The organism is Microcoleus sp. B3-D2, from assembly GCF_036705345.1.
In the GTDB taxonomy this organism is placed as follows: domain Bacteria; phylum Cyanobacteriota; class Cyanobacteriia; order Cyanobacteriales; family Microcoleaceae; genus Microcoleus.
On sequence record NZ_JAUBUG010000052.1, the window covers coordinates 1 to 54903 of the forward strand.

44 protein-coding genes and 1 CRISPR repeat array are annotated in these 54903 nt (G+C 45.8%); of the genes, 17 read left to right on the top strand and 27 right to left on the bottom strand.

Annotated elements, in window-relative coordinates:
- A partial coding sequence (locus QUB14_RS19440; RefSeq protein ID WP_333218630.1) for an ADYC domain-containing protein occupies positions 1-635 on the top strand: 635 nt, incomplete at its 5' end.
- A gap of 97 nt (positions 636-732) precedes the next feature.
- Here QUB14_RS19440 and cruG read toward each other — a convergent pair.
- From cruG to QUB14_RS19470, 6 genes are all read right to left on the bottom strand, one after another.
- Positions 733-1944: a 2'-O-glycosyltransferase CruG gene (cruG, locus tag QUB14_RS19445; protein ID WP_333218666.1), complete on the bottom strand. Its 1212-nt coding sequence runs from the start codon at positions 1942-1944 to the stop codon at positions 733-735.
- 579 nt (positions 1945-2523) lie between these two features.
- Positions 2524-3465 (bottom strand): gamma-carotene 1'-hydroxylase CruF, encoded by a 942-nt coding sequence (cruF, locus tag QUB14_RS19450; protein ID WP_333218631.1) that lies wholly within the window; start codon positions 3463-3465, stop codon positions 2524-2526.
- 77 nt (positions 3466-3542) lie between these two features.
- The gene (locus QUB14_RS19455; protein WP_333218632.1) at positions 3543-3800 is read right to left on the bottom strand and encodes a hypothetical protein; all 258 of its coding nucleotides are present in this window, start codon (positions 3798-3800) and stop codon (positions 3543-3545) included.
- The gene (locus tag QUB14_RS19460; RefSeq protein WP_333218633.1) at positions 3791-6406 is read right to left on the bottom strand and encodes a CHAT domain-containing protein; all 2616 of its coding nucleotides are present in this window, start codon (positions 6404-6406) and stop codon (positions 3791-3793) included. The genes QUB14_RS19455 and QUB14_RS19460 overlap by 10 nt, the downstream gene beginning before the upstream one ends.
- Before the next feature lie 108 nt (positions 6407-6514).
- Positions 6515-9433 carry an S-layer family protein gene (locus tag QUB14_RS19465; RefSeq protein ID WP_333218634.1) on the bottom strand — a complete coding sequence of 973 codons (2919 nt, stop codon included), beginning with the start codon at positions 9431-9433 and terminating at the stop codon, positions 6515-6517.
- A gap of 65 nt (positions 9434-9498) precedes the next feature.
- Complete coding sequence (locus QUB14_RS19470) at positions 9499-12402, bottom strand: two-partner secretion domain-containing protein (protein WP_333218635.1); 2904 nt, start codon at positions 12400-12402, stop codon at positions 9499-9501.
- A gap of 318 nt (positions 12403-12720) precedes the next feature.
- On the opposite strand from QUB14_RS19470, the gene QUB14_RS19475 reads away from it, so the two are divergent.
- From QUB14_RS19475 to QUB14_RS19500, 6 genes are all read left to right on the top strand, one after another.
- On the top strand, positions 12721-12885 hold the full coding sequence (locus QUB14_RS19475) for a hypothetical protein (RefSeq protein WP_445251855.1): 165 nt from the start codon (positions 12721-12723) through the stop codon (positions 12883-12885).
- Positions 12885-13301 carry a PIN domain-containing protein gene (locus QUB14_RS19480; RefSeq protein WP_333218637.1) on the top strand — a complete coding sequence of 139 codons (417 nt, stop codon included), beginning with the start codon at positions 12885-12887 and terminating at the stop codon, positions 13299-13301. Before QUB14_RS19475 ends, QUB14_RS19480 begins: the two co-directional genes overlap by 1 nt.
- 107 nt (positions 13302-13408) lie before the next feature.
- A complete protein-coding gene (locus QUB14_RS19485) occupies positions 13409-13639 on the top strand; it encodes a DUF433 domain-containing protein (protein WP_333218638.1) in 231 nt (76 codons plus the stop codon).
- A 41-nt stretch (positions 13640-13680) separates the two neighbouring features.
- On the top strand, positions 13681-13893 hold the full coding sequence (locus QUB14_RS19490) for a hypothetical protein (protein ID WP_333218639.1): 213 nt from the start codon (positions 13681-13683) through the stop codon (positions 13891-13893).
- A 284-nt stretch (positions 13894-14177) separates the two neighbouring features.
- A complete protein-coding gene (locus QUB14_RS19495; RefSeq protein ID WP_333218640.1) occupies positions 14178-14804 on the top strand; it encodes a hypothetical protein in 627 nt (208 codons plus the stop codon).
- Between the two features lie 144 nt (positions 14805-14948).
- Positions 14949-15941 (top strand): alpha/beta hydrolase, encoded by a 993-nt coding sequence (locus tag QUB14_RS19500; RefSeq protein WP_333218641.1) that lies wholly within the window; start codon positions 14949-14951, stop codon positions 15939-15941.
- Between the two features lie 58 nt (positions 15942-15999).
- Here QUB14_RS19500 and QUB14_RS19505 read toward each other — a convergent pair whose 3' ends face one another.
- On the bottom strand, positions 16000-18165 hold the full coding sequence (locus tag QUB14_RS19505; RefSeq protein WP_333218642.1) for a ShlB/FhaC/HecB family hemolysin secretion/activation protein: 2166 nt from the start codon (positions 18163-18165) through the stop codon (positions 16000-16002).
- 843 nt (positions 18166-19008) lie between these two features.
- Positions 19009-20016 carry a protochlorophyllide reductase gene (locus QUB14_RS19510; protein ID WP_333061150.1) on the bottom strand — a complete coding sequence of 336 codons (1008 nt, stop codon included), beginning with the start codon at positions 20014-20016 and terminating at the stop codon, positions 19009-19011.
- A 207-nt stretch (positions 20017-20223) separates the two neighbouring features.
- On the opposite strand from QUB14_RS19510, the gene QUB14_RS19515 reads away from it, so the two are divergent.
- Both QUB14_RS19515 and QUB14_RS19520 read left to right on the top strand, forming a co-directional pair.
- Positions 20224-20562 (top strand): hypothetical protein, encoded by a 339-nt coding sequence (locus tag QUB14_RS19515; RefSeq protein ID WP_333218643.1) that lies wholly within the window; start codon positions 20224-20226, stop codon positions 20560-20562.
- Between the two features lie 436 nt (positions 20563-20998).
- Entirely contained in the window at positions 20999-21178 is a 180-nt protein-coding gene (locus tag QUB14_RS19520) for a hypothetical protein (protein ID WP_333218644.1), read from the top strand.
- 220 nt (positions 21179-21398) lie between these two features.
- Here QUB14_RS19520 and QUB14_RS19525 read toward each other — a convergent pair whose 3' ends face one another.
- From QUB14_RS19525 to cas3, 12 genes are all read right to left on the bottom strand, one after another.
- Positions 21399-22517, bottom strand: a complete 1119-nt coding sequence (locus QUB14_RS19525) for an alkene reductase (protein WP_333218645.1) — start codon at positions 22515-22517, stop codon at positions 21399-21401.
- 113 nt (positions 22518-22630) lie between these two features.
- Entirely contained in the window at positions 22631-22792 is a 162-nt protein-coding gene (locus QUB14_RS19530) for a transposase (RefSeq protein ID WP_445251856.1), read from the bottom strand.
- A gap of 125 nt (positions 22793-22917) precedes the next feature.
- Positions 22918-28446: direct repeats of the CRISPR family, unit length 37 nt; unit sequence GTTTCAATCCCTGATAGGGTTTTAGGTTGTTTCCGGC.
- Between the two features lie 254 nt (positions 28447-28700).
- The gene (cas2, locus tag QUB14_RS19535; RefSeq protein ID WP_333218646.1) at positions 28701-28973 is read right to left on the bottom strand and encodes a CRISPR-associated endonuclease Cas2; all 273 of its coding nucleotides are present in this window, start codon (positions 28971-28973) and stop codon (positions 28701-28703) included.
- 15 nt (positions 28974-28988) lie between these two features.
- The gene (gene cas1d / locus QUB14_RS19540) at positions 28989-29993 is read right to left on the bottom strand and encodes a type I-D CRISPR-associated endonuclease Cas1d (RefSeq protein ID WP_333218647.1); all 1005 of its coding nucleotides are present in this window, start codon (positions 29991-29993) and stop codon (positions 28989-28991) included.
- A gap of 22 nt (positions 29994-30015) precedes the next feature.
- Positions 30016-30609 (bottom strand): CRISPR-associated protein Cas4, encoded by a 594-nt coding sequence (cas4, locus tag QUB14_RS19545; RefSeq protein ID WP_333218648.1) that lies wholly within the window; start codon positions 30607-30609, stop codon positions 30016-30018.
- A gap of 106 nt (positions 30610-30715) precedes the next feature.
- Entirely contained in the window at positions 30716-30889 is a 174-nt protein-coding gene (locus QUB14_RS19550) for a hypothetical protein (protein WP_333218649.1), read from the bottom strand.
- 85 nt (positions 30890-30974) lie between these two features.
- Positions 30975-31811: a CRISPR-associated endoribonuclease Cas6 gene (gene cas6, locus QUB14_RS19555; protein ID WP_333218650.1), complete on the bottom strand. Its 837-nt coding sequence runs from the start codon at positions 31809-31811 to the stop codon at positions 30975-30977.
- 91 nt (positions 31812-31902) lie between these two features.
- On the bottom strand, positions 31903-32610 hold the full coding sequence (gene cas5d / locus QUB14_RS19560; RefSeq protein WP_333218651.1) for a type I-D CRISPR-associated protein Cas5/Csc1: 708 nt from the start codon (positions 32608-32610) through the stop codon (positions 31903-31905).
- 5 nt (positions 32611-32615) lie between these two features.
- On the bottom strand, positions 32616-33629 hold the full coding sequence (gene cas7d / locus QUB14_RS19565) for a type I-D CRISPR-associated protein Cas7/Csc2 (RefSeq protein ID WP_333218652.1): 1014 nt from the start codon (positions 33627-33629) through the stop codon (positions 32616-32618).
- 69 nt (positions 33630-33698) lie between these two features.
- Positions 33699-37076, bottom strand: coding sequence for a type I-D CRISPR-associated protein Cas10d/Csc3 (cas10d, locus tag QUB14_RS19570; RefSeq protein WP_333218653.1), 3378 nt, complete (start codon positions 37074-37076; stop codon positions 33699-33701).
- Position 37077: 1 nt separating this feature from the next.
- Positions 37078-37377: a hypothetical protein gene (locus tag QUB14_RS19575; protein WP_333218654.1), complete on the bottom strand. Its 300-nt coding sequence runs from the start codon at positions 37375-37377 to the stop codon at positions 37078-37080.
- Between the two features lie 260 nt (positions 37378-37637).
- Entirely contained in the window at positions 37638-39818 is a 2181-nt protein-coding gene (gene cas3, locus QUB14_RS19580) for a type I-D CRISPR-associated helicase Cas3' (protein ID WP_333218655.1), read from the bottom strand.
- A gap of 97 nt (positions 39819-39915) precedes the next feature.
- Between cas3 and QUB14_RS19585 the strand changes: the two genes are divergently transcribed.
- Positions 39916-40782 carry a WYL domain-containing protein gene (locus QUB14_RS19585; RefSeq protein ID WP_333218656.1) on the top strand — a complete coding sequence of 289 codons (867 nt, stop codon included), beginning with the start codon at positions 39916-39918 and terminating at the stop codon, positions 40780-40782.
- Positions 40783-40957: 175 nt separating this feature from the next.
- Here the strand turns inward: QUB14_RS19585 and QUB14_RS19590 are convergent, their stop codons facing one another.
- Positions 40958-41173, bottom strand: coding sequence for a hypothetical protein (locus QUB14_RS19590; RefSeq protein ID WP_172188518.1), 216 nt, complete (start codon positions 41171-41173; stop codon positions 40958-40960).
- A 264-nt stretch (positions 41174-41437) separates the two neighbouring features.
- Between QUB14_RS19590 and grxC the strand changes: the two genes are divergently transcribed.
- Positions 41438-41752, top strand: coding sequence for a glutaredoxin 3 (grxC, locus tag QUB14_RS19595; RefSeq protein WP_333218667.1), 315 nt, complete (start codon positions 41438-41440; stop codon positions 41750-41752).
- Positions 41753-41796: 44 nt separating this feature from the next.
- On the opposite strand, the gene menD is transcribed toward grxC, so the two are convergent.
- Positions 41797-43719, bottom strand: a complete 1923-nt coding sequence (gene menD, locus QUB14_RS19600; RefSeq protein WP_333218657.1) for a 2-succinyl-5-enolpyruvyl-6-hydroxy-3-cyclohexene-1-carboxylic-acid synthase — start codon at positions 43717-43719, stop codon at positions 41797-41799.
- A gap of 73 nt (positions 43720-43792) precedes the next feature.
- On the opposite strand from menD, the gene QUB14_RS19605 reads away from it, so the two are divergent.
- Positions 43793-44092: an antibiotic biosynthesis monooxygenase gene (locus QUB14_RS19605; RefSeq protein WP_333218658.1), complete on the top strand. Its 300-nt coding sequence runs from the start codon at positions 43793-43795 to the stop codon at positions 44090-44092.
- 52 nt (positions 44093-44144) lie between these two features.
- On the opposite strand, the gene QUB14_RS19610 is transcribed toward QUB14_RS19605, so the two are convergent.
- On the bottom strand, positions 44145-45578 hold the full coding sequence (locus tag QUB14_RS19610; protein WP_333218659.1) for an isochorismate synthase: 1434 nt from the start codon (positions 45576-45578) through the stop codon (positions 44145-44147).
- Between the two features lie 405 nt (positions 45579-45983).
- Here QUB14_RS19610 and menA point away from each other — a divergent pair, with 405 nt between their 5' ends.
- The 4 genes from menA to QUB14_RS19630 all read left to right on the top strand — a co-directional run bounded on the left by menA (position 45984) and on the right by QUB14_RS19630 (position 50371).
- Positions 45984-46880 carry a 2-carboxy-1,4-naphthoquinone phytyltransferase gene (gene menA / locus QUB14_RS19615; RefSeq protein ID WP_333218660.1) on the top strand — a complete coding sequence of 299 codons (897 nt, stop codon included), beginning with the start codon at positions 45984-45986 and terminating at the stop codon, positions 46878-46880.
- Positions 46881-47022: 142 nt separating this feature from the next.
- Positions 47023-47817, top strand: a complete 795-nt coding sequence (menH, locus tag QUB14_RS19620) for a 2-succinyl-6-hydroxy-2,4-cyclohexadiene-1-carboxylate synthase (RefSeq protein ID WP_333218661.1) — start codon at positions 47023-47025, stop codon at positions 47815-47817.
- A 17-nt stretch (positions 47818-47834) separates the two neighbouring features.
- A complete protein-coding gene (locus tag QUB14_RS19625; RefSeq protein ID WP_333218662.1) occupies positions 47835-48869 on the top strand; it encodes an o-succinylbenzoate synthase in 1035 nt (344 codons plus the stop codon).
- A gap of 83 nt (positions 48870-48952) precedes the next feature.
- Positions 48953-50371 (top strand): 2-succinylbenzoate--CoA ligase, encoded by a 1419-nt coding sequence (locus QUB14_RS19630; protein WP_333218663.1) that lies wholly within the window; start codon positions 48953-48955, stop codon positions 50369-50371.
- 115 nt (positions 50372-50486) lie between these two features.
- On the opposite strand, the gene QUB14_RS19635 is transcribed toward QUB14_RS19630, so the two are convergent.
- The 4 genes from QUB14_RS19635 to QUB14_RS19650 form a co-directional block, all read right to left on the bottom strand.
- Positions 50487-51458: a putative 2-dehydropantoate 2-reductase gene (locus tag QUB14_RS19635; RefSeq protein ID WP_333218664.1), complete on the bottom strand. Its 972-nt coding sequence runs from the start codon at positions 51456-51458 to the stop codon at positions 50487-50489.
- A gap of 76 nt (positions 51459-51534) precedes the next feature.
- Positions 51535-51960, bottom strand: a complete 426-nt coding sequence (locus QUB14_RS19640) for a thioesterase family protein (protein ID WP_333218668.1) — start codon at positions 51958-51960, stop codon at positions 51535-51537.
- Positions 51961-52112: 152 nt separating this feature from the next.
- Entirely contained in the window at positions 52113-52559 is a 447-nt protein-coding gene (locus QUB14_RS19645) for a tellurite resistance TerB family protein (protein ID WP_190739853.1), read from the bottom strand.
- Between the two features lie 238 nt (positions 52560-52797).
- Complete coding sequence (locus tag QUB14_RS19650; RefSeq protein ID WP_333218665.1) at positions 52798-54102, bottom strand: ATP-binding protein; 1305 nt, start codon at positions 54100-54102, stop codon at positions 52798-52800.
- Positions 54103-54228: 126 nt separating this feature from the next.
- Between QUB14_RS19650 and QUB14_RS19655 the strand changes: the two genes are divergently transcribed.
- Positions 54229-54552, top strand: a complete 324-nt coding sequence (locus QUB14_RS19655) for a TMEM14 family protein (protein ID WP_190735279.1) — start codon at positions 54229-54231, stop codon at positions 54550-54552.
- Positions 54553-54903 lie beyond the last annotated feature (351 nt).

Genomic DNA, 54903 nt, shown 5'->3' on the forward strand with positions numbered 1-54903 from the left:
TCTTGCACTTTATTCTCGCTCGCGCGCTCGAAACCTTTCGCGACGCAATATGCACTCGATTATTCAGCAAGCCCTATCTAGATTCTGCTGATTCTCAATGGAAGAATTTGTGTACTCCTGATGCCGAGAATGTCGCCAAGGCAATTCCGCTGACGGGTTCGTGGGATGAGACAGGAAAGCACACAGAATCGAGCGAGCTCATGACATTTGGCTGTACAAGTGGAGTTCTAGCTAAGTGCGTTCGCTTCGGCTACCAACCTTGGAAGAATGTCAAAGGAAAGTCACTTCGAGACTATCACCAAGCTTGCACGCGCATGACACGGGCCGATTACTGCGGAAACGGCAAAGGCCACACACGAGAGGGAACTCCCATTGACATTTATGACAAGCTTAGTATTCAAGAGAAAACCCCCAACAGCGGGATGGTATTTGAAGCAGCTTGGAGTCCAGAGGGTGCGACTTTTATCAATCGACCGAGATGGTATGATACATTATCTGAAATTCGCCAAGAATGTCCTAACAAACTTAAGGAGCGCATTAATGAGAGCGGTGGTTGGACAACTGCTGAAAAAGTGAAACAGAATCAATCAGATTCCTTACTGTTCAATGATTCGCTGGTAAGAAAACGCCCTTAGCGTATCGAAGGAGAAAAACTGAGAATCGCTATATTTTTCAAGATTTTGTTGGGACACAAAATTGTTGTGTCCTTATATTATGTCCGGTTGCTCCAGCCTAATTGTACTTACGGCCGCGCCACTGAGTAGGCTGATTTAAAGCAGAAATTAGAATTCGCAAAAACGCCAGCGGATCGGCTAAAGGTGACAGCCAAAACAGCCATTTACCCGATGCCCCAGTTGTATCGTAGGAAGGTGCGATCGCCAAACACAAAGCCTCACGCACTGCAACCAAAAATACATTCAATCCCAACAGCCAAAAGTGCGGAAATACACCAACCGGTGGCAGCGAACCAAACAGCAAATAGCACAACACAATCGGCACCGGCAAACCTTGAACCGCCAGCAACAGCCACAAATCGCCCCAGATTTGACCGCCAGAAGCAGCATCTTTCAAATCGAGCGATCGACCCCATTCATTCCAAGTCTCGATCGCCCCCTCATACATCCGCACCTGCAACACCTTAGCCCCATCCAAAAAGCCCACCTTAAAGCCCTTAGCAGCCGCATAGCGAGCCAGAGTCACATCATCGCAAAACGAACCCCTCGCGACCTCATAGCCCCCTAATGCCACCAAAACCTCGCGCTTACACAAGAAACACTGACCGTTCGCCATCACCCGTTCCGGCACATCACCGCCAGTCCCCGTCGGCCCGAACCGATAAACCAAAGTCATTAACAAAGCAGGTTGCAGCCACAACTCCCCCGGATACTTGAGAATAAACTGCGGCGACAGCGAAATCAAATCGTAATTTCCAGCTTTCGCCGTTTTGAGTAAACTCGCAATCAAACCCGGATGCGGCACAGTATCCGCATCGATGCCCAAAATCCACTCGCACTTCTCGGAACTTGCCAAAAAACCCGCATTCAGCGCCCAGGGACGCCCTACCCAGCCCGCCGGCAGCGGATCGTCGTTAATCAAGCGAAACCGGGGGTCTTTTTGTGCTGCTGCTTTGACTAAATCTCCGGTTCCGTCTACCGAATAGCTGTCAACCACAATTACTTCTCGGAGTTCGTAACTTTGGCTGGTTAATCCTTCCAAACAAGGCGAAATGCGATCGGCTTCGTTCAAAGTCGGTACTACCGCAGTACAAGCACCCAACAAATCCAGCGTCGGCGAATCGGGTTCCAGGGGCGGGATGCGCGATGGGCCTTTAATCAAGCGCGACATCAGAATGGCTGCAGCGGGCAATTGCAGCAGCAGGAGTGCGACAGCGATGATAGTTGTCAGCGGTTGGGAGAACACGTGAGGGGCGATCGGGAAAACCATACTATTAAACAATTGAAGAATTGGGAATGACTTACTGGATATGGATCAATACGGTTGGGTTAAAACTATTTATTCCGGGCGAGATCCCCCTCGCATCCCTCTTAAGAAGGGGGACGCAAGAGTAAGTTCTTGTCCCCCCCTTAGTAGGCAGGGCTGTTTCATTATCCGTAGGGGCCGTGCCCCCGTGCCGGCCCTCTTGGTCTGACCTGCAGATCGAATCGTCTAGGTCGGGGGTAGGCACGGGGGCACTACCCCTACAAAATTCATGTTTTTGGTGAGAATGAAACAGCCCTGCCTTAGTAGGGGCGGTGCCCCCGTGCCCGCCCTTGGCTAGGGGAGATCGAGCTTAACAGCAACCGTATTGGGATATGGAATGGAAGCTTATTTACAGTTAATTTTTTTTGTAAGTGGTATCAATTTAAAAATTTAATAAAATTTTGACCTCAAACATATTACAGGAATTGGGAATGAAAAAATCGCCGCTGAAAAACCCGGTTTTTTGTAGAAACCGGGTTTTTAAACTAGCTCAAAATTTAGTGTAAATTTTTGCTAAATCAGGCGCAGTTGCTCGCTAGCAACTCACTTACGCAAAACGCCCACGGGCTGAGGTGGAATTTCAGCCGCGATAACAGATGTCTCCAAAGACGGCATTGTTTCGGTTACGTCACCTGCTGCAGGTTTAGCGATCCAGCTTAACGCGATCGCCGGAACTACGCCCAGAAGCACCGCTAGCGATGTCGGGAACCAGAACCGAGAATCCAACGAAGTTACAGTGATAATTGCTCCGAAAGCAAAGTTTACCAAATAAACAATTAAGGGCAAACCCAATTCCGATCGCTCTAATTTAATCGGTGTTTTTCTCCAGAAGAAAGCTGCTACAGACATAAATAGCGCCCCCGTACCCATCCAGCCAGCCAAATTGCGGTAAGGCATCCCAAAGAAAGCGCCAAGTTCCTCAAACTCCCAAAAAGGCACAGAAGTTTGGCTCATCGCCGGATCTAGTACAAAATCCCAAGCTGTTAGCAGCAAAGCACCAAGGGCGATCGCCCCTATTTGGCGCACCCAGTTGAGTTCACCTTTACCGCCAGCTACTCCAGCGCGAGCAATTACATAGGAAACCAGTCCCAGATAAAACCACGAGAGGGGAATTGTAAACGGAACCAGCCCTGCAATTTTGTAACCCAAACCGCTCAAATAGTGGTAGTGGCCGAAGGGAAAACCCGTACTCGTTCCCAACAACTCGCTACTCAAGGACAAAAACACAGAAGGCAGTAAAAAAGCCAGAGTTGCACCCCAACCCAACGTCCGCAAGGCATAGAGAGCAACTGCTGCTGCACCAAAGATGATATAAACTACTCCGCCCCCAGCCATCCCCCACTGGAATAGCGTTTGCCCTGCTGGTGGCAAACTCATCACCAATTCGGGACGGGGTAAAATCAGCAGCAACCCTGCCAATCCAAAAGCCATTGAGAAGACGTGGGCAATTAGGCAAAAGCGCTCAGCAATCAAAAGTTGCTTCATGGGACTCCTCGAAAAAATATTAGATGCAGAAAGCACTCTTAACAGTTTACAAACTTTAACAAAAAACCAACTGCATTTCAGTTAGTTGTCTGTTGACTGTTGACTGTTGACTGTTGTCTGTTGACTGTTGACTGCCAGCCCCATGCCCGATGCCCGATGCCCGATGCCCCATGCCCCATGCCCGATGCCCGATGCCCGATGCCCCATGCCCGATGCCCCATGCCCGATGCCCGATGCCCGATGCCCGATGCCCGATGCCCCATGCCCCATGCCCCATGCCCCATGCCCGATGCCCCATGCCCCATGCCCAATTCCCGATCGAAGATTACTGCCAATTGCCCACAAGCACGAAAGATGCCCAAAAATACGGATTCTGATACTGTGGGTTTTTCAGCAGGGTTAATTGAGCGTTGCGGAGGGCTTCAGCTTTGCTGGTTTGAGAAGAAGCAAGCTGTTTGTAAAACTCAGCCATAAAGATAGCTGTAGATTCGTCGTTGACTTGCCAAAGGGTGGCGGCGGTGCTGCGGGCACCCGATCGAATTGCGGCCCCCGCCAAACCCAAAGCCGCCCGGTTATCGCCCGAAGCAGTTTCGCAAGCACTTAAAACCAAAAGTTCGATCGGCTGTTGTTTCTCGCCAGTGCGGGTTCGCAGCAGTCGATCGAACTCCTTAACATTCACTTTCTGATCCCAAGTCACAATAAAAGTATCCGCCGCATTCGAGCTAAATTGACCGTGAGTTGCCAAATGGACGATCGGGTAAGACAAAGCTTTAATTCGATCGTGCAACCGCCCGCTGACAAAATCTTGATTCAGCAGCGAACTCGCCGGCATCTCGGCTGCAATTTGTTGAACTTCCTGCGTCACCCCCGGCAAAGCCGAGAAGCCTTGACGCGCTTCCGAGAGGGCAGCGGTGAGCACTCTTAACTTGACTTTGTTCAGGGGTTTCGGTGCCAGCAATTGCAATCCCGGCGCCAAAGCAATACTGTATTTTTCTACCAAAAACTTTTCACCGTCGTGCAGCACCGCCATCGGCAGATTGCGCAAATAACCGTCGAGTACAAATACCAGGGTTTTAATCCCGCCGGCGGTCAAATCCGCCTCTGCGGGGCGGATTAACCAGTCATAAACCTGTTCAACTGGTTGCCTCCTGTCGCGGGGGAAAGAAGCAGGTCTGATGGTATTTTTGGCTTGTCTGAAGGCAGTTTCCAACTCGGCTTGAGACTTCTTCGTAGCGTAGCGGCGCAGGGGTTTGCCGGGAATTGATAAAATTACCTCCAAACGATCGCTCAAAATAATCGGATAAATCACCGCCGCTGTAGGATCAATTTCCTCGATCGACGTTGGTTTAGCATCAGCGCAAGCATCGCGGAAAAAGTTGTCCAATTCCGCCAACTGCAAAGATTCCACCGTTTGGCGCGCCAGTTTCAATTTAGCTTGACTGGGAGATTCCTCTTGCAAAAGCAGCCCGACTAATTCCCGATAAACCGGTTCGGCACTTTCCCGAAACGAAAATTGCACTTCGGGATTGACTGTCACCAAATCGCCCCGCAGAGATGACAGTAGATTCACAGCTTGAGTATATTGAGCGATCGCGCCTTCTGCATTCCCCTGAGCTTTCCGAATCCGTCCCAGTTGCCAAAACAATTGGTAAGCAATATCGGGAGATTGAAACGCCGGTGCTAAACTCAAAGCCTGAATTGTGATATTTTCCGCTGTCTGATACTGCTGTTGGATTTCCGATAGTTTGCCTTTAGCTGCCAGAATATAAGCTTGTATTCGTTTGTTGCCCAAACTGTTTGCTGATTCGAGAGAGCGATCGAGCATTTTGTCAATATCGCTTAAACTCAAAGTTTTCGCAGGCGACTGAGCTAATTCCATCAAGCTTTGAGCTAGATTAATTTGAGCGTAAAGTCCGGCGCGATTCGACCCAAATTGAGCGGTTTGAGGTTCGATGGAACGCCAAAAAGTCTCTGCTTCCGACCAATCTTTGCGATCGATTAACAAACTCAATTGGTTTAACTTCGCCTGAATTTGTAAAAGCGATCGATCCGGCATCGCCTGGGCCGATCGAGCATAATACTCTAGGGCAAAGCGTTCCCAATCACCCCGCTGTTCTGGTGTCAAACCCGATTTATTGCTTTTAGCCCGTACCGTATTGCCCAGATTGAGATAAATTGCAGCCTCCTCTTGCCGAGCACCTAATTTTTGGGCTGCTTCGAGTCCAGCCGACAGCACATCCTGCGATCGTTCGAGTTGTCCCAAAACCCGCAGTACCCGCCCTAAAGCATGAATTGCCCGGACTTGTTCGAGGGAAACCGACCCATTTTTCAAACTTTCCAAACCCGCTGCCGAAACTTCGCAAGTTTGGTTTTCCAGCTTGAAAGAAGCTAACAGCATTTTGCAAGCTCTGGGGTAAAGTCCGAGAAGTTCCCAAGCCCGACTTTGATTAATTTGAACTTGAAAAAGTTGGGGTTTTCTATCAATTTGCTCGAAAATTTTAGCCGCTTGTGTCCAAATCTCGATCGCATCTTGAGTCTGCCCCCGTTCGAGTTGCAACTGTCCTTGAATGTTGAGAGTTTCAGCCAAAATCCGCTGCTGTTCGGGAGTTTTGGCTTGTGTTCGCACAACCGACAAACTCGAATTCACAGCTTTTTCTGCTTCTTCCCAAAGTGTCAATTGCCCGAAAGTTGCAGCTAAATTGCTCAAAGCTGTGGCGCGATCGAGATTTTCGCCTTTTGCCTCAAACTGCGCCGCCGCTTGCTGCAACAGCGGTACAGCTTCCGAAAAACGTTCCTCTCGGTACAGAGTTCGAGCTTGTCGGACAAGCTGCACCGCTTGTGGTGGATTAACCTGAGCAACTCCGGGAGGAATCGCAACGGATAGCAGACAGGAAATCACAAATAACAGAATTACTTGTCGGAGCGATCGAGTAAACTTCATATTTAAAAAATAAAATTACAGCCGCAGACACACATACTAACTAACCCAAATATATCTTATTCTTTATCTGCGTTAATCCGCCTACATCGGCGGTTAAAAAAACTAATTTCAACGAGGCACACAAACAGAAATCGGTCGAGGATTGCGATCCTGAGCAGCATTACCTGGATTGTATCCAACAAGCGTAACTTCTCCTTTCCCATTCACCACCCAACCTTGCGCCGGAACAACTTCCCGATCCCGGATTTCCCCTTCTTCCAACTTCGGTCTATCTGCTACATCCGTTAAATCCCCTACATTGCTCGTTGCCGAACTTCCTGCCTCTTCCACCCACGGCAACGGCCATAGAGGGCTGTTGAGGGCATCATTAGGGCTGGGTGGCACTCCTCCTTTCCCAGTGACGGTAAATGCGCTCCCGGCCTCTTGCGTGCAGGGATTTGCCGCAATTAACGCAGCCGGATCGACAACATTTTGCGGCAGTTCCACTAAACCTTGAGCAGGATTCACTCCAGAAGAACTAAATGTAACACTACCTTGCAAAGCAGGACCAGCCTGTTGAGAAATAGCTGCAATATCGCTAGTGGGAAGTAAAGAAGTTAGATTCACTTGTAAAGCTGCAAATTCAGCATCAGTCAGTCCTAAACTACTCCTGGTTTGTTCGCGGTTAAGGCTTGTAAAGCCAAAGATAGTTGGTACATTGAGCGTAACTTGTCCGCCCCTAGCTGTGCGAGCATTAGCTGTAATATCACTATTCTCTCGTGGTAAAGCCACCAAAATATCGCTATTTATTCTGATATTACCACCCTCAGAGATACCTGCATCCGTAGTGATTCTACTGCCGCCCCGCAAGTGAATGTCTTGCGCTTGAAGGTTAATATTTGCCCCTGTACCAGAGACAGTCGTGCCATCAATTATGCTTTTATTATCCAGGGCAATTGAGTTAGCTACAACGTTAATATTGCCAGCCCTACCTGTTCCGGAAGATTCAACATTAACCACTGCACTATCCCGAATAATCAATTGATTAGCATTCAAATTCAACGAGCCTGCATTTCCGCTAGCAGTGGAATTGACAGCATTAAACGCCCTACCAGCCGAGGCTTCAATTCCACTCCTCAACCCACTGTTACTCCCAATACCTTGCACTTCTAAGCGATCGGCATTAATTGTAATATCTCCTGCATCTGCTATTCCCAAAGAAGCTGCAGAAATAAAGCCACCATTCTGCACAGTTAGTTTAGGTGTTGAGATGCGGATATCTCCACCTCTACCAGAACTTGCCGTTTGAGTAACAAAAGAACTTGGTACATAGCCAGCATCCCCCAAAAATCTTGACTCGCCGCTCACTTCTATAGACTCGGAGGCTCTCACTGTTAAATTTCCTCCCGTCCCCCCACTTGTAGAAAACACGACTTCGCCAAAAATCGCACCCGTCGTTAAACTAATTGTGGCTCCATCAAAAACAGTCAGCCGTTTAGTATCGATAGTAATATCCCCACCTTTTCCATTCCCATCAAAAGTATTCGTGCCGAGCCGAGTTTGCCCTAGACCTACAGGGAGACTACCCGACAATTCCACAGATTCACTCGCTTTAATCGCGATATTCCCCGATGCTCCATCACTACGGCTGAAGCTGGCAAAAGCACCACCATCGCGCAGTATTAACCGTTGGGCTTCCACAGTGATGTTTCCGCCTTGACCAGTGGTTGCGTTCGTTGTTCCGTTATAAAGCGTTGAACTGACGAGTTCGACGGTGTTGGCGCGGATATTCAAATTTCCGCCATTCCCAGCACCAAAGGTGGGGGCACCGCCCACTACCCCATTGCTCATCAACAGCCGTCCGGCTTCAAGGTTAATGTCTCCGGCGGCTCCACTGCCAATAGCGCTAGTAAACAGAACAATTTGCGAAATAAAGGGGTTGCCTGTTCCAGATGTCTGAAAATTTTCTGTAAGCTGCTGATAGCCCTCAATTCCCAAGCCAATCATTTCTAGTGAGTCAGTAGCGCGGATGTTGATATCGCTTCCTCTCCCCTCTCCCAGTGTGGAGGCGAAAATTTGCGAGCCCCCCTCTACTCGCAAGTTTTGGGAATTGATGTCAATGCCTCTACCATTTATATTTCCGAGTGTCAGTCCATAAATTCCTGAACCATTAAGAGTAATATTTCCACCTCGAATATCGACTTTCCCACCTCCTAATCCGCTGGTATTTATAAATGCACCGTTCATTTCAATATTGCCGAAGTTCTGAATATTGCCATAGTTTAAATTCAGACCTAAAGCTGTTGGTTCAAATTGCACTAAACCTGGACTCTTGACACTACCCAGAAGAATTTGTCCGGTATAAGCAGTTAGATTTCCTCCTTGGAGTTGAATGTCACCGCCAATTAATGCTAAAGTTTGACCGGGGTCTACTGCTAAACCGAGTTTTTCAAAAGCCGGAATTTCTATGGGTAGTGGCGGTAAGGCTGATTTAGGAGCCATTGTTTGGGAAGAGTTAACAATAGTGCCGGGATTTTCTCTAAATCTTAAACCGATAGGTATATTGACATTTAACAGCGGTAGTGATTGAGGATTGCTGCTGCTGAATTGATAGCCATTATCGAAAACTACGCTATCAGCAGAACTTGCTAAAAATGAACCCCGCAAATCTAGCCTCGCATTGGGGCCGAAGACAATTCCTTTGGGATTGAGTAAGAATAAGTTGGCATTTCCTTGGACTCCCAACACACCTAAAATATTAGAAGGATTGCCACCCGTAACGCGGCTAAAAATATTGGCAATCCCGTTAGGATTGGCAAAATATGCTCCTCTGCCTTCACCCACGTTAAATTGTTGTAAACTGTGAAATAAATTTACTCCGCGAGTTGCACCGCCTTCTATTCTGTCCGATGGTAAGTTATTAATCGTGTCGGGAACTGTGCGCGAACTTTCTGCGCCCAAGCTATTATCGGGGATGATTTGGGCGATCGCAGGGAAAGGACACAGCAGTAAGAATGCAAAAAATAGGGCGGAAGATTGGCGGCGCATCTTTGAAGTCTGGTTAATTTAATTTTAGAAAAATAGGGAGGGGTTAGCTAAAACCTGAAGAGTACCTATTGAGGTACGCACACACCCGTCGGTTTCGGACTGCGAATAGATGCACCACCAGCAGAATTATAGGCTACCAGCGTTACTTTTCCTCGATCGTCCATTACCCAACCTTGAGCAGGAATAATTTCTGTTGGCCGAACTTCTATGGATGCTAGGCGGCCTTCTACTTGCTGACTTCCACCTACCGCTGGTTCCACCCAATTAAACTGGTTAGAATTGCTGCTGAGAACCTCGTGAGGACTCGCTGGCAATCCCCCCCGCCCAGTCACAGTAAACTCGTTCTCGGCTCCTTGGATGCAGGGATTTGCAGCAATTAAGGCAGCCGGATTGACCACATTTTGCGGCAGTTCCACTAAACCTTGAACGGGATTCACTCCAACAGAACTAAATGTTACCGCCCCTTGCAAAGCCGGGCCACCACTTTGAGAAATAGCCGCGATGTCGCTGCTGGGAAGCAGAGATGTAGGACTTACTTGCAACGCTGCAAATTCGGCGTCACTGAGCCCCAACCTGTTTCTGACTTGTTCGCGACTCGCTGCTGTAAAACCAAAAACATTGGGGACATTGATATTTACGCGACCGCCGCCTGCTGTGCGGGCGTTGGCTGTGATGTCGCTATTTTCTTGCGGGAGGGCGACAAGAATCTCACTGTTAATATTGATATTTCCGCCGTCTGAACTGCCTGCATCGGTGGTAATTTGGCTGTTGTGGCGCAATTGGATGTCTCGCGCTTGCAGGTTAATATTGGCTCCAGTACCGGATACAGTCGTACCGTCAATCATCGCTTTGTTGTCAAGAGCGATCGAATTTGCGACAACATTGATATTACCAGCGCGTCCGGTTCCCGTAGCCTGCACCGTGACTGTAGCTCCATCTCGGACAATTAGTCGATCGGCATTCAGATTCAACGAACCGGCATTTGCCGTCGCCTGGGGATTAGTACCAAATATCTTGCCCACCGAAGCATCAATTGTACTGATAAACAGACCATTATTTCCGCTGCCGCTGACCTCAATGCGATCGGCATTAACAGTAATATTTCCCACATCTCCCACGCCCACAGAACTCGTAGAAATTACCCCCCCATCCCGCACGGTTAGGCTTGGCGTATCAATGCGAATATCCCCGCCCGGACTCGAACTCAAAGTTCCAGAACTCAGCGCACTAGCACTCTGAATTCCGCTGCTCAAAAGTTGAGAAATACCTGAAATTTCTACTGATTCAGTAGCCGTAACTGTTAAATTTCCAGCAGGCCCCCCATCCTGAGAAAACAAAAACCTGCCAATTAACACACCCGTTCCTACTGTAAACGCAGAACCCCCAGAGAGAGTCAACCGCTTAGTATCAACGTTAATATTCCCCGCCCTTCCGTTAGAGCCGATACTTAGGGTGCTAATTCCGGTTGACACAACTGTTGTCGGGCCGCTGTTAGACAATTCTACTGATTCAGCAGCTTTAATGTTGATATTCCCCGACGGGCCGCTGCTGTAGCTCGTCGTACCGAGAATAGAACCATCGCGCATAATTAATCTCGCGACATCAACACTAATGCTTCCTCCCGCACCGGTACTTTCTTTAGCTGTTCCGTTGTTAATTCCAGAACCCACCATCTCAAAAGTATTGGCACGAATGATTAAATTTCCGCCCCTTCCACCCCCAAAAGTGATGCCACTACCTACTACCCCATTGTTGAAGAGCAGGCGGCCGGTGTCGATCGTAATATTCCCCCCCGAACCAGCGCCAGCACTAGCATTAAATAGCACAAATAGCGGGTCAAACGGGTCTGTAGTTCCCGATACCAAATATTTAATTGCAAGCTGTTGATAGCCCTCAACTCCCAGCCCGATCATTTCTACTGAATCAGCAGCGCGGAGGTTGATATTACCTCCTGCACCATCTCCTAGAGTCAGGGTAGAAAATTGCGTGCCGTTTTCCACTCGTAACTTTTGGGCGCTGATATCGATACCTCTACCATCAATATTTCCCAGTGTCAGCGCATAAATTCGCGCACCGCTGAGGGCGATATTTCCACCTTTTAACTCTACTCTGCCACCACCAATTCCGCTGGTGTTGATAAGCGTTCCATCGGCTATTTGAATATTACCGAAGTTTTGAATATTGTCATAATTTAAAGCTAAATTCCCCTGCTGAGCAACAGGAGGAGTCAGTGCAAAATTAACTAAACCGGGACTGGCGACGCTACCGAGTAAAATTTGTCCGCCGCTGGCGGTTAAATTGCCGCCTTGCAGTTGAATGTCGCCGCCAATTAGTGCTAAGGTTTGACCGGGTTCTACTGCTAAACCAACTCGATCGCTAATCGGGATTGGCACAGCAGAGACTGGCAGGTTTATCTTTCCTACAGCCGTCGATTGATTGACAATTGCACCGGGATTGTCTCTAAATCTTAAACCAACGGGAATATTAACGGTTAAAAGCGGGGATGTTTGCGGGTTTGTGCTGCTGAATTCAAAGCCGTTATTAAACACAATACTGTCAGCGGTTGAACCGATAAAGGAACCGCGCAAATCTAACCGAGCATTCGGGCCGAATATAATTCCTTTCGGATTAATTAAAAATAAGTTGCCGTTGCCTAAAACTCCCAGAGTTCCTAAAATATTAGAAGGGTTGCCGCCCGTAACGCGGGTGAAGATGTTAGCAATTCCGCTGGGATTTTCAAAATAAGCTCCCCGCCCTTCACGGATGTTAAATTCGCGCAAGCTGTGAAAGAGGTTAACGCCACGAGTTGCACCGCCAGTGATTCTATCTGAGGGTAAGTTGTTGATAGTATCGGGAACAGTCCGCGAACTTTCCGGGCCCAGGGTATTATCGGGGATGATTTGGGCAAAGGTTGTCGAGGGAAATAGCAATAAGAAAACAAACAGTAGGCCGGAAGACAGGCGAGACATAGCTTTAATCCTGTTATATAAATAATATCGTTTCCGGTTCCATCAGAATTATATATTTGGATTATATCAGTGCGATCGCCCCAGTGTTCTATCGACTCTCTTTCACCGCTAAAGTGGACTTTTCCCCAATATAATAAAGATAGCTTTTTTCAGTGTGACGGCTGAGGAAATCTGTTTGTGTTTAAATATGTGTGTAGAATATGCGTCCGATCATTCATACTAGATGGTAGACACCTTCAATCTTAGGAGCCGTCTATGTTACTACAAGAAGTCAAGGAGCTGGTCTTCAAACTGCCACCGAGCGATCGCCTTGCGTTAGTGGGCGCCATCATTGAGTCCTTACAAGATCAGCCAGTTGCCAGGGCCGAGCGTTCTGGTGCGATTCAGCGGATGCGAGGCTTGCTAAAGACAGACCAACCCGCACCGACAGATGAGGACGTGGCTGCAATGTTGGAAGCGCGACGGGTGGAGAAGTATCTTTAGTGAGAGTTTTAATTGATACCAACATTGTCCTAGATTTTCTGTTGCAGCGAGAGCCATTTTTTCAAGATGCGGAGTTGTTGTTTCAAGCGATCGATGCTGGGCAACTAATCGGTTATGTTACAGCGACAACGCTCACGGATATTTTCTACATTTCTCGCAAACATACTCGCAGCGTTGAGCAAGCACGGCAAGCGGTTTTAGAAACGCTGACTGCTATGGTCATTTGTCCTATTGATCGAGCCGTTTTGGAATCTGCTTTCAACTCTGGTTTGGTTGATTTTGAAGATGCTGTTCAAATTTTTGGTGCAGTTGCTCAAGGGTTAGATGCGATTCTGACCCGCGATAATAAAGGTTTCTTGAGTTCGCCTATACCTGTTTTATCCATTCAAGAGTTGTTGCAGCAGTTAGGGACGTAGAATAAGGGTTAAATCGTATTAAAAACAAGATTGACAACCTTGCCAGAGCCACAGCCACAGGCTAAGATTTTGCAAAGGTCGAGAACACGATCGCGATAATTCTAACTATGAACTACCGAAACCATATCACGATCGAACCCAATAAACGCGGTGGTAAGCCTTGTGTACGCGGCTTACGAATTACGGTTTATGAACTGCTTGAGTACCTGGCTTCCGAGATGACCGAAGCAGAAATTATCGATGATTTTCCCGATCTGACGCGAGAAGATTTAAAAGCCTGCATAGCTTATGCTGCTGACCGTGAGCGTCGGTTTATGACTGCCACCTTATCCGCATGAAATTACTTTAGGATAGGAAGGATTAATTAGGGAATACTCAAATGGCAATTAACACTTTAGAGGAACGGCTTGCAGTAGTGGAAGCAGCGATCACTGAGTTGCAGAAGCAAATTGTGGCTTCTCAACCGACGAATTGGTTGCAACAAATTATAGGGTCTTTCAAAGATGAACCTGCCTTTGAGGAGCTACTTGCCTATGGACGAGCGATTCGCCAAGGGGATGAGTCTCTCCTCGAAGCTCAAGATGAGCTATGAAATATTTACTGGATACAGATCATTTGAGTATTCTTCTATTCATACCTTCATAAAGCTGATCGCTGAGGGTGTTAGATCGAATCTCTTTCACCCATCAAGTTAAGTGCTTGAGTCGAATCGTGTGGCGAACTCGATCTAGGAAAGGAGATTCTGATGGGGAGTAAGAAGGGGTTGACTGCATCATCGATATGCGGTATTTTTCAACTATATGCAGTATTGTACCGCAACTGCGATATAATTATAAGTTATGTTTTTCAGGGTCTCACCCATAGGAGAGATTAATCGTGGTTTTTCCTGTTGCCTTTGAATCAAATGATGAAAACAAACCAACTCTAAGGTTTAAGGATAAGAGTGGCATAGAGCATCCATATTTGGTGGCTGATAGTGCTTTGGCTAAGCGTTTATCAGGTTTAACTCAAATTATGCACGACTTGAATCATGCTCATGAGCTTATGTCTATGATCAAAGATATTGAGAATAGCGAAATCGCATACTCATTATGGATGTCAGCAATAGTCACCTATGGAAAATGCTTTGCTACTGCTAAAGGGCGTAAGAGCAAAATTGAAGAAGATCACGTTCGGAGGGTAGATAAGGATGCAATAGAATTTCATAATTCTATTTTGAATATGAGAAATGAGTATTTTGCTCACGCAGGTGTAAATGAATACCAAAAAGCTAGTACAGTAGTAATTTTGCAACCTGAATCACAAGGTAAAGGTGTAGTAGCAGTCAATCATTTTAATGTAAAGCATAGTAAACCGTCGGAGGAGTTTTGTATTTATTTCTGCTACTTATGTCGAAAGCTATATGATGTAATCGAAAGTATAGGAGAAAATGTTCATCAAAGAGTGCTAGAAGAATATCGAGCAATGAATGTTGATGAACTTTACGCAAAAATAAAAACATAACAACCGTGTTGCAGCGGAACGTACGGGTTTCCTTCGTGGAGTTCGAGAGGTTTTTGCGTCCGATGAACACGACCGTTATGCGGCAAATTAATCGTTAGAAAAGATAAACTTGAGTGCAATGGTATCAGTTTTATAAATTTTGCTATGACAATCACAGAAAAATTGATCGTGCTTGCTCTAGGTATTAGTGCAATCAGCTTATTTGCTGGGAGTCTCTATCAAGCAGTCAGTCAAATAATTGATCGACGCAGGTATCCTCCGCAGGGTGAACTGTTTGATATTGGGGGATTTCGTCTACATCTCAACTGTGTGGGACAAGGGACACCAACAGTCATCATGGATGCTGGCGGTGGCGCTTCCTCAATTACATGGGGCTTGGTTCCATCTGAAATTGCTAAGTTTACTCGTGTCTGTACCTACGATCGAGCAGGGTTGGGTTGGAGCGATCCCAATCCCAGGACACCTCGCACAAGTCAGCAGAGTGTTGATGAATTACACGCCCTGTTGGCCAAAGCTGAGATCGAACCTCCCTATATTTTAGTTGGACACTCGTTGGGTGGAGGCAATATGCGACTATATGCTAGCCAATATCCAGAAGAAGTGGTCGGATTGGTGCTGGTTGATTCTGTCCATGAAGATCAAATAACACCCGCAATATGGAAGCGTATGAAAATGGCAATTGTGCTTTATCAGCTTCTGAGAATTGCCAGTCGGGTTGGAGTGTTACGATTAATCGGAGATATGAATCTGTTGCCAATGTTTAAGGATATCAAACAAAAAATCCAAAAATATCCGTTGACAGTACAAGCCTTATTTGACACCTACAAATCTTCCTGTTACCGTCCCTGTTATTGGGCAACTATGTCAAGTGAGCTTGCCAACATGAAAAGGAGCTTTAAGCCACTGCAAGGGAGTACACTACTAGGGAACCTGCCTTTGATTGTATTAAGTCAAGGCTTTAAAAATCCAGAGATGAGTGATGAAAGATTCCAGCAATGGGCATCACTTCAGTTAGATTTGACTCAACTATCCTCAAATAGCCAACAGATCATTGCAGAAAATAGCGGGCATCTTATACCACTAGATCAGCCTGAATTGGTGGTTAGTGCGGTTCATCAACTGATTGAGAGGACTTAAAGTAGTGTTGGGCGAAGAGAAGTGTTGGAGTTCGATCGCACTCAACCCAACCTACAATTTAAAACGGAAAATAATTGATTCTAAAGTAGATGCCTTTTTCCTGCAAAGTTCGATCGCCCGATCGAGCATTGATCAAAGGAATACCATAGTCTAAACGCACATTCAACCGATCGCCCATCTGCCAAACCAGCCCCAAACCCGCACCCAGCAGTTTATCCGAGTCAGGATTCGGGTTTTCCTCCGAATGGTTCCACCCTACCCCAAAATCGATAAACGGAGCGATTTGTAACAATCCTTCGACTTCCGGGACACGCCAAACCGGGATTCGCACTTCTGCAGACGCGATCGCACCGCTATCAGTTAACAGCAAATCTTGGCGGTATCCGCGCACGCTTTGAACGCCACCGATCCCAATTTGTTCTAGGGAAAGCAGAGGGCGATCGGCTAATTGAATATCGGAACGCACTATCAGCAAGGTTTCTGGCGCTAGCAGCCGCACGTACTGGGCTTGTCCACGCCATGCCAAAAAGCGGCTGTCGGGCCCGCTATCGTTCGCAGTAGCGCCGAACAGATTAGTGCCGACGGAAAACTGCGATCGCGCCGCGAACACTTGGCTGGAACTCCGCTGCACGTATTCTTGAAAAAAGCGCACAGCCGAAACCCGGGTTTCGCCGCGATCGTTTGCTCCCGCCGAAAGCGCAAACCGTTCCCCCAACAGGAATGTATCGCTTTCTTGCCGGGAAAAACTCAGTCCCAAAGCCAAAGTGCGATCGGGCTTTTCGACAATCGGCTGGCGGTAAGTTAACTCGTAACTCCGCGATTTCCCCTCGATTTGTGCAGCATCAAACGGTTCCTCGATGATATTGGTGCTAGCAGCACTCGCAGCTAACCCAATCGTGCCGTTGCGCGCGTTGACGGGGACTGTGTAGCTGCCGTTAAATTCATTGCTGCCGTCGGTGTTAGCATAAGATACCTCTAATCCGTCGCCCAAACCGAGTAAATTAGCTTGATTGATGCGAACACCGCGCCGAAAACTGCCGACACTGGGCGATCGGTTGTTGTCTGCGAACACTTCACCGCTAAAGCTGTTTGCTTCTTTTACCCGCACTTCTAAGCGGCTGTTTTCCGGGCGGCTTCCGGCTTGCAATTCGGCGGAAATATTGGCAATTAAGGGGTCGAGTTGCAGCATTTGCAAGGCTTCCAGCAACCGATATCGGTTGAGGGGGCGTCTGGTAGCGCGCTCAAGGCGCGATCGCACGTAATTTGAATTTAAGCGCCTGTTTCCAGTAATCACAATTTCATCTAATCCGCCTTCTACAATCTGAATTTTCACCACACCTCCTTCTCTCGGAAAGGTTTGGTTGGCGGGAATTACAGCGCCGGAATTGATGTATCCTGCCGCTACATATTTTTGAGTAACGGCTGCTTCTGCTGCGATCAGTTCAGCAAAGGTGATTTCGCGTCCCGCAAACTGTTGCGTAACTTCTGCGAGTTCGCGATCGCTAAAAGCTGTGTTGCCCTCAAATTCAAAGCCAGCGACCTTAATTGTACCCGGAATCCCCGGTCTAATTTCGCTTTCAGCGGGTGTTGGCTGGGTGGGTGGGAGGGGAGACGGCGCAGGCGGTTGCGGCGGCTCAGGAGCTGGTAATTCGGGTTCTCGCGGGAAAATTGGGTTGGGCAGTTGACTGAGTTGCAAGTCGCGATCGATACCCAAATCAATTTTTTGTCGGTCAATATTTTCTTCTAGCTTTTGATCTGAGTTAAAAAGCTCGGTTTCTTGAGTTTTTGTGCTGAATGTGCGATCGGCCTGAGATGTTGCACCATTGTCAATAAGCCTTTTACGGGCGGGCAGGATGCCCACCCCACAAGAAAACCCACTCCTTGTGGAACAGGCATCTTGCCTGTTCTTGAGAATGGTGTAAGATGTCACATCGACTGAATTTGCCGCAGACGGCGGTAAGTCGGGAGTTTCCGCCCCCACCGATCGTTCTGACTCTGTGGGTAACTGCGTTTCCTCGTCTTTTATCCGCAAGTCTTCGGGTTTGTCAAAAGTGGTATCGTTGGGGGCTAAAGCTCGATCGCCTCCGCTGCTGACTGCTGCCAAATCCTCAACATTTGAGGTCAAAATTTCAACTGTGCTAGCGGATGTTTTCGCTGGTTTTCCCAGCCAAACTAACCCAAAAATACCAGCGAATAAAAATAGTTTTTGCGATCGACAAGCCATAGAATATAATTATTATCTCGCTTAAGTGGGGGAAAATATTTTCAGGAACTTAGCACCCTCAAGTAAAAATCAATTTTAACAGCAAAAAAGGAAACAGCCGTCGCAGCCAACAGTTTCGGCGACGCTACAAACCAAAAGGTCGATCGACGGCTGTTCATTTCCCAACACTTACGCACCAACCGGATTCTTATCCGAAAAAATATCGTGTAAGTCGATCGCAAACAGTAAAAAAAAGGCGCTATTTTGGGTTGCAAAACCTACGCTTTCATGCTAACGCAGCGACCATAACAGTCCTAGACGCCCGGGTAAACCAGAAACCGGGTTGTTTCCGAAAAGACGGGTTACAACTGAGTTCTTGCACCATTCTCAATAATCTTTTTATGAACAGGCAAGATGCCTGTTCTACAAGTGATAAATGTTCTTGTGGAACAGGCATCTTGCCTGTTCTTAAGAATAGTGCAAGATGTGAGTTACAACCCGCAGAGCCACTAAAAAACCCGGTTTCTTTGATTTTGGTGCATCATATCGTTTCCGCTTGCATCGGAATAATAAAATCGAGTCAACAGTTAACACTCAACCATTCAGTTTTTCGACCCGCCCCTCAACAGTCAACAGTCAACACTCAACAGTCAACAGTCAACACTCAACAGTCAACACTCAACAGTCAACACTCAACAGTCAACACTCAACAGTCAACAATTCCGGAGGAGCGCAACCGGAATTGATATCATACCAAATCCGACTTTAAGACCCCCTTTATTATTGAGTCCGCGTCTACCCACCTCCTGTGCGTAGACGCCGTTTCAACCGCCAAGCCTGATAAAGGGGATTTGTAACTTTGAATTATGCAGACCGGCCCGCACTAGCCGCAGCACCCATTTGAGCCCCGTCAGTCAATCCCACCAACTTAGCGCTCAACTCCCACATCCGCTCGCCTTTTTCATCATCGCGGGCCTGGGGAGAAACCTTTTGCACAAAAGACTTACCATCTTTTTTCTGGCGGTTCCCCCAACTCCAATAAGCCCCAGATTGCTTGTATTCGGGATCGGCAACCACCATCGCCAGCCTTTCCCCCGCCAACTCCTGCGACACGTAACCCCCGGTGATATTCTTCTGAAACAGCGGGAACAGCTTCTGAAACAAAGGATAGTGGTTGCGGAACAGCGGCGTATCCGCAACGCATCCCGGATACAGCGAAGTGAAAGTAATCCCCGTGGATTCGTGAAAGCGGCGGTGCAATTCCCGCATCGTCAGCACGTTGCAAACTTTGCTATCTTTGTAAGCCTTGACCGGTTCAAACTTCTTGCCGTCAGCCATCGAAATCGGGTCTTTGAAACCCGCTTCAAAACCCTCAAAATTGCCCAAATCCGGGCGCGGCGGAATCTTCCCGCCCAACTCGTCTGGATTGTGAGTCACGGTTCCCAAAATCACGATTCTCGCATCGGAATAATAGGAAGGCTTCATATTTTCCATCATCAGGTTGCACAGCAGGAAATGACCCAAGTGATTGGTAGTCATCGTCAACTCGTAACCCTCCGGGCTCCGCAGCGGTTCCTTAATCAAAGGCATATAAATGGCCGCGTTGCACACCAAAGCGTCCAGAGGCCTGCCGCTGGCCTTAAATGCCCGAGCAAACCGACGCACGCTCTCCAAATCGCCCAAGTCAATCTCCATGATGGAGAAACTGCCTTCAGGTATGCCCAACTCTCGGGCGGCGTCTCCGGCTTTCCGCACGTCCCGACAGGCCATGACTACGTGCCATCCCTTGTCTGCGAGAGCTTTCGCGCCGTACAAACCGACGCCGGAGGAAGCGCCGGTGATGATAACCGTTGATTTGTGATTTTGTGCCATCTTGTTAAAAGCGCTTCCGCTATTGATTATTTTCAGGTACTCAAAAGCTGAGCTAGCAGCTCGGATGTTTTGAAATGTCCTACGCTTATTAGGATATGAGGAAACGTTCTCGATCTCAACTGCCTTTTTGCCTTTGGGCTAGATCGAGTCATTTTCGCTCTCTTTGCGGGAGTTGCCCCTCAAATACCGATCGAACATCAGACTGTCATGAAAAAAGTAAATTGGTTGATTGAACAAGATATTTACGATCGCGAATCAGAATTTTTGGCCGAACTACAGAAACAAGGATACATTTACCAAGAAACTAAATATCTCAATTTTCGCCCTGAAGCAGCTCATCAATATTTCCCCCCTGATGATTGTGTTTTATTCATGGGAACCCTAAATTTGGGTCGGGATATCTTAAGAACTTCGTGGATTCCGGGAGCTTATATGGACGAAAAGCATCTCCGCTGTTCCAGTTACTACACTTATTTCAGTCAATACTTGTTAAATAATAAATATTTCCTTCTTTCTTTGGGCGAATTGCTCAGAAGAAAAACATAAATTCTGGAATACTTCAAATCCGATGGAGATTTGTTTGTCCGACCTGACAGCAATATGAAGTCATTTCGAGCTGGGGTTTTTAACCTGAATATTTTAAATATAGCAATCCTAAATCAGTAAAAATATGTTGGGGTAGTGCTAAGAGTGCCTACCCCAGCCTGCATCGGGGCAACCACGGGGGGGAGAGCCCCTACAAGAATTACACAAATCATTTAGGATTGCTATACCATGCAGTCTCTAGGAAGTGAATTAAAAAGAGACGAAACTACATTGGTATTAGTCAGTGGGAAGCGAGCAATTACGAAAGAATGGAGATTTTTTGTTTATAAAAATCAAATTATTACGGGTTCTCTGTATTTAGTGGGAGAAGAAAGAGTTGATGAAAGAATCAGCGGAGGATATTTAGAAAACTATCTTATAGAAGTTTTCTGTCCAAGTGAGTTGGTATCCAGAATCTGTTTACACGATCGATATCTGCGAGTCAGAGGGAGAGCTTTATGTGTTGGAACTTGGTTCTTTTAGTTGTGCTGGAGAATATGCTTGTGATTTGAGTGCGATCGTTGAATTTGGTGCAAAAGCAGCTTGGGAAGAGTACGAAGCAGTGAATCAATTTTAGATTACCCAGAGCCCAGACTTCTTTAAGAAGTCTGGGCTATTATACCAATTTTTTATGAGGCCCCGTAGAATCCGATCACCCTGGCGCCCCCCTTAATAAGGGGGGGACAAGATTCCGATCTTTCGTCCCCCTTAAGAAGGGGGATGCGAGGGGGATCGAGATATGTGCAACTTCACATTAAATTGGTATAACAGCAGGTGTCACCCGTGTAATCTGAGGCTCAGGAAATAGCTTGAGATTCCTGATAGGTAGGGAAATCGATATAACCTTCAGGCCCAAAAGAATACCAGACGCCGACTTCAGCAGGCGGATTGAGCGGCCAACCATTAGTAAAACGCTCTACCAAGTCAGGATTGCTGATAAAATCCCGACCGAAAGCAATTAAATCCGCAACTTTGCTATTCAGGGCCGTTTCAGCCTGTTCTTGAGTATATCCGCAGTTGCCGACGAGCGGCCCTGCAAACACATCGCGAAACTCTCCTATCATCATCGGCGTTCCCAATTCATGAAAGCCAAAAGCCAAACCGTCCACCAAGTGAAGGTAAGCTAAATCATAGGCATTTAACTGCCCTGCGAAATACAGAAAATCTTCGCGATATTCTGGAGAACCCATATCATTGTAAATACCGTTGGGAGAAAGTCTAACTCCCACTCGGTTTGCCGGAAATACTGTGATAATCGCCTCTACAATTTCCTTAAGAAAACGGTAGCGATTTTCAACTCTGCCGCCATAGGAATCTGTGCGGTGATTGGTTTTTGTTTGCAGGAACGTGTCAATGAGATAGCCGTTTGCAGCGTGAATTTCTACACCGTCAAAACCTGCCATTTTTGCTCGTTCGGCTGCCTTGCGATAATCTTCTACAACCAGGGAGATTTCATCGGTTTCTAGAGCGCGGGGGGTTTCGTAGGGTTGTTTGCCTAGAGGGGTATAAATGCCTTCTCCGTTTATTTTGATGGCAGAGGCTGCAACTGGCAATTGATTGTTTTCATGAAAACTGCTGTGGGAAGCTCGTCCGGTGTGCCAAAGCTGCATGAAAATCGGTGTTTCGCGGGCATGAACCGCAGTCACAATTTGTTTCCAAGCTTCGCCTTGCTCGTCTGAATAAATACCGGGCGTATTGAGCCAACCATTACCTTGAGTAGAAACCACTGTGGCTTCTGTAATGATTAAACCAGCGGAGGCTCGCTGAGCGTAATACTCTGCCATCAAGGCGTTGGGAATCCGCGCTTCACCGGCTCTGGCTCTCGTTAGGGGTGCCATGACTACCCGATTTTTTAAGGATAAATCTCCGATTTTGAAGGAACCCAGTAGGAGTGGAGAAGTTGTTTGATTGGTCATAATTTTGGTATTTTTTCAATTGAATAATCTGGGAAATCACATATAGCAACCGCCCGTGTTAGGACGCAAGGCAAGACATCCAAGGGTGGCCAAAATGTAAGCAATCAAACTCATCAAGCTGTTTGCGAATTTGACTTTTTAGTCAAGACTCTTCTTTGTTCAATTTTGTTAAACTCTGGAGAGTATGGCGGTAAATATAATAGTCTACACCCTGCTGTTTGAATCAATTCCTGAATCCGACCACTTTTATCAAAGGTGAGATTATCTATGACCACTACCTGTGCTGTGACAAGTGTTGGAAGTAAACTTGTTTCCGGCTTGTGAAGGAGTCAGGAGTCAGGAGTCAGGAGAAGAATACCCTCTTTCCTCCTGTCTCCTCCTCTGGTGAATACTTCCGAAAGTTTCAATCCCTGATAGGGTTTTAGGTTGTTTCCGGCAAACCCATGTACGACCAACTACCCAAATTCAATGTTTCAATCCCTGATAGGGTTTTAGGTTGTTTCCGGCGCGCGGCAACCTCAATCGAAGATTGCCGCGTACAGGTTTCAATCCCTGATAGGGTTTTAGGTTGTTTCCGGCCCTTCCTTCAATTCTTACTCCCTACCACTTACCGTTTCAATCCCTGATAGGGTTTTAGGTTGTTTCCGGCTTTTTTGCTCAATGCTAAAAGTGTTGCTGTTCAAGTTTCAATCCCTGATAGGGTTTTAGGTTGTTTCCGGCTTTGCGCTTATCCCCTTTCATCGCCTCATAAAAAGTTTCAATCCCTGATAGGGTTTTAGGTTGTTTCCGGCTAATTGTTCCTTGCGGGATTGTCTTACCAATTAGTTCGTTTCAATCCCTGATAGGGTTTTAGGTTGTTTCCGGCTTGGTTAAGTTGCTCTGTTAGATTCTGAACTTCCAGTTTCAATCCCTGATAGGGTTTTAGGTTGTTTCCGGCTAATCCCTGCCTTTTCTGCTAACTCTCTTTGTGTAGTTTCAATCCCTGATAGGGTTTTAGGTTGTTTCCGGCAAGCAAATTTTTTCTTGAATTTCTAAGGAGGGAATTGGGTTTCAATCCCTGATAGGGTTTTAGGTTGTTTCCGGCTCCCTTGGCCGCCATATAGGATACAAATAGTGTCGTTTCAATCCCTGATAGGGTTTTAGGTTGTTTCCGGCTCAATCTCGCGGCGTAGAACCAGCGCTAGGAATTTTGTTTCAATCCCTGATAGGGTTTTAGGTTGTTTCCGGCTTGGCGTCTTTCAATGTCTAAGTAGGCGTGTTTGTTTCAATCCCTGATAGGGTTTTAGGTTGTTTCCGGCTCATCATCTGGCGGAGTAACGTCTACATACATGGGTTTCAATCCCTGATAGGGTTTTAGGTTGTTTCCGGCTTCATAAAATAAAACTTGTAACAATAAAACTCACGTTTCAATCCCTGATAGGGTTTTAGGTTGTTTCCGGCCGGGAATAGGACAGGCTACACCCTTGAATTTGCTCGTTTCAATCCCTGATAGGGTTTTAGGTTGTTTCCGGCCATCATTACAAGCCAAGCCTAGTTGGTGGCTTGCAGGTTTCAATCCCTGATAGGGTTTTAGGTTGTTTCCGGCGTGATGGCTGCCAAGCTCCCGGTTGCCTGGTACTCAGTTTCAATCCCTGATAGGGTTTTAGGTTGTTTCCGGCGTGGGTTTCGAGTCGGAACTGCTGCTGGTTTTTGTTTCAATCCCTGATAGGGTTTTAGGTTGTTTCCGGCTCCTTCAATTTCTCGCCTACAATATGCCCAACCTTCTAGTTTCAATCCCTGATAGGGTTTTAGGTTGTTTCCGGCGGAGTGTTGGCGATCGTAAATGGAGTTTGTAAATGGTTTCAATCCCTGATAGGGTTTTAGGTTGTTTCCGGCTAAAGTTTTTTGGAGAACCCTAGGGTTCGGCAAGTTTCAATCCCTGATAGGGTTTTAGGTTGTTTCCGGCACAGGGCTTGCTGGTGACGATTTTACCTACCCAGTTTCAATCCCTGATAGGGTTTTAGGTTGTTTCCGGCACGGCGCTCGCCTGTTACGTCATGTAGGAACTCTTGTTTCAATCCCTGATAGGGTTTTAGGTTGTTTCCGGCCCCAGCGCCGAGCTTTGAGTCGGCAAAATTCAAGAGTTTCAATCCCTGATAGGGTTTTAGGTTGTTTCCGGCGTGACTAGCATAATTAGGCTGTCTTCCGGGTATGGGGTTTCAATCCCTGATAGGGTTTTAGGTTGTTTCCGGCTTGTCCTGCGGTGAGTAGTTCCCGGAAATTACCGGGGTTTCAATCCCTGATAGGGTTTTAGGTTGTTTCCGGCTTGGCTGGACGCTGCCCGAGGGTTTTGTAAGCGTTTCAATCCCTGATAGGGTTTTAGGTTGTTTCCGGCGAAGACATTGACGAACACAGACGCGAAGAACTGGAGGTTTCAATCCCTGATAGGGTTTTAGGTTGTTTCCGGCTCGTAGTCGCACTCAGTAGCCGTCACAGATTGCACAGAAGTTTCAATCCCTGATAGGGTTTTAGGTTGTTTCCGGCTAAGGTATTGGCACAAACCGATGCTGCTGTAATTACCCCAGTTTCAATCCCTGATAGGGTTTTAGGTTGTTTCCGGCTTGCGATCGCACTTGCCGCACTTCTTCTCTCAACTTTTCAGTGTTTCAATCCCTGATAGGGTTTTAGGTTGTTTCCGGCGCGGTGGATTTTTTGCGGCGAGCTTTCAACTGGTTTGTTTCAATCCCTGATAGGGTTTTAGGTTGTTTCCGGCGTGGCGTGTTGTCAGGGGGGTTGTTCCCTCCTAAGTTTCAATCCCTGATAGGGTTTTAGGTTGTTTCCGGCCGCTCAGGATTTAGCGTAGCAGATGTATCAAGGGGTTTCAATCCCTGATAGGGTTTTAGGTTGTTTCCGGCCAGGCGGCGCAAACCCAAACACCAGCACCGGCAGTTTCAATCCCTGATAGGGTTTTAGGTTGTTTCCGGCCCGAAAACTCTAGTCTTGCAATCTCTCTCGGTTTGAGTTTCAATCCCTGATAGGGTTTTAGGTTGTTTCCGGCGGTAGCTGCCGGAGTGCAGCGAGTAATATTCGCGTTTCAATCCCTGATAGGGTTTTAGGTTGTTTCCGGCCCCAAGATTTTGACGAAGAAAACCCCGAATATTGGGTACGTTTCAATCCCTGATAGGGTTTTAGGTTGTTTCCGGCCGAATTATTGATAGTTCCTGAAAAAATAGGATTTGCGTTTCAATCCCTGATAGGGTTTTAGGTTGTTTCCGGCTTCTAGCGGCCGCGCCTACACATGGATCAACAATCCGCTGTTTCAATCCCTGATAGGGTTTTAGGTTGTTTCCGGCTGGCTACTCACACGCAAACCTATCACCTAGCACTGGTTTCAATCCCTGATAGGGTTTTAGGTTGTTTCCGGCTCATCTTCTGTGAATCGGGTTTCCGCTTTTACGGCGGGTTTCAATCCCTGATAGGGTTTTAGGTTGTTTCCGGCTTCATTCCTTTCTCTTGCCTGACCTAACTTTTCGTTTCAATCCCTGATAGGGTTTTAGGTTGTTTCCGGCGCAACAGCACCGACGACCAAGCCGCCAATCAGGTTTCAATCCCTGATAGGGTTTTAGGTTGTTTCCGGCGGATGAAGTAGCGGTGCCTCGCCGCCACTTGTCGGGTTTCAATCCCTGATAGGGTTTTAGGTTGTTTCCGGCTTAACAGCATTAAACTTCTCTATATTGTTGACTCGTGTTTCAATCCCTGATAGGGTTTTAGGTTGTTTCCGGCGCGAGAAATCCTGTTTCGGCATTAGTTTGAGTCAGGTCGTTTCAATCCCTGATAGGGTTTTAGGTTGTTTCCGGCTTGACCACTTTCCAAGGGCTTAGATTACTGGGATTAAAGTTTCAATCCCTGATAGGGTTTTAGGTTGTTTCCGGCTTTATAAAACTTACTTTTTGATGAGTTGTTTTAACTCGTTTCAATCCCTGATAGGGTTTTAGGTTGTTTCCGGCGTTAAAGGGTTTTGGGATGTTGATGAATTAGCTAAAGTTTCAATCCCTGATAGGGTTTTAGGTTGTTTCCGGCTTTATTTGAAAATCAAGTTTATCAGTGTTCTCAGTTTCAATCCCTGATAGGGTTTTAGGTTGTTTCCGGCTTGGGTTTGCCGACTATCGATTTAGTTTTTGAAACAGTTTCAATCCCTGATAGGGTTTTAGGTTGTTTCCGGCCTTTCCAGTTTTGACGTTAGAACGTTTGTTAAAGTTTCAATCCCTGATAGGGTTTTAGGTTGTTTCCGGCGTGAATATTGGCGCGATCGGAGCCAGGAAAAGGTTTCAATCCCTGATAGGGTTTTAGGTTGTTTCCGGCGGTTATGAAGCGGCAGGCAGTATTGAAGACTCGGTTTCAATCCCTGATAGGGTTTTAGGTTGTTTCCGGCGGCAGAGCAGGCGGGCTATGAAGTCATTATTATTGTTTCAATCCCTGATAGGGTTTTAGGTTGTTTCCGGCAGGGCCGCACTTTAGCCTCTGAATAATCAATCCTCGTTTCAATCCCTGATAGGGTTTTAGGTTGTTTCCGGCTAATCGGCGAAGCCGATCGCCTTTGGCGGCATTCGTTTCAATCCCTGATAGGGTTTTAGGTTGTTTCCGGCGTTTTACGGTAAAATTCTGGCTCTGTTCCCAGACTCCGGTTTCAATCCCTGATAGGGTTTTAGGTTGTTTCCGGCGCAACCCGATCATCCGCGTTACACCCGTTACTACCGTGTTTCAATCCCTGATAGGGTTTTAGGTTGTTTCCGGCTGCGAGTTGCACCCTCACCCTGTAGAACTGCTAGGTTTCAATCCCTGATAGGGTTTTAGGTTGTTTCCGGCGTTTGGGCGAGTACCTTAGATTTGTCGATCGCATGTTTCAATCCCTGATAGGGTTTTAGGTTGTTTCCGGCATTACGCAGTCTTGATAGGCAAGTTCGGATACTTGTTTCAATCCCTGATAGGGTTTTAGGTTGTTTCCGGCTGCGCTTGTCGCATTAGAAAGCCCGGTTTGCCGGTTTCAATCCCTGATAGGGTTTTAGGTTGTTTCCGGCACGAAAGTGAGGTAAAATATGTGCCAGATTTCCGTTTCAATCCCTGATAGGGTTTTAGGTTGTTTCCGGCTGGGATATCAGCTAAAATGCCTAAGTATGTCCACGTTTCAATCCCTGATAGGGTTTTAGGTTGTTTCCGGCTTATCCCGAGCCTCTTTTCGCAATCTTTCATTTTCGTTTCAATCCCTGATAGGGTTTTAGGTTGTTTCCGGCTTATACTGGTCAAGCTTTCTCACGCATTCCCAAAATTCTTAGGGTTTCAATCCCTGATAGGGTTTTAGGTTGTTTCCGGCCAAATCAAATCTAAAGATTCATAAGTTATCTGACGTTTCAATCCCTGATAGGGTTTTAGGTTGTTTCCGGCCTTTGGCAAACACTGGTTTTCCTATTCCAAAATATGTTTCAATCCCTGATAGGGTTTTAGGTTGTTTCCGGCCTCCGGCAGCGGCGTTAGTTTGTCGGCTGATTGGAGTGTTTCAATCCCTGATAGGGTTTTAGGTTGTTTCCGGCCGTACTGCATTAACGAATGCCCGCCGGGAGATTTACGTTTCAATCCCTGATAGGGTTTTAGGTTGTTTCCGGCCGGCGTACTATAACTGATGTCTCATGTGTTGCGGGTTTCAATCCCTGATAGGGTTTTAGGTTGTTTCCGGCGGATCGTCATCCGTGTAAAACATGACAGATTGCTTTGTTTCAATCCCTGATAGGGTTTTAGGTTGTTTCCGGCTTGCTTGCGCGTCGTGGTTTTCAGGTCAAGCAGCGCGGTTTCAATCCCTGATAGGGTTTTAGGTTGTTTCCGGCAGTTAAACTTTTCTATATTGTTAACCCGCGACACGTTTCAATCCCTGATAGGGTTTTAGGTTGTTTCCGGCCGCCGGGGTTTAGGAGGCTTGAAATATAAGGTTTTCAAGGTTCAGTTGCGTCTGATTGCAATCAATATACCGTTTCAGCGATCGCCCTGTCAAGAGGGCAAAATTCAAATAGACCTCAAACTCTCTCCCAGTAAAGCTTTCAGCATTTGCGTCTGACCCGCCTGAGGTACAAACCACTGCAAACCCAGTCCTAGTAAAGCTTTCAGTCATTAAAATTCACCCCCTCCGTTCAACATCTACAGCCAGACGCAAAATCACACCATAAAAATCGTAGTATCGATCGGTGCCCGGCCGCCAATCCGCTCGATCTTGCCCTGACAGCAAGCGCACAAATAGTGAAACAGGATGCTGTCTTCTTCCGACTTAATCACCCTACTCAGACGTTGGCGCATCCGGGCATACTGGATATCCGTCACGTCGCAATGAAACACCGAATACTGCTTCCATTCCCCATAAGACTTGAGAATGTTGTGAATCTTAGTGCGGCGCTTGTCCTCTGATATATCGTAGCAAACCAAAACAAACATAACTCGATCGCCTCCCTATTTCAGAACCAAAGGCGGATACTTATCAATTTCACCCATCAAATACTTAGCCATCAACCGCCCTTGAATTTCAAAAGCTTCTTGATAAGTACACAACTTTTCCATCACTGGATGCTTGAACTTTGACTGTTTCTTTTGTTCGTAAAGTCGCAAAAAGTTGTGCAGCGCTTCTTTTGTCAAAGAAACCGCGCCGCTCAAGGGTTCTGCAGTAAAATCATTAGGCGAAACTTTCTGCAAATTAATCGCCGTCAAGACTACAGCATCAACTACCAAAGGTCGAAATTCTTCCATCAAATCCAGCGCTAAAGAAGGACGCCCATACCCCTCAAAATGCAAATATCCCAAATAGGGATCGAATCCCACAATATTCACCGCACTTTGAACATCGTGCCGCAGCAGAGAATATCCCAAACTTAACAGAGAATTTACCGGGTCAGTAGGCGGACGGCGGCGGCGAACTTCAAAGCTAAATTCCGGCACGCGAATCAGCCGATTGAAGCAGCCAAAATAAGTCGCACTACCCGCCCCCTCCAATCCTCGCAGAGAATTAATATTGGAAGTTTTGTCAATAGACGCGATTACTTGTTTCAATTGGGCGATGGGCTTTTCAAATTCCTGGGGAGAATATTTACGCTGACATTCTAACAAAGTATTGCGGTAATTCTTGAGCTTTCCCCGTACAAACCCCCTAACTAAATGCACCGCCTGTTCCGATTCCCCAGCCGCTTGCCACTGAGCTTTTCGCACAAAGATATTTTTCGTCATCTCCGGTTCCAACCTCCCCAAATAACGTCCGTTTACAGTCAAAAAACTCAAAGGAATGTGACGTTCCAACAGTTCCACAACCACAGCCGGCGAAACTGTGGCGCGTCCCAATGCAACAACACCATCAATCTTAATTAATGGCACGTCCAAGAGATTTTTTTTATCAGCTTTAACCGTCAGACGTTCATCCACTTTGCCAATAAAAGCATCTTCTTGAGTAATGTAAACTGTTCCCATCGTGAAATCTCCTATTTGCAGATTAACTTGCTTCTTGATAGCGGTTGACTTTGGCGGCAGCTTGGGGCAGACATTGGGGAAAAAGACTGCATCCCTTACACCGAGCGATGTAAACTGGTAAAGGGATATTTCCCGATCGCCAAAGAGCACCGACTTTTTCAATAGTGGCGATCGCATCCTGTCTCAAACCCTCAGAAATCTCGACTAATTGCCGCTGATGCGACTGCGCGTAATACACATATCCAGTCGCAATAGTTTTCCCCGTCATCTCCTCTAAACAAAGCGCTTGGGCGCAAACCTGCAACTCATCATTATCCCATTCCCCCTTCCGGCCGCGCTTGTATTCCACCGGATAAATCTCACCCTCAGCCGACTCAATCAAATCCGATTTCCCAATCAGTTTGTAGCGCTCAGATTTCAGCCAAATCGCCCGAACCTGCCAAGTTTCATCGCGATTAATCTCGCCCATCGTGTGAACGCGATCGTGCAAACTTGTCCCTTCTATGGTATACTGATTATCGGTGAATTCTCCCGCACAAGACATTCGCCAGCAGCGGTGAGGACAGTAAGAATACTGGTTGAGAGTTGCGATCGAAATGTAATCAAAATCCTTCATAATTTTGATGGTTTGTAAGAGATTGGTAATTGGAATTAGTGCTCCTAGTCCGCCAGGGGTTGAAACATTTAATTTCCCCGTGGGGCGAAAGAATTTGAGGAATTAGTTATCCGCCAGTGATCCGCCAGTCCGCCAGTCCGCCAGGGGTTGAAACCCCTGTCTCATAGCTAAAGTCGGTTGAAACCGACTGAAGAAGTAATTTAATCATTGATGATATTTTGAGCTTCTCGGTAACAGTAAGCGCAAAGGCTGAAACCGACTGAAGAAGTAATTTAATCATTCATTCTTGCAGTCCTCTTAAGAGGACTTTAGCTTTGAGGCAGGGGTTTCAACCCTTGCCGGACTATGGGTTTTACGTTAAGTTATCAAGAACTCTTATTAACAACTATTCGCCTAGTCATTCCCATCCCCATCGGAGTTTTCCTCCCCACCCCGCAGTAAACAGCAAAATCAGCCAAAGCATTAATTTGCTTAATCACTAAGGGCTCCACATCTCCCAAAATCCGATAACTAACCTCCCCAACCATGCCGACAAAATCGCTTTGATAGTTAGTCAATTTTTCACTGCGTATATTGACAAATGTCGAAAAAAGTGCATCGAAGGACTGATCGGGAATTGCGATCGGGCTGTACTTATTCCAGCGACTGAGAAGACTGTTAAAAACGCAGTCTCTAGTAGGAATCACGGAATCAAATTTTCCCTGTCGAAAGGTAGTAGGAGTCGCAAAACTGAAGGCAATTAAGCGATTAGTTTCCGAAGCGCGATCGTACAATTGAGAGTAATCGCAAGCATTAGCCCAAGGCTGATCCACTTGGGGCGTTCCCAGAATCTTAGTAATCATCAAATCGGCGGGCCCCAGATGCCACGGCTTCGACGGATTGAGGTTCAGCCAAAGATTAGTTAATTTGCCGAATAGAGTGTCATCAAGCAGAGTAATCCGCCACCAACAGAGGCTATGTTCTGGAATCGATTCTGTGTGTTCCCATTGCAGGAAATGGTGTTTTTTGAAAGGGCATTTTTTAGTTTGCAAAGGGCTGAGAGTGAAAGATTTTTGGGCCGTGGCATCGTGGAGGCGATCGCCGAGTTTTTTGTCAACGGAGCTCACGAGGGTGAGGAAGAGGGCGTGCAGGTGTCTTCCGGTGAGGTATCCGGGGGGAATTGGGGCCAGAGGGAGGAGGTTGAGGACTAGGCTGTGCGGCATATTTGGTTAAGGGTTAATGCTTAAAATTGGTTTAATTTTTATCGTTCCCAGGTTCTACCTGGGAACGCATTTCTAGAGGCTCTGCCTCCTATTAATCTGCCCGAAAGCGGTATTCCATACACGCCGGAATTTTGAGTTTGTCAAACTCGTAATATCGCCCTAGCATTTTGACATTTTGGATGAGGCTAACCGGAGGCATATTAACCACATCGTAGCTAATCACCTGATGGGAAAACATCACGTCTAAAGGGTTGAGAAGATAGGGAAAGATGAAGTCTGTTGCTGAGGGCGATCGCTTCACTTCTTTCTGCTCTAAAATTTCGACGGCTGCTTTGCTCATCCACTTTCCCAGACGAATCCATTTCGCTAGTTTCAGAGACTTATCTGAGATTAGGAAAAACTCAAATTTGCTTTCGGGCGCAATTTCTTTGGTTCTTCCAAAACTAGGAATATTTTTCTGAGTTTTTTCCATCTCAACGTGATAGTTATTGTTGGCGTATTTCCAAGTGTTGAGAGTAGAGGAGTGAGAAAGAGAACGCCCCGGAGTAACATAAATTCCCTGTTGATTGAGCGCCGTTAAATGTGGCTCGTATTTAGGAACTTGTTCGGGACAGAAATAGCGATAGGAATGTTCTTCAGAAACGGTGGTGGAATAGATTTCGCTATCCACCAAACCGAGAGCGTAACAAAGCGCGTAATTGTGAATTACCGGCTCAGTTTCGTAAAGTCTCCCTATCTCGCGAGTTGCAAAATAAAGGCTATCGTGCAACTCGATTTGACAGCGGTAAATAAAAGTCATGGTTGTTACTCCGCTGCTGCTGTAGCTCCTGCCTTACCCTTGATATGCTTCTTCGCGTAAGCTTTAGCCTCGTCATCGGCTTTCTTCAACATTTTTTTGAGTTCATCTTCATTGCCGATAACAGCTTTAACCTCTGTCACTAATGGTGTAAACTTATCCCCAATAAAGTCTTCATGCACGATAAATTCCTCAGACAGTAACGTTTGGATAGCAGCCCTAGCAGCCATAATCACATCATCTTCATTGAGAGGGTTGTTGGAATTAAGTTTATCCTCAACCTGCAATTTGTCGTAAATTGCTTGCGTCCAGCGGAGGTTACTGGTAATTTCGCCGTCGGCAAATACGACACCAATTAACTCATTTCTGACTCGACCTGTGCGGGTGGTTTGAGCGCCATAGTGCCGCGTTCTGAGGATGTTGTTGAAGACATACAAAAAACTAGCTTCTGTAGGGTCTTTGAGGGTGACAATGCTAGGAAAGAAAATCTGGGGTTTGATGTGGTCTTGCTGATTGATGCGACTGGTAACTTCGCCTGGTTTGGAACCTGCTTCACCCTTAGATGCCATTGTGCCATTCTCAAAGGGAGCATTGAGGGTAAAAGTCTCGTGAGATTCATCAAAAGCGGTAATTGAAAATGCTGTGTCAACTACTACTTTTGACTTCTCTGAACCAGAGTCACCGATCGCAAATCCGTAGATAATGCAATCAGGATTATTCATTGCAAACTTGACATTGTATTCGCAATCTTCAGCGGTCATAAAACCATAGTTACGCAGCAACTCGCGACCGACTAAACGTTCTGGTGTAGATTGCTTGCGCTTAAACATGGTCAGGCGGCTGATTGGTTTTTGGTCTTGAATTCCTGACCTCACCCGCGCTTTATTCAGTTCTCCATCGGTCTGAAATAGGGGATAAGATTCTGTGACTCGCACAGTCAGAAAATGTACATATTTTCCCATTGGTTTGTAAGGGATGTTAGCATGGAAAAATTTAGAGTCAACTGTTTTCAAGAAAGCCATGATTTGTGTCCTATGTAAAAATGTTAGTTTGGTAGTTAGCTTGTAGCCGATCGAACAATAGATTCAGCTTTAATCATCACCTTCTTCCTGAGATTCGTCAGGAAATTTGTCATTTCTATCGCGATTGTCTTTGTCATTTTCTAAACGGTAAAGAAATTCGCAGGTATCTCGGATTAGGTTGATTTGGCGGCCGGCTAAACGGGCTCGATCGCCCGCAAATGATTGCTCAAATACCTCCTCAACAAAGTAGCGAGCAAACTCTAAAATTGCCTGTCGTTCTTCCTCCCGCTTGCTAAAAATCCAGCGTCCTTCAGCAGTAGAAGAGTGAACGCGATCCATGAGCTTTGAAACTTCAGCAGCAACTGTCAAGACTAAAGATTCACCTTGACAACTGCGATCGGCTTCAAGGATAGTTTTAGAAGCAATATCAATCGGTTTCAACACAGCATTTGCCTTGGGATTGTATCGCTTATTTGCACGGTAAAATCTGCGATACAATTCCGTCAATTTTTGGGGGTGGTTTAAGCTTGATGCGGTTGTCACAGTCAATCGTTCCTTTTCATGATTATAGTTGGCGTAGGAGTCAAAGCAAGGGTAAAAATGATAAGCATAAAGCTTGATTTTTTGAATTGACGCCGTTTCATTTTTCTGTTTCCGCACCCATTGATTTAGGTAGCTAAACACATAAAGCGGGCTGGTTTCAAAATCCTTGGCGAGCTCAGTTAATTTACCCCAGTTGGAGTCATAGCCGGACTTCCCCTGTTTCGCATTAACATCAAGGTGAATGGCATAAGCAGCAGTTAAGACATTTAGAGGTGCAGGATAAGATTTGCCGTTTTCCTCCCAACCTTCTAGGATATAGTCGAGGCGGAAGCGATCGCGCTTCGTCAAAACCCTAAAAGCTTGGGGTACACTGTCAAGAAATACGGTTTCTTCAAATTCTGCACCGTCATTAAAAGGCGGAATTGGCGACTCTGAAACTACAGTTTTGACATCTAGAATCATGGGAAAAGCAAAAGCTAGCCAAGCTGGCATTACCCAAGATTCGGTATCAGTTGCATCTCGACCAGGGGGAAGCGCCATGAAGTAAAATGTTAGGGGCTGGTCTTCGGGATAGGAAAGTTTGAAGGTGCGGTCTTTTCCTGGTTCGATGTTTTCATCTATGAGGAAAGCATCGATGCTTTGGTAGCGATCGCGTCCAAAATCTGCTTGCAAATCCTTGCTGATAAAATGATTGCGAATGCTGCTATCAAAGCGGGTTTGGAAAATGCTAGTGTAGGCTTTTTGCAGAAACTTATTTGTCTCGGGGGTGAAGTAATATGTGGGATAAAAATAGAGATAGCGATATTTGCCATCTTCAAACTTTTTTCCCACAGCTTGAGTTTGATTCATTAAAATTTGTCTCAGCATCATTTCCAAACCTGCAATACTAGAAATATTGCGTTTAGCGTTAGAACCTCCCAACATTTGTTTGTTAGTGTAAACTTGAGGCGTGAACAAAACGGCTGATTCCATTTGTTCTGTCACCGTGTAAGCTGAATGGGAAATTGAACAGATTAACTGTCTTCCTCTACCCTGTTTCTTAGCGAGTTGGTAGCGTTCCAACTCATCTAAAAATACGTCACTGGATGCTGTGTCCAATGGTGTATTTCCGGGTAACATGACAACCCGCGTTACCCACAGCCGCAAATCGTCCCAACCGTCGGGCAATTTGTACTGTGAAAGAATGGGTTTAATCATTTGGGAAATGTGGGCGATCGCCTGTTCGCAAACTTCCCGCACATCCTCAATTCCTGGGTGATGTTCTAGGTACTTTGCTGCTAAATAGTACCATTCGTAAGGAACGCCGCCTGTATTGCCTTTTAGTTTAAGTTCTTTGAGGCTTTCATTAATCCGTTGAATTTCTCTCAGGGCTGGCAGATATTCAGATAGGTTCCAAAACTTAGCAATTTCATCGACAATATCTAGATGAGTTAGGGCGGGTAGTTTTTTGTCTTTCTTGCGTGCCGCTTCGATGGTATTAACCTGTTCTCCCCAAATCTTGCGACTCACTAAGTCCCCAAGTTCAGCAATCTGATCGATCCGAATATCGTCGTCAAAGTTGAAGTTATAATCAGCAGACAAAACATCCTGACGCTGAAATTTTATCAGATTATCGCTGCGACTTTTGGCGACAGAGTTTTTTCCTATTTTGAGAATGCGTAAAGTAGCATCAACAGCAACTAGCATCAACTCTGACGTATCAAAAAATAGGTTATAATACTCGGCATATTTCATGCCTTTACCATCTCTGCCAAATCCAGTTTGTCGCCGTTGCAATTGTCCGGCGCAGAGTTGTTTAATCTTGCTAACTACTCGTTTGGGTAAGTCTACAATTGAAATAGCAGGAGCATCCGATCGAGCTAAGTAAATTACACCTGTTGGTAAGTAAAGCAGTGGTTCGTAGTAGGTGCGATCGTCGGTATTCAGCGCCGTATGTACTTCCATTAAAGCGTTATTGACGACGTTAGTAAGTACGCCTCTGTTTTCAGCGATGCTGTGATAAGTGAATTTTAATTGCCCGCCACTGAGGCTGTGGATTAACTCGTTTAGCCGGGTATTTTCTGCATCTTGGGGATGTTTGATAATAGATGCTAGGGAATCTGCTAAACAGGTTAAGTCTGAGAGACTGCGGAGTGTGCGATCGCGCAACACTGGATTTAACCCAAATTCAGAAAAATTCCAGTTAGTATCCCAACGCCGCTGAGCGTTGTAAGCAAGGCAGAGCAAATCATCAATGTATTCTCGATAAGCACCTGGAGCGTCGGGATTGATGAAGCTATCTAGTCCTAACTGTCGCACTTTTTCATCAATAATTTGACGGTGCTGTTCTAGCGGTAACTTGCGGCAATCGTTGGGGACATCGGGGAATTTTTCAAAGTCGTGGAGAATAAATCCAGCAATTACTAACCGCCGTTCTTTTTCTCCCACCGCTCGCCGCACGGTGGTGTCGAGTTTTTCTAACCGCTGTTCAATTAAATTAGCAGGAAATAATCCATTTAGCAGGTGAGTATTTAGGGACTGATCGGCTGCATTATGCCGTCTCACATTCTCTTTTCCTTGTTTGCGATCGAGTTCGTCAAAAAATTTGCCCCCTTTGGCTGTGACGCCAATGGCAACTCGCAGCAGATTTGGCAAGACATATTCTGCGAAGTCTGCCATGACGCGATCGCCTGGATTTTGACTCTGAATGGCTTCTCGCAAGAGTTTGAGAGTTAGTAAGTCGCGAGTTTTAGGTTCGATTGTGCGATCGGACGTTTGAAAGTTTGACCCTAATTCTTCATCTTGCAACCAGTCATCATCTGGATCATCCGATTGTTCAGATTGTTCAGAGTTCAAATTAACTGGGATATCAAATAATGAGAGTTGTTGATACTCTTCATCTGGTTTTTGACGTTTTTTAGCCATTTTATGCCTCTAGGGAGTCTATGAACCTTGTATTGCAAATAGCATCGCCATCTTGAGAAAAAGGATTTACTAGACACTCCAATTCAGAAAGTTTGTCCGCTCGATCGCTGTCAATGCTTTTGAGATAACCATTTTCAGCCTCAAGACACTGAATTTGATTTTGTTGAGTATAAATAATTGTTACAAGCTGTTGACACTTGTATCGAATTGAAGAGTTCAGCCGTTGGGATTGGCTCAGGTCTTGTTTTAGAGCGCAAAGCAAATGGCGTAGTTGGTCAGAGTCAAGATTCTGCTGGGACATGGGAAGTTCTCCTCGTGGATTGCAACACCTGTGATTATACAGCAGGCAATTGAGTATGTCATAACGGTACAAACTACCGTTATGACGTATTTTATCTCTTGTGCTAAGCTCACCGTAGGAAAGCAAAGCTTCTTGGGACTGCTCAAGTAAGTGTAAATACCTACCAGGGATTGAAACATGACCTACTCCATTGAGGTTGTTTGATGCTTTCCCAGCATTGACTTCTGTACAATGCAAAATCCCTATCAGGGCTTGACAATTTAGGCAATCCATATTTCATCCCCCTTGCTCTTGAGCCAGTGGGCCAGCGTGTCCACCAACAGGGCCGACTGGCCAAAAGCTATAGAATAAGGTGCAGTCGTATCGTGGAAGCTGTACCGATCGCAAATCGGATAAATCTGAAAGTGTACCGGCAGTCGCAGGCGCGATCGCACTTCAGCCACCGGATAGCGCAGCACATAACAAACTAATGCTTGCTTCTTCAAACGCTTGTTGATTTCCCCGATCCAATAATTCTCAGGTTGCACAACCTCAATCCCCGTCAAAACCTGAACTTTCCAAGCAGAAGCATTTTCCTCTAAAGTTCCCGAATAAGTAAATTTCCAATTCAGTCTTTCCTCCCGATAACTACGCAACTTCAAAAAAGCCAGACAGTGTTTAAATCGACCTTTGGCAATTGGTTGCCCAAGGCGTTCCGATGTCTCGTTCAACATTCGCATAAATGCAGATTCCGTCATCGGTTCGATTTCCAAGTTGCTCAAAATTCCTGGTAAATCGTAAGTTTTAAATTTGTCTGCCTCGTGGGAATCGGTTAAATCGCAAATGCCGCATTGCAGGGGACTAGAACCTCGAAAACTGCTAGCATCTTCAACTATTGGATTTCCTGTCTTATTACCCGATCGCTCTTTCCACTCTTTACCCCACTGTTTAATATCACCTGCCACTTTCCCCAAGCTAGTTTTAAATACTTTTTGAGCAGCTTCCTGAAAAGCTTTCTGACTTGATGCGTACTGCTGTTTAATTGTCCTGTGCCCTAATTGCCAACAAATTTGAACTGACTGCACTGCACCCCACCGCGAATAATATCCCTCAAAATTGTTGATTTGGCGGTACTTTTCGCGAATTTGTTGATAGAAAAAAGGACGATCGTAAATTCCGTTAGACTCTAAAGTGGCAGTCTCACCCGCAAACAAGCGTTCGACTAAGAAATTAGGGGTGAGTGCGATGGCTGTGAAATTTTTAAACTGAATAAACTCTCCATTGCGATCGCAGCCATCGTGTCGCCCCAACCTTCCCAATCTTTGGATGAAGTTGCCCGCATCGGCGGATTCAAAAATTAGCAAATTGATTTTGAAGTCTACGCCGACATCAATGGTGCTAGTACCGAGAACTAAGTCTGACGAGAGCGATCGCTCTTTTTCAGTCTTTCCCGACAACCCGGTATTTTCGCCCACAACTAAACCGTGAGGCGCGAACAATTCCCGAAAAAATGGTGTCAGCCGCTTGACGGCAGCAATTGAATTCAGGATAATAGCTCCTTTACTTCCCGGATTGTGTTTAAAGTGAGTCAGGATGAGATTTGCGCTGTCCTTCAGCCAAGTTTCAGAAGCTTTTGAAGTGGGTTCTAGGGAAATAAAAGTCAGCGTACTTTCCCTTAATATCTGCCGCCAACAGTCTGCTTTCAACTGTTCAATTTCATTAGGGCGATCGGGAAACTGATATTTGCCTGCTTTTAAAGGGTCGATAGTTTGACAGCGAAAACCTGCTATTTCTAGTCTGCTAATTAATTGGTCGTCAGGAGTGGCTGACAGGAATACAAACTTTTTTCGGCGGTTTGTATTGCGAATTAACAACATAGTATTGATGACGCTGGCAATCTGGGGAGATGCTAAAACATGAAATTCATCAAAAATGGATAGGTCAAAATCTTTGTCGATGCGACCCCACAGTTTATCGGGGCTATCTTCAGAGCTTAAATACGCTCCTCGGTGGAGATAGTGCAAGATATCAGGGTTAGTTAATAAAATCTCTGATTGACCTGTGCGAGATGCGATCGCGGCTGCTTTTCTCAGTTTTTCATTTTCTGCATAGATTTCTAATTCCGAGCCGCTGAGTCGGACAACGCGGGGTTGATGCTCGGGTTGGAATTGTTCGATATAGCGCTGAATTTGAGTCTCCTGATCTCGCGCCAGTTCATTCGTCGGATATAGCGCCACTACACAACAATCTGTCTGCAATGTTTCTAAAAAAGCAGCTAAACTTTTGCCATCGCTAGTGATAGCAAAGTTGAAAATGACATCAATATTGGGATTGCGAATTGCCTTTAAAGTTTCGAGTTGATGCCAAGAAAGCGTCCAACCTTCCGGTAATTTGACTTTCTTGGGAATTTCCGCAGCGGGACAGGAGTAAACGGATTTGAGGGTAATATGATAATCGGACATATGCTGAATCTGTGTCCGTAGAAACGGGATATCCCCCATATTGACACCGACAATAGAGATAATCAAGCCTGTACAATGAGAAAGTGTCCGTATATTTATGAGTCGCAAAGGTCAATCGATCACCCTATCGGTTTCTGAACGAGATAAAGCCCAGTTGGAAGCCTTGGCCCAAGAATTCGGGAAGACGTGGGGCGATCGCCCGAACATATCCAAACTGATAGAAGCGATCGCCCGCCGCCAACTGACGATCGCCCCCAACCACGACTGGCCCCAAACCCGCATCCAAGCCCTAGACCTCGCCCGACAGCAATTGCTTGACTTGGGCAAAATTGATGAAGCGCTGGCAATTGCCCAATTGTTGAGCGATCGCAGCGAACTGACTCTCCCTTTCCGGGCCCAAATCGATCAGTTTTTGAGCAACCCATTACCTACTTGGCGGCAAAAAATCGATAATTTTATCCACAGACACCAACCTTTTCGCCTCTCCTATCGAGATGCAGCCGATCGCCTTTGGAGTTACACAGTCTTACACGCTCGGATTGTCCCTATTGAAAAGCGACAGTATTTAATGTGTCGCTGCGAAGAATCTGAGGGAAATCAAGACGTACCGGGACTCGAACACAACTGGACGCTGCTGCTCGATCGCATTGAAGATGCTGCGGTGATTTCGGTCGATCGAACTTGGTTGCCCGATCTAGATCGAATTTCCGTAGAATTTCACTTATTCGGCAGGCTTGCCTTTAACTACAGGCGAAAGCAAGGCGATGTGGAAGTCAGCGACTTAGAAGGCGATCCGCCAATTAGACGAGTCACCCGCCCGATTTTCAATACCTTCTGGTTTTTCCGCGAAATTGCCCCCTATTGGGAAGATTGCGCGATCGCCTCTCCAGACAGCGTGCGCGATCGCTTCCAACAAAAACTGATCGCCCTCTGTCGCCAGTACAACCTGGAAATCCGCGATTAAATCAAAAAAAAAGCAGCCGGTAAAGGCTGCTTTGACAAAAAAACCGTTGTTGAGTTAGAGGAGAAAACTTTTAAATCGAATTCAAATTACCGCTGTTTCCACTCCTGCCTGAGTTTCCACTATTTTTATCTACCGCTGACTCACCCTGCCTTCAGAACAAAACTTCAAATCCCGATTAGAATGCTGCTGAAAGTTCGTTGACTACTTGGACTCGGCCTCGGAGCACCGCGCGCAGCAAGCGGTTGACACAGCCTCTGTCTTCGTCATTCAGAGAGTCGTCGAAGGTGGCGGCCATCAAACCGTAGCGATCCGCCAGAGTCAAAACGCCTGTATCGGTTACAGAAGCGAGGATTTCAGAGATAGCGCCGGGGAGGAGTTGTACGGGGTGCATGGCAGTGCGGTTGAATTCGATATATTTATCATCTTCTGGTTTCCTCAAAAGATCGGTGATATTAATGAGGCCGCGAAGGTGATTCTCTAGGGTGAAAGCAAGTGATCCGAGTAGAGTAAAGTTGTGACTTGGGTCACAGGGCCACAGGTAGCCGCAGGCAATTCCATCCCGCGCCGATTTTTGGGTAGGACGTGGGGCTGACGGCATTTCGCTAAAATGATCGTTAATCCCCCAACCAGTTTAATTTTTACCCCAGTACCGAAAATGCTTGATTTTCTCAATCCCATCTTGGGCCGCAAGCCCGATCGCATCAAAGCCAATGTTGAAATCTATACTTGGCAAACCTGTCCCTACTGCATCCGCGCCAAAACTTTGCTGTGGTGGAAAGGCGTAAATTTCACCGAATACAAAATTGATGGCGACGAAGCCGCTAGAAAAGCAATGGCCGATCGCGCTAACGGACGCCGCAGCGTGCCCCAAATTTTCATTAATAAGCAACACGTAGGCGGCTGCGATGACATTCACAAACTCGATTCAGATGGACAGTTAGATCCGCTGCTAGCTCAACCAGCAGTTTAAATTAGTGTAGGTTGGGTTTCCTTCCACCGGCTCAACCTACAAATTTACAAATCTTTGGCAAATTTACTTAGATTATCTTGCCGCCATTTAGCATCGGCGCGCCTGTCTGTTTGCAATTCTAAGACGCGAATCCCGCTATTTGGCAAAAAACTTAATTTTTGTTTGAACTGTTCCCAATCGTCTATTATCTCGTGTTCCACGCCGTAAGTTGCACACAACTGAGCAAAATTTATCTGCTGCGGCGTCGCAAAAAACTCTTCAAAGGGCGGGTCAAATTTGGCAACGGGCAACATTTCAAAAATTCCGCCACCGTTGTTATTAATTAATATGATTGTCAAATGACCGAAAAATTTATTTTTAATTAAAAAACCGTTCGTATCGTGCAAAAGTGTTAAATCGCCTGTTAGCATGATGCTGCTTTGATTGCGGTGAGCAACTCCCAATGCTGTTGATAATGTGCCGTCTATGCCGTTAGCGCCGCGATTGACAAAAGTTTTTATTTCTAAGTTGTTTGGCTGCCAGAAAAACTCGACATCTCGGACGGGCATACTGTTGGCAATAAATATCGGTGTTCCAGGCGGCAAAATTTGGGAAAGCAGCCAGGAAACTTTGGGCTCGATTATGTTGTTAATTGCTGATATTTTTTGGTCTATTGTTTGTCTGACTTGGATTTCGGTGTTGCGCCAAAGTTGGAGGTATTCGTTTGATTTTGATGGCGAGGTTAGAACCCCCCCTAACCCCCCCTTGCTAAGGGGGGGGACAAGAGTTGATTCCCCATTGGTCAGGGGGGGGATTTGATGGGAGATATTAGTCGTAGCAGGGGCTCGATCCCCCCCTAACCCCCCCTTAATAAGGGGGGGGACAAGAGTTAATATAGTTGCGAGATTAGTTGCGAGATTTTCTGGGGAGGTTCGCAGGTGAATTGTTTTGCCGTGTAGCGGATCGAAGTTGTGGTGGCTGGGGTCGATTATGTAGCGTTTTGGTTTGGTTTTGGCTAGCCAGTTTCGCAGTTCTTTGCTTGTGGGTAAGTCTCCGATTTGAATGGCGATTTCTGGGGTTAATTTATCTGCTAGTTCGCGGTTTCGCAGGATTAAATCGTAGGTGGAAATTAGATAAGGATTGAGTTGGGCGTAGTTTCTGACTGGGGATAGTCCTTCTGCTAAAACTGGCCAGTTTAAGGATTTGGAAATTTGGGCGATCGCACTACAGTATTTTTCGGCAAATTGAGGCTGTGCAACGCCTGCAATAATAATCCCTTTGCTGCACTTTTGCCACTGTTGCATGGTACTTTCTTCTCCCCCCCTTAACAAGGGGGGGCTGGGGGGGGTAGAGCTTTCTCCTGCGAAAATGGGTTCTAATCCTGCAAAGAAATCTTCGGGATTAAATTCTGTTTCTAAAGCTTCTACGGCTATGTCTGGAACGGGTACAAGCGGGTCGCGAAAGGGGATGTTGAGGTGGACGGGGCCCGGTGTTTGAAATTGCGATCGCTCCCAAGCATACACGATCGTCTGCCGCAGATAGTCTAGCATTCCTCTGGACGCAGAAGGTATCGCTAATTCGGCTTGCCAGTTCGGATAATTGCCGTATATTTTCACTTGGTCGATCGCTTGTCCGGCGTGACAGTCCCGCAGTTCGGGAGGTCGATCGGCGGTGAATATTAGCAGCGGAATTCGACTTTCTCTGGCTTCTATGATAGCAGGATAAAAGTTGGCTGCGGCGGTTCCCGATGTGCAAATTAGTGCGGTTGGTAAACCGGATTTTTTGGCAATTCCTAATGCAAAAAAGCTGCCTGAACGTTCGTCGAGTATGGGAATAGTTTCTATTTTTTTGTTTTGAGCAAAGGCTATTGTTAGCGGTGCCGATCGCGAACCGGGACAAATCACGGCGGTAGTTAATCCCAACCGCTGCAAAGTTTCTGCTAATACGGAAGCCCAGACGGTATTTGTGTTGCGAAAATCTATTGGCATTGCTAAACCTGAGTAGCTCAACTCTGTATTGTGCTAGGATATTATACTCAAATAATTGTCAGGATACATTTTTATGATTCTTGAGGCGGTTGTGCTTAATGTCAAATCTGGCTTTGAGGGTGATTTTGAGATAGCTTTTAGAGAAGCCTCCAGTCTGATAGCGTCTAGAGATGGATATTTATCTCACGAACTTCATCGCTGCACAGAAGTTCAAGGAAAATATCTATTATTGGTGAGATGGGAAAATTTAGAAGCTCATACCATTAGATTTAGGAATTCCGCTCAATATCAAGAGTGGAAAAGAATGCTTCACCATTTTTACGATCCTTTTCCCATAGTAGAACATTTTGAGGAGGTGAAGATTAAACATTAACACAGACTCAATCAATTAGCCAGACAACTCTACATTCTGCAAATTAGCTGAATTAAACTAAAGCATTTAAAAGTGCCTGCAATTTGAGCTGAATTTCTGCTAGTTCTTTTTCGGGTTCCGATCCCGCCACAATACCAGCACCAGCATAAAGTATAGCCCGATCGCCATCGATTAAAGCCGATCGAATGCCGACGGCAAATTCGCCGTTGCCGGTGCGATCGATCCAGCCGAGGGGTGCTGCGTACAAAGAGCGATCGCAGCTTTCGCAGCCGCGAATTTGCTGTAGGGCAATATCTCTCGGTACGCCCGCCACCGCTGGCGTTGGATGCAGTTGGGATAAAATCTTTAATAAATGAATATCACGGGGAATTCTAGCCCTTATGGGTGTCCACAAATGCTGAATGTTTGACAGTTGCAGCAGCCTGGGAACCGGGGAAAATTCGGGATTGATACCGAGACTCGACAGGCGATCGACTATAAAATCAATTACAACTCGATGTTCTCGAATATCCTTTTCGCTGTTGAGTAAACCTTTGCCTAAATTCGCATCTTCCGCTTCATTTTTCCCCCTCGGTGCGGAACCTGCTAAGGCATCTGTTACTAACTCATTTTTGTGAATGCTGATTAAGCGTTCTGGACTGGCACCGATAAAATTTTGACCTTGGCCGTTACTGGTGGAAAATACGTAGCAACCGGGATAAGTAAGGCGCAAGTTATTTAAAGAGTCTATTAAACTAAAAGGGGTTTGGGAAATGACATTTATGGCTTGGGATAAAACAATTTTACTGAAATATTGAGACTTGATAAATTCTAAAGCGGACTTGACAGATGTTTTGAATTGAGTGGCATCATTCACAGGAATTTGTTTTAAAAGTATCGAACTGTTTCTAAGAGAAGTTATTTTTGGGTAAGGGCGAGACGCAATTTTATCAAAACTTTGCCAAATATTATCCGTAATAATCTTAATATTTATGTCGCGATTTATGATAGCATTGGCAACAATTGTGCAGCTATCTTTCAGGCGAGTAATCTGCCATTTTGGTAAAAATACGGTGCCTGGGGGGAAGTAAGAATTGGTGGCGACATTCTCATCAAAAAAAGCAAAGCTACAAAAAAAGTGCGGCCCGCTGAAAGGCAAGCGTTCTGTACCGATGGTAATTGTTCGGGCAAGACAAGATTGAATAAAATTTTGAGCTAGGGCAAATCGATCGCTTCCGGCTACTGTTAGATGGATGGCCGAATCTAGGGCGGCGATCGCAAAACTGTTGCCTGCAATCGGGTCTCTTTTTTCAAAGTAAAAGTGTCGCTGGCAAGGTTCGGAAATCTCTTGAAGTACAACTAGCGGATCGACGGGGGCAATCTCCTGAGAAATACTAACTATCTTTGTTTGATCTTTTTCCGTTAAAGACTGCTGGCAATCTAACAGAAACTGATGCAGTTGATTGCGGTCTTGTAAAAGATTAGCGCGGTGCGGTATTACTGTCATGAAAGCGAGAATAGCAGATTTGTCAGAAAGAGTGCGGTTTTGTCCCGCTAGAACCCCTATTTCGATCTAAGCACGGGAGGGCGATCGCAAAACATGACCTTTCGAGTTTCCCGGAAAGTTTGGGCTCGCTGGGGGCAAAAAACAGACGATCCTCTTCCAGGGCTTCGCCAACGCGCGATCGCTCGAAACATTTAGACATAAAACTTTAAGATTGAGCGACTCAATCTCGGCTCTCATGCGATCGACCCCGCAGAGGTTTGCAGACGGGCATTACCGGGCGTGCGATCGCCCGCAAAGCGTCTCAACGGATGCCCCCCGCCCACTCAACCCGATACAGAGTAGAGTTTCTTCACCAATAAAATTGTAAAATTACTACGCTGCTATCAATTGAATCAAGTTTGTGTAATGACAACAAAGTTAATTGAACGTTCAAATAGTAAATTGTGGCTGGCGGCAATCAAGCCGCCCATGTACAGCGTTGCGGTGATTCCTATTTCAGTAGGAACTGCAATTGCTTTTGCCGAAACTCAAACGATTAATTCGTCAATTTTTTCGACATTTTTAATGTCAGCCATTTTGATTATAGCATGGCTGAATCTCAGCAATGATGTATTTGACTCAGAAACAGGCATCGATAAAAACAAAGCGCATTCTCTAGTTAACTTAACCGGAAATAAAACTTTAATTTTCGGGCTAGCCAATCTGTTTTTAGCAGTTGGAGTGTCGGGAATCTGCGCCATAAGCTGGTGGCAAAAAGACCCAACAGTAATTTTGCTGGTAGTTTTGTGCTGTGCTCTCGGCTACACTTATCAAGGGCCTCCGTTTCGTCTTGGCTATCAGGGTTTGGGAGAAATTATTTGCTTTTTCACCTTCGGGCCGCTAGCCTTGGCCGCTGCTTATTACAGTCAAACTCAAACTTGGTCTGCAACTAATTTAGCGGCTTCGGCAATCGTGGGAATTACAACCAGTATCATTTTATTTTGTTCCCATTTTCACCAAGTTGAGGACGATTTGGCGGCGGGTAAAAAATCCCCAATTGTTCGACTCGGTACGAAAAAAGGTGCCCAGTTGTTGCAGTGGTTGTGCGGCAGCATTTATGTTTTGACTGTGGTATTTGTGGCTTTGGGAATGTTCCCAATTTGGACGCTGTTGATTTTTGGGAGTTTGCCATTTGCGATCGACCTTTGCCACCATGTCACAGACTATCACGACCAACCGGCAAACGTCAGCAACTCTAAGTTTATCGCAGTTACGCTGCATTTTTCGAGCGGATTGCTGCTGGCGTTGGGGTTTGCTTTGTAGATCGGGCGATCGAGAATTCCCGTAAATTGGAGGTATGGTTTGCTAAGTTGATGGAGTTGGTGGAGTTGGCAGAGTTGGGCGACTTCTCAAAATCTTCTTTAATTCAGCAATCCGTACCTCACATTGAATCCTATAATTGTATATGGACAACTTTAATAATTATCACTTTCACTATTCCTTAACTGGCAACAAGAATCAGCCGACACTTTTATTTTTGCATGGATTCACGGGCAGCAGTCAAGACTTTAGCAGCGTCATTCCCTTACTTTCTAACAGTTATTGCTGCTTAGCAGTTGACCTTCCCGGTCACGGAAAAACCCAAGTCAACGGCGACGAAAGTTGCTACACTATGTCAAATACTGCCCAAGCATTAATCGAGTTATTAGATGATTTACAAATAGACAAATGTTTGTTGTTGGGCTATTCAATGGGCGGGCGATTGGCACTTTACATGACATTACATTTTCCAGAAAGATTCGAGAAAGTAGTGTTAGAGTCAGCTTCGCCAGGATTGAAAACAGAAAAAGAGCGATCGCACCGCCGGGAAGCCGATTCACAGCTAGCACAAAAGCTGGAAAATAGCAACATTAAAGATTTTTTATTCAACTGGTACGATCGCCCTTTATTCAAATCTTTAAAAAACTCTCCCTACTTCGACAAACTCATAGAAACCCGCTTAGCAAACAATCCCTTAGAATTAGCCAAATCACTCCGCAATATGGGAACCGGCAACCAGCCCTCTCTCTGGGGAAAACTGGCACCAAATCAAATTCCCATCCTCTTGCTAGCGGGAGAATATGATGATAAATTTACAACCATAAATACCGAAATTGCCCAATTGTGTCCGGCCGCCCTTCTGGAAATTGTACCAAAAGCTGGTCACAATATTCATTTTGAAAATATTGATAAGTTTGTCGCACTTGTGAGACAATTGTAGGATTAATTAAAAAACCAATGCTTTATCAATTCGAGTTTCGCACTTATCAGCGAAAATTTAAGCGTCCACTGCAAACAAGTCACGGCATTTGGGATATTCGATCGGGAATTATCCTGCGACTTGTGGGCGAAAATAATCAAATTGGTTGGGGAGAGATTGCGCCTTTGAGTTGGTTTGGTTCCGAAACTTTTGAGCAAGCTTTAGATTTTTGTAAATCGCTGGCGACTAATATTTCAGAAGAGACGATTTTCTCTATTTCTGCTGAATTGCCTGCTTGTCAATTTGGATTTGAGTCAGCACTATCAAACGAGCAAAATTCACCCCCCCCAGCCCCCCCTTGCCAAGGGGGGGAGAAAAGCGAAAATTTAACTTACCTTTCCCAAAATGGGGAGAAAATGCAAAATCGGTTCAGCGGTTTATTGCCAGCAGGTGAAACAGCTTTGCAGGCTTTGCAAGTTCTTTGGTTGGAGGGATATCGCACGTTTAAATGGAAAATTGGTGTTGCTGCAATTAAGGAAGAATTAAAGATTTTTCAGCAGCTAATCCAAGCAATGCACAATTTGTGCGATCGAGAATCGGCATTTTTGCGGTTAGATGCCAACGGGGGACTCAGTTACTCGGAGGCTAAAACATGGCTGCAAGCTTGCGACAAGGTAAAAGCAAGTGACGTTTCTGCAGACATTGAATTTTTGGAACAGCCGCTGCCCGTAACACAGTTTCAGGAAATGGTAGAATTAAATGCTATTTATGCAACTCGGATCGCCCTTGATGAATCTGCAGCCAACCTCGATCGCATTCAAGAGTGCTACAGCCAAGGTTGGCGGGGTATTTTCGTCATTAAACCTGCGATATGCGGTTCTCCATCCCAACTGCGAAAATTTTGTCAAACTCACAATATAGACGCTGTTTTCTCATCAGTATTTGAAACAGAAATCGGCAAACAAGCAGCATTAAACTTAGCAACACAATTGTCTTTAAATAAGAGAGCACTCGGCTTCGGCACCGATTGCTGGTTCGATGACAATCATTCGATTTTAGATTTTAGATTTTAGATTTTAGATTTTAGATGACTCCCACGACTAAATCAAGCGGGTTAGGTAATTGTTTTGAATCCAAAAACTTGGTGAAAGCATCTATGGCAACAAATCTCACAGTAAATATTCTGGATATCAAGTCTGGCTTGCCCGATAACTGGCTTATCGGTTGTGACAGTCGCGAATTTGCCCGAATTGTCGATCGGGTATTTCTTGAAATCACCCAAAATTCCGCACAAAAAACACCCCCAAAAATTTGCCTCGCCGAACCAGAACCCGTGCAATTTCTTGCCAGTTTCACCGCCGCCCGCGCCGCCAAAGGCCCCATTTTTCTCTGCAATCCCAACTGGGTAAAACCCGAATGGGAACAAGTCTTTGATTTAGTCCAACCAGACATATTTTTAGGACAATATCCGCTTCCCAAAAATCCCCATATCCCAGTCCGCGAAGGCGGACTTCGTTTGTATAGCCGCGAATTCCATTCGTCGGGTAAAAGCGGTTTTGATACGATCATGATTCCCACCGGCGGTTCGTCGGGAAAAATTCGTTTTGCCATCCATACTTGGGAAACGCTAACAGCATCAGTACAAGGTTTTCAACAATATTTTCAAGTTGACCAAATCAACTCATTTTGCGTTTTGCCCTTATATCATGTCAGCGGTTTAATGCAATTCATGCGTTCCTTTACTACCGGAGGAAAACTCGCTATTCAGCCATTTAAAGAATTAGAAAGTGGTAAAAAAAGCGACATAGAACCAGAAGAATTTTTCATTTCTTTAGTTCCAACTCAACTGCAACGGCTGCTGCAAAATCCAGATACAGCTAATTGGCTGGGACGGTTTCGGGCCGTACTTTTGGGCGGTGCTCCCGCGTGGCCGGAACTTTTAGAAACAGCTAGAAACTATCAAATCAAATTAGCGCCCAGTTATGGCATGACCGAAACTGCCTCGCAAATTGCTACACTAAAACCCCAGGATTTTCTCGCTGGCAATAACAGTTCCGGTAAAATTTTACCGCACGCTAAAATAACTATTCGCAGTGCCAAGGGCGATATTTTGTGCGATAATCAAATCGGAAATATTGTGGTAAATGCTAAATCTTTGGCGTTGGGTTATTATCCTAAAAATTTTGGCGATAGCGAATATTTTCAATTAGACGATTTGGGATTTTTTGATAAAAATAACTACTTAAATATCGTCGGACGCAGCAGCGACAAAATTATCACAGGCGGAGAAAATGTATTCCCGGCGGAAGTTGAAGCCGTTGTGCGATCGACTAATTTAGTTGCGGATATTGCTGTAATTGGCTTGCCAGACAAAGATTGGGGTCAAGTCGTTACGGCTATCTACGTTCCCGCTAATTCCGAAGTTACTGTCAAAAATCTGCAAGCGGCACTAGAAGATAAGTTGAGCAAGTTTAAGCGACCGAAATATTGGGTAATCGTCGAACAATTGCCGCGCAATTCTCAAGGCAAAGTCAATCGAGAAAAATTGCAAGAAATTGCGCTCAAATATCAATAATTATTAGGCGATCGCAATCAATGCAGAAGGCAGAATTTCTCATGCTTATTTCCGCCTCCTGACAACAGTCAACAGTCAACAGTCAACAGTCAACAGTCAACAGTCAACTGACTAATTACGACAAACCTAACAGCCTTCTCGTCTTCTCTGCTTCTTGTCTTTGAACATCCACAAACTTCAACATTCGGTAAACTACCTCTATTTGGGGCAACTTAATACCTGCTTGCTGCGCCACCCGTATCGGATTACCAAAAATCGCCTCAACTTCCAGGGGCCGCGATTCATCATAATCGATTTTCATGCTCGTGCGGTAAGGCTTCATTTTCTGAGTGTATTCGAGCATCTGTGGGATAAAGTCATCGGGAATAATGCGATCGCAACTTTTGGCGCCCGCTATCACTTCCCGCATCATTTCCTTGACTAAAATCAGAGTATCGGGATTAGCCATCAGTTCATCTGTTCTCGCATCCAACACTACAGACAGCCCGTTATAAGGAATATTCCAAACCAGCTTTTTCCACCTTGAGAATAGCAAATCTTCGCTCATTTTAATAGGAATATGAGCACGTTTAAAATCCTTAGCAATTTGGTGCAATCTATCAGTAATACCAATTGCTTTGTAGTCTTGGGCATATTCTCCCAGCGTGATAGTGCCGTAATCTAGGTGGCAGATGTGACCGGGCCCAACTTTATAAGAGCAGAGAAAACACAGCCCGCCAACCACTCGTTCTGCACCAACAATTTTAGCTACTTCCGGTTCGACATTCAATCCGTTTTGCAATACTAAAACCGTCCCGTTATCCTTTAATAAAGGAGGCAAAATTTGGGGCAAAAAGTGATTTTGAGTTGTTTTCAGCGCTACAATTACTACGTCGCACTTAGGCATTTTATGCGTGTTGTGGTAGGCGCGGACGTGGGGGAGGGTGAAGTCGCCTTCGGGAGACTCGACAATCAAACCGTGTTTTCTGACCTGATCGTAATCGCTGCGTAGCAAAAAATTGACTTCTAAACCTGCTTGTTGCAGTCTAGCACCGTAGAATCCGCCTAAAGCTCCCGTCCCCACAATGGCATAATTGCGATTTGACATAATATCAAAAAGTCAGAAATAATATCAACAAAACAGAAATTTGACTGTCATACCCTGCTATTATTTAAAGATAGAACTAATTTGAAATCTCAATCTCAAATTTCCTCATCCACTGCATCAAGTCTTCTGATAGCTGTTTTCGATCTCGGCTAACTGCATCAATGCAGACGTGCTTAGTAAGAGCTTTAGCAGCGCTTCTTCCTGCAACTTCCCCCGAAAATACTTGATAGGCAATTTCAAATTCATCGCCAGTAACTTGTTTCGGCATCAATTGAATCATCAGCCGATCGCCCGCAAACATTGGGCGATAAAAATCTACACTAGCATGAATTATGGGAAAGGCAACCTGGGGATTGCTGAAAAATGCTTTGAGATTGATTCCCGATGCTGCTAGAGATGCCTCGTAAGCTTCGTGGCACATCGCCAAAACGTTAGCAAAGTAAACGACTCCAGCAGCATCGGTATCTTGAAAGCGAACAGTGCGGGTGTAAGTGAAAGGCATTTGAGGTAGTAACGGCGATCGCAAATTCGATCGCAATTTTACCAACCATCATATCGGTAAAGCCGCACTTTTGGAGAAGTTGTCAGCTAAGTAAGTAGGCGCTAATTTTTTATATTGTAAAATTCGCCCTCCTCACTCCTCCCCGTTCTTTCTTAACCTTTGTTCTTAATCAACATCACGTCTATAATCTTGAGGGCAATATCTTCGGAAAGCCCCAATGCACTGTAAAGATCGTTCAAAAGTTGTTCTTCTTCTTCTGAAACCTCGCCATCTGCTAAAGCGATATCAGTTGTGACAGCAAAAACAGTTTCTTTAAGTTCGTCGGGAAGCGTTGCCAAAGCAGCATTAAACAGTACCTCAACTCCTTGCCGTTGCAGAATCATCAGCAGGCGATCGAGCATTTTTCTCATCACGTCATCCGGATAACTGCGGAACAGTTGCATCCGAGATAGCGTCATGCTAATCGCTTTACTTTCGCTGTCATTGATGTAACCGTCGGCTGCTACGGCAATTAGCGCGATCGCCGCAAATGCTTCTGCCGGCCCTAACGTTACGTCCGTTTCTTGACGAGTCTGCGATACTTTATCAAATAAACCCATGATATTTTCCTCATTATTTAGTGGTCGATTTATGGAGTCAGGATGGGTTCTGGCTCTGGAGGTTTCTTTGGGGATTTTGATAATTATATCAAATTGTGTTAGTTATTTATTATCAATAAAATTATGAAAAACTTAAGAATTTTTCTTTCACCCTTTGGCGCTGCAATGGCGGGTGTATTCAGCTCATGAATTCCCTTCCCATATTTCAGGTAAAACCCGCCCTCGCAGCGCAGACGATCTACTTGTGAAAAACGGCTAAATCTGCTTTCAGGAAATCAACAAACTGCCGCGCAGTCCTGCCCGATCGCCCATTGCGGCGAGTTGCCCATTCTTTAGCTCGGTGATCCAAATCCTCGGGAGCGAGTTTGATTCCAGCAAGTTCTGCCAGATGTCGGACAATTGTTAAATAAGTGTTTTGATCCGCCGGCTCAAAAGTTAAAGTCAAGCCAAATCGATCGCTAAAGGAAAGTTTTTCCTGCACAGTATCCCAAGCGTGAACTTCATCTCCGTCGCGGGGGCGAGGCCTGTCGTCAAAAAACTCTCGAATTAAATGCCTGCGGTTAGATGTAGCGTAAACTACCACATTTTGAGAGCGAGCAGTAACATTCCCCTCCAAGACAACTTTCAGAGCTTTAAAAGCATCGTCATCTTCCTCAAAGGAAAGGTCATCCACAAAAATAATAAACTTTTGAGGAACTCCCCGCAACTGCTCGACAATTAGCGGCAAATCTTGCAAATCCGATTTAGATACTTCAATCAAACGCAGATTGCGAGCTCCAAATTCATTTAATAGCGACTTCACCAAAGAAGACTTGCCCGAACCGCGGCTCCCGTACAGCAAGACGTGCAAAGCCGGATAACCTGCCAACAAAAACTCCGTATTTTTCACCAGAGCATCCCGCTGCCAATCGCAGCAAACCAACTCTTTTAAAGTTATGCCATCGGGATGCGAAATATTTGCCAACTCCCCTCCCCGCCACCTAAAAGCGCGATATTCGGCAAACAAACCCGTGCCAAACTGTCGGTAATAAACTGCCAAAGATTCCGCCGCGCTCGACCATTTTTCTAGTTTCCCGTGCAGCGGCAAATCTCCCTGTTCTGCTACAGTTTCTGAATGCCAAATCGGAGGCACTGCGTCAAGTTGACCCGCTACCCGCACCCACTTGCTCAACTGTTCGCTGCTGCATTCGTAAATATTTTGCAGCACTTGTAAATCATGTCGGGCGGCCTCCACCAAAGCGGGGGGCAAACTTGCAAAATCTGTTTGCTGTGCTCGGCGTGAAAAGGGGTTTTCGTCTTTGAGAATTTCGGAAATCAGAGAATCTTTCCAGCTTAAATTTTTAGCAGCCTGAACTTTGAACCAGTTCCCGTAAGCTACCTGACATTCCAAACCGCTGACTTCGCTGTGGTGAAGGGCTTGCAGCAAATCGAGAAAAGCTTGACCTGCGGGGCTTTTGAGAACTGATTGATACAGCAGCAGGGATGCCGCTTGGCGCTGGAGGTAACGGATTTGGGCGATCGCAGCAGAAGTTAGGGCTGACATAATGGCAATTGTATAACAGTTACATATCCTGACTGGCTTTAATAAATTTTCTAACAATTCGTGACACTAATTGCAGGCCACGCTGTATAAATTTAGATGCAAAGAGTGAAATCGGGAGGATTAAAAATGAATTTAGGTACAGCAGCGGCGATCGGCTACGGCATTTTAACACTGGTTGGCGGCATCATGGGTTATATCAAGGCCAAAAGCCAAGCTTCGCTCATTTCGGGCTTGATTAGCGGTTCGCTGCTAATTTTTGCCGGCACCGCACAACTCATGGGACAAAGTTGGGGTTTAACATTAGCAGCAGCCATCTCCGCTGTTTTAGTAATAGTATTTATTGTGCGCCTTGTTAAAACTCAAAAATTCATGCCGGCAGGAATGCTAATTTTAGCTAGCTTAGCGTCTTTGGGCGCGATCGTTTACGAAATCAGCGGTCAATATCAATAGTCATTCGATTTTAGATTTTAGATTTTAGATTTTAGATTAACTCCCCAGCCTTGAGTGGGAGGTTGAACTAAAGTCTAATTTTTTATTTTCATGACGTAATTACGGGGCTTGTATCTATTTTTAGCAAGACTTACGCAAAAAGTGGTTTAACGCGCGAATTATAGCGCTAAGGTGCGGTGTGCATGGAGCCGTAAATAATTAATTAGGTTCGGCGTAAGTCCTGTTTGCGTGAATTCAGCAGTTAGGAGTCAGTAATTAGTAGTTAAAACACTAATTAGGGCTTGCTGAATAATCGAGTGCATATTGCGTCGCGAAAGGTTTCGAGCGCGCGAGCGAGAATAAAGTGCAAGA

Excerpts from the sequence above, each read along its gene's own strand:
- cruG (WP_333218666.1), bottom strand. The coding sequence starts at position 1,944 with ATGGTTTTCCCGATCGCCCCTCACGTGTTCTCCCAACCGCTGACAACT.
- cruF (WP_333218631.1), bottom strand. The coding sequence starts at position 3,465 with ATGAAGCAACTTTTGATTGCTGAGCGCTTTTGCCTAATTGCCCACGTC.
- QUB14_RS19460 (WP_333218633.1), bottom strand. The coding sequence starts at position 6,406 with ATGAAGTTTACTCGATCGCTCCGACAAGTAATTCTGTTATTTGTGATT.
- QUB14_RS19465 (WP_333218634.1), bottom strand. The coding sequence starts at position 9,433 with ATGCGCCGCCAATCTTCCGCCCTATTTTTTGCATTCTTACTGCTGTGT.
- QUB14_RS19470 (WP_333218635.1), bottom strand. The coding sequence starts at position 12,402 with ATGTCTCGCCTGTCTTCCGGCCTACTGTTTGTTTTCTTATTGCTATTT.
- QUB14_RS19485 (WP_333218638.1), top strand. The coding sequence starts at position 13,409 with ATGAACTACCGAAACCATATCACGATCGAACCCAATAAACGCGGTGGT.
- QUB14_RS19490 (WP_333218639.1), top strand. The coding sequence starts at position 13,681 with ATGGCAATTAACACTTTAGAGGAACGGCTTGCAGTAGTGGAAGCAGCG.
- QUB14_RS19500 (WP_333218641.1), top strand. The coding sequence starts at position 14,949 with ATGACAATCACAGAAAAATTGATCGTGCTTGCTCTAGGTATTAGTGCA.
- QUB14_RS19505 (WP_333218642.1), bottom strand. The coding sequence starts at position 18,165 with ATGGCTTGTCGATCGCAAAAACTATTTTTATTCGCTGGTATTTTTGGG.
- QUB14_RS19510 (WP_333061150.1), bottom strand. The coding sequence starts at position 20,016 with ATGGCACAAAATCACAAATCAACGGTTATCATCACCGGCGCTTCCTCC.
- QUB14_RS19515 (WP_333218643.1), top strand. The coding sequence starts at position 20,224 with ATGAAAAAAGTAAATTGGTTGATTGAACAAGATATTTACGATCGCGAA.
- QUB14_RS19525 (WP_333218645.1), bottom strand. The coding sequence starts at position 22,517 with ATGACCAATCAAACAACTTCTCCACTCCTACTGGGTTCCTTCAAAATC.
- cas2 (WP_333218646.1), bottom strand. The coding sequence starts at position 28,973 with ATGTTTGTTTTGGTTTGCTACGATATATCAGAGGACAAGCGCCGCACT.
- cas1d (WP_333218647.1), bottom strand. The coding sequence starts at position 29,993 with ATGGGAACAGTTTACATTACTCAAGAAGATGCTTTTATTGGCAAAGTG.
- cas4 (WP_333218648.1), bottom strand. The coding sequence starts at position 30,609 with ATGAAGGATTTTGATTACATTTCGATCGCAACTCTCAACCAGTATTCT.
- QUB14_RS19550 (WP_333218649.1), bottom strand. The coding sequence starts at position 30,889 with ATGATTAAATTACTTCTTCAGTCGGTTTCAGCCTTTGCGCTTACTGTT.
- cas6 (WP_333218650.1), bottom strand. The coding sequence starts at position 31,811 with ATGCCGCACAGCCTAGTCCTCAACCTCCTCCCTCTGGCCCCAATTCCC.
- cas5d (WP_333218651.1), bottom strand. The coding sequence starts at position 32,610 with ATGACTTTTATTTACCGCTGTCAAATCGAGTTGCACGATAGCCTTTAT.
- cas7d (WP_333218652.1), bottom strand. The coding sequence starts at position 33,629 with ATGGCTTTCTTGAAAACAGTTGACTCTAAATTTTTCCATGCTAACATC.
- cas10d (WP_333218653.1), bottom strand. The coding sequence starts at position 37,076 with ATGGCTAAAAAACGTCAAAAACCAGATGAAGAGTATCAACAACTCTCA.
- QUB14_RS19575 (WP_333218654.1), bottom strand. The coding sequence starts at position 37,377 with ATGTCCCAGCAGAATCTTGACTCTGACCAACTACGCCATTTGCTTTGC.
- cas3 (WP_333218655.1), bottom strand. The coding sequence starts at position 39,818 with ATGTCCGATTATCATATTACCCTCAAATCCGTTTACTCCTGTCCCGCT.
- QUB14_RS19585 (WP_333218656.1), top strand. The coding sequence starts at position 39,916 with ATGAGTCGCAAAGGTCAATCGATCACCCTATCGGTTTCTGAACGAGAT.
- QUB14_RS19590 (WP_172188518.1), bottom strand. The coding sequence starts at position 41,173 with ATGCACCCCGTACAACTCCTCCCCGGCGCTATCTCTGAAATCCTCGCT.
- grxC (WP_333218667.1), top strand. The coding sequence starts at position 41,438 with ATGCTTGATTTTCTCAATCCCATCTTGGGCCGCAAGCCCGATCGCATC.
- menD (WP_333218657.1), bottom strand. The coding sequence starts at position 43,719 with ATGCCAATAGATTTTCGCAACACAAATACCGTCTGGGCTTCCGTATTA.
- QUB14_RS19605 (WP_333218658.1), top strand. The coding sequence starts at position 43,793 with ATGATTCTTGAGGCGGTTGTGCTTAATGTCAAATCTGGCTTTGAGGGT.
- QUB14_RS19610 (WP_333218659.1), bottom strand. The coding sequence starts at position 45,578 with ATGACAGTAATACCGCACCGCGCTAATCTTTTACAAGACCGCAATCAA.
- menA (WP_333218660.1), top strand. The coding sequence starts at position 45,984 with ATGACAACAAAGTTAATTGAACGTTCAAATAGTAAATTGTGGCTGGCG.
- menH (WP_333218661.1), top strand. The coding sequence starts at position 47,023 with ATGGACAACTTTAATAATTATCACTTTCACTATTCCTTAACTGGCAAC.
- QUB14_RS19625 (WP_333218662.1), top strand. The coding sequence starts at position 47,835 with ATGCTTTATCAATTCGAGTTTCGCACTTATCAGCGAAAATTTAAGCGT.
- QUB14_RS19630 (WP_333218663.1), top strand. The coding sequence starts at position 48,953 with ATGGCAACAAATCTCACAGTAAATATTCTGGATATCAAGTCTGGCTTG.
- QUB14_RS19635 (WP_333218664.1), bottom strand. The coding sequence starts at position 51,458 with ATGTCAAATCGCAATTATGCCATTGTGGGGACGGGAGCTTTAGGCGGA.
- QUB14_RS19640 (WP_333218668.1), bottom strand. The coding sequence starts at position 51,960 with ATGCCTTTCACTTACACCCGCACTGTTCGCTTTCAAGATACCGATGCT.
- QUB14_RS19645 (WP_190739853.1), bottom strand. The coding sequence starts at position 52,559 with ATGGGTTTATTTGATAAAGTATCGCAGACTCGTCAAGAAACGGACGTA.
- QUB14_RS19650 (WP_333218665.1), bottom strand. The coding sequence starts at position 54,102 with ATGTCAGCCCTAACTTCTGCTGCGATCGCCCAAATCCGTTACCTCCAG.
- QUB14_RS19655 (WP_190735279.1), top strand. The coding sequence starts at position 54,229 with ATGAATTTAGGTACAGCAGCGGCGATCGGCTACGGCATTTTAACACTG.